At 53.9% G+C, this 40673-nt stretch carries 41 protein-coding genes and 1 tRNA gene (1 of these 42 only partly in view); 23 read left to right on the top strand and 19 right to left on the bottom strand.

Translation table 11 applies throughout. From position 1 onward, the window contains the following. Window positions 1–209 precede the first annotated feature (209 nt). Window positions 210–791, bottom strand: a complete 582-nt coding sequence (locus tag OEV49_13530; protein ID MDH3892094.1) for a hypothetical protein — start codon at window positions 789–791, stop codon at window positions 210–212. Window positions 792–844: 53 nt separating this feature from the next. Beyond that, window positions 845–916 (bottom strand) — tRNA-Arg (locus tag OEV49_13525). 270 nt (window positions 917–1186) lie between these two features. On the opposite strand from OEV49_13525, the gene OEV49_13520 reads away from it, so the two are divergent. From OEV49_13520 to OEV49_13450, 15 genes are all read left to right on the top strand, one after another. Further along, entirely contained in the window at window positions 1187–2929 is a 1743-nt protein-coding gene (locus OEV49_13520; protein MDH3892093.1) for a proline--tRNA ligase, read from the top strand. Window positions 2930–3018: 89 nt separating this feature from the next. Then, the gene (locus OEV49_13515; protein ID MDH3892092.1) at window positions 3019–3465 is read left to right on the top strand and encodes a ribosome maturation factor RimP; all 447 of its coding nucleotides are present in this window, start codon (window positions 3019–3021) and stop codon (window positions 3463–3465) included. A 14-nt stretch (window positions 3466–3479) separates the two neighbouring features. Beyond that, window positions 3480–4943: a transcription termination factor NusA gene (nusA, locus tag OEV49_13510; GenBank protein MDH3892091.1), complete on the top strand. Its 1464-nt coding sequence runs from the start codon at window positions 3480–3482 to the stop codon at window positions 4941–4943. Between the two features lie 41 nt (window positions 4944–4984). Beyond that, window positions 4985–7198 carry a translation initiation factor IF-2 gene (gene infB / locus OEV49_13505; GenBank protein MDH3892090.1) on the top strand — a complete coding sequence of 738 codons (2214 nt, stop codon included), beginning with the start codon at window positions 4985–4987 and terminating at the stop codon, window positions 7196–7198. A 12-nt stretch (window positions 7199–7210) separates the two neighbouring features. Then, window positions 7211–7492 carry a DUF503 domain-containing protein gene (locus tag OEV49_13500; protein MDH3892089.1) on the top strand — a complete coding sequence of 94 codons (282 nt, stop codon included), beginning with the start codon at window positions 7211–7213 and terminating at the stop codon, window positions 7490–7492. Between the two features lie 2 nt (window positions 7493–7494). Beyond that, on the top strand, window positions 7495–7854 hold the full coding sequence (gene rbfA, locus OEV49_13495; protein ID MDH3892088.1) for a 30S ribosome-binding factor RbfA: 360 nt from the start codon (window positions 7495–7497) through the stop codon (window positions 7852–7854). After that, window positions 7823–8842: a bifunctional oligoribonuclease/PAP phosphatase NrnA gene (locus tag OEV49_13490; protein MDH3892087.1), complete on the top strand. Its 1020-nt coding sequence runs from the start codon at window positions 7823–7825 to the stop codon at window positions 8840–8842. The genes rbfA and OEV49_13490 overlap by 32 nt, the downstream gene beginning before the upstream one ends. Continuing rightward, complete coding sequence (truB, locus tag OEV49_13485) at window positions 8835–9785, top strand: tRNA pseudouridine(55) synthase TruB (protein ID MDH3892086.1); 951 nt, start codon at window positions 8835–8837, stop codon at window positions 9783–9785. Before OEV49_13490 ends, truB begins: the two co-directional genes overlap by 8 nt. Beyond that, entirely contained in the window at window positions 9782–10765 is a 984-nt protein-coding gene (locus OEV49_13480; GenBank protein ID MDH3892085.1) for a bifunctional riboflavin kinase/FAD synthetase, read from the top strand. Before truB ends, OEV49_13480 begins: the two co-directional genes overlap by 4 nt. Continuing rightward, window positions 10725–10994 carry a 30S ribosomal protein S15 gene (gene rpsO / locus OEV49_13475; GenBank protein MDH3892084.1) on the top strand — a complete coding sequence of 90 codons (270 nt, stop codon included), beginning with the start codon at window positions 10725–10727 and terminating at the stop codon, window positions 10992–10994. The genes OEV49_13480 and rpsO overlap by 41 nt, the downstream gene beginning before the upstream one ends. Before the next feature lie 29 nt (window positions 10995–11023). Further along, window positions 11024–13135, top strand: a complete 2112-nt coding sequence (locus OEV49_13470; GenBank protein MDH3892083.1) for a polyribonucleotide nucleotidyltransferase — start codon at window positions 11024–11026, stop codon at window positions 13133–13135. 27 nt (window positions 13136–13162) lie between these two features. Beyond that, window positions 13163–14428, top strand: coding sequence for an insulinase family protein (locus OEV49_13465; protein ID MDH3892082.1), 1266 nt, complete (start codon window positions 13163–13165; stop codon window positions 14426–14428). Next, window positions 14406–15206: a polysaccharide deacetylase family protein gene (locus OEV49_13460; GenBank protein MDH3892081.1), complete on the top strand. Its 801-nt coding sequence runs from the start codon at window positions 14406–14408 to the stop codon at window positions 15204–15206. Before OEV49_13465 ends, OEV49_13460 begins: the two co-directional genes overlap by 23 nt. Before the next feature lie 104 nt (window positions 15207–15310). Continuing rightward, window positions 15311–17809, top strand: a complete 2499-nt coding sequence (leuS, locus tag OEV49_13455) for a leucine--tRNA ligase (GenBank protein ID MDH3892080.1) — start codon at window positions 15311–15313, stop codon at window positions 17807–17809. 231 nt (window positions 17810–18040) lie between these two features. After that, window positions 18041–18733, top strand: a complete 693-nt coding sequence (locus OEV49_13450; GenBank protein MDH3892079.1) for a glycosyltransferase family 2 protein — start codon at window positions 18041–18043, stop codon at window positions 18731–18733. 124 nt (window positions 18734–18857) lie between these two features. On the opposite strand, the gene OEV49_13445 is transcribed toward OEV49_13450, so the two are convergent. The 12 genes from OEV49_13445 to OEV49_13390 form a co-directional block, all read right to left on the bottom strand. Next, window positions 18858–19820, bottom strand: a complete 963-nt coding sequence (locus OEV49_13445; protein ID MDH3892078.1) for a DNA/RNA non-specific endonuclease — start codon at window positions 19818–19820, stop codon at window positions 18858–18860. Window positions 19821–20979: 1159 nt separating this feature from the next. Then, entirely contained in the window at window positions 20980–21954 is a 975-nt protein-coding gene (locus tag OEV49_13440; GenBank protein MDH3892077.1) for an NAD-dependent epimerase/dehydratase family protein, read from the bottom strand. Beyond that, a complete protein-coding gene (locus OEV49_13435; GenBank protein ID MDH3892076.1) occupies window positions 21947–22393 on the bottom strand; it encodes a hypothetical protein in 447 nt (148 codons plus the stop codon). Before OEV49_13435 ends, OEV49_13440 begins: the two co-directional genes overlap by 8 nt. Continuing rightward, complete coding sequence (locus OEV49_13430) at window positions 22380–23678, bottom strand: nucleotide sugar dehydrogenase (GenBank protein ID MDH3892075.1); 1299 nt, start codon at window positions 23676–23678, stop codon at window positions 22380–22382. The genes OEV49_13435 and OEV49_13430 overlap by 14 nt, the downstream gene beginning before the upstream one ends. A gap of 41 nt (window positions 23679–23719) precedes the next feature. Next, on the bottom strand, window positions 23720–24658 hold the full coding sequence (locus OEV49_13425) for a serine hydrolase (protein ID MDH3892074.1): 939 nt from the start codon (window positions 24656–24658) through the stop codon (window positions 23720–23722). Beyond that, a complete protein-coding gene (locus OEV49_13420; GenBank protein MDH3892073.1) occupies window positions 24643–25956 on the bottom strand; it encodes an ABC transporter permease in 1314 nt (437 codons plus the stop codon). Before OEV49_13420 ends, OEV49_13425 begins: the two co-directional genes overlap by 16 nt. Further along, window positions 25949–26881: an ATP-binding cassette domain-containing protein gene (locus OEV49_13415; protein ID MDH3892072.1), complete on the bottom strand. Its 933-nt coding sequence runs from the start codon at window positions 26879–26881 to the stop codon at window positions 25949–25951. Before OEV49_13415 ends, OEV49_13420 begins: the two co-directional genes overlap by 8 nt. Window positions 26882–26945: 64 nt before the next feature. Beyond that, window positions 26946–27749, bottom strand: coding sequence for a DUF72 domain-containing protein (locus OEV49_13410; protein ID MDH3892071.1), 804 nt, complete (start codon window positions 27747–27749; stop codon window positions 26946–26948). A 171-nt stretch (window positions 27750–27920) separates the two neighbouring features. Further along, window positions 27921–28535 carry a hypothetical protein gene (locus OEV49_13405; protein MDH3892070.1) on the bottom strand — a complete coding sequence of 205 codons (615 nt, stop codon included), beginning with the start codon at window positions 28533–28535 and terminating at the stop codon, window positions 27921–27923. Then, the gene (locus OEV49_13400; protein MDH3892069.1) at window positions 28535–29335 is read right to left on the bottom strand and encodes a hypothetical protein; all 801 of its coding nucleotides are present in this window, start codon (window positions 29333–29335) and stop codon (window positions 28535–28537) included. Before OEV49_13400 ends, OEV49_13405 begins: the two co-directional genes overlap by 1 nt. Next, a complete protein-coding gene (locus OEV49_13395; GenBank protein ID MDH3892068.1) occupies window positions 29335–29958 on the bottom strand; it encodes a hypothetical protein in 624 nt (207 codons plus the stop codon). The genes OEV49_13400 and OEV49_13395 overlap by 1 nt, the downstream gene beginning before the upstream one ends. Beyond that, entirely contained in the window at window positions 29958–30782 is an 825-nt protein-coding gene (locus OEV49_13390; GenBank protein ID MDH3892067.1) for a hypothetical protein, read from the bottom strand. The genes OEV49_13395 and OEV49_13390 overlap by 1 nt, the downstream gene beginning before the upstream one ends. A 109-nt stretch (window positions 30783–30891) precedes the next feature. Between OEV49_13390 and OEV49_13385 the strand changes: the two genes are divergently transcribed. The 4 genes from OEV49_13385 (at window position 30892) to OEV49_13370 (ending at window position 34497) form a co-directional block, all read left to right on the top strand. Continuing rightward, the gene (locus OEV49_13385; protein MDH3892066.1) at window positions 30892–32106 is read left to right on the top strand and encodes an extracellular solute-binding protein; all 1215 of its coding nucleotides are present in this window, start codon (window positions 30892–30894) and stop codon (window positions 32104–32106) included. Then, window positions 32103–32972 (top strand): sugar ABC transporter permease, encoded by an 870-nt coding sequence (locus OEV49_13380; GenBank protein ID MDH3892065.1) that lies wholly within the window; start codon window positions 32103–32105, stop codon window positions 32970–32972. Before OEV49_13385 ends, OEV49_13380 begins: the two co-directional genes overlap by 4 nt. Beyond that, a complete protein-coding gene (locus OEV49_13375) occupies window positions 32966–33793 on the top strand; it encodes a carbohydrate ABC transporter permease (protein ID MDH3892064.1) in 828 nt (275 codons plus the stop codon). Before OEV49_13380 ends, OEV49_13375 begins: the two co-directional genes overlap by 7 nt. A 113-nt stretch (window positions 33794–33906) precedes the next feature. Continuing rightward, window positions 33907–34497 carry an OmpA family protein gene (locus OEV49_13370; protein ID MDH3892063.1) on the top strand — a complete coding sequence of 197 codons (591 nt, stop codon included), beginning with the start codon at window positions 33907–33909 and terminating at the stop codon, window positions 34495–34497. A 128-nt stretch (window positions 34498–34625) separates the two neighbouring features. Here the strand turns inward: OEV49_13370 and OEV49_13365 are convergent, their stop codons facing one another. Beyond that, window positions 34626–34748, bottom strand: a complete 123-nt coding sequence (locus OEV49_13365; GenBank protein MDH3892062.1) for a hypothetical protein — start codon at window positions 34746–34748, stop codon at window positions 34626–34628. A gap of 344 nt (window positions 34749–35092) precedes the next feature. Between OEV49_13365 and OEV49_13360 the strand changes: the two genes are divergently transcribed. Then, entirely contained in the window at window positions 35093–35416 is a 324-nt protein-coding gene (locus tag OEV49_13360; GenBank protein ID MDH3892061.1) for an MGMT family protein, read from the top strand. Between the two features lie 44 nt (window positions 35417–35460). On the opposite strand, the gene OEV49_13355 is transcribed toward OEV49_13360, so the two are convergent. After that, window positions 35461–35673, bottom strand: coding sequence for a hypothetical protein (locus OEV49_13355; GenBank protein MDH3892060.1), 213 nt, complete (start codon window positions 35671–35673; stop codon window positions 35461–35463). 409 nt (window positions 35674–36082) lie between these two features. Here OEV49_13355 and OEV49_13350 point away from each other — a divergent pair, with 409 nt between their 5' ends. Next, entirely contained in the window at window positions 36083–36865 is a 783-nt protein-coding gene (locus OEV49_13350) for a response regulator (GenBank protein ID MDH3892059.1), read from the top strand. A gap of 2 nt (window positions 36866–36867) precedes the next feature. Here OEV49_13350 and OEV49_13345 read toward each other — a convergent pair whose 3' ends face one another. Then, window positions 36868–37518: a porin family protein gene (locus tag OEV49_13345; protein MDH3892058.1), complete on the bottom strand. Its 651-nt coding sequence runs from the start codon at window positions 37516–37518 to the stop codon at window positions 36868–36870. A gap of 470 nt (window positions 37519–37988) precedes the next feature. Between OEV49_13345 and OEV49_13340 the strand changes: the two genes are divergently transcribed. Next, window positions 37989–38570, top strand: coding sequence for a YiiX/YebB-like N1pC/P60 family cysteine hydrolase (locus tag OEV49_13340; GenBank protein MDH3892057.1), 582 nt, complete (start codon window positions 37989–37991; stop codon window positions 38568–38570). A 221-nt stretch (window positions 38571–38791) separates the two neighbouring features. Here the strand turns inward: OEV49_13340 and OEV49_13335 are convergent, their stop codons facing one another. Then, window positions 38792–39526, bottom strand: coding sequence for a hypothetical protein (locus OEV49_13335; GenBank protein MDH3892056.1), 735 nt, complete (start codon window positions 39524–39526; stop codon window positions 38792–38794). A 543-nt stretch (window positions 39527–40069) separates the two neighbouring features. On the opposite strand from OEV49_13335, the gene OEV49_13330 reads away from it, so the two are divergent. Continuing rightward, on the top strand, window positions 40070–40288 hold the full coding sequence (locus OEV49_13330; protein ID MDH3892055.1) for a DUF5668 domain-containing protein: 219 nt from the start codon (window positions 40070–40072) through the stop codon (window positions 40286–40288). Window positions 40289–40514: 226 nt separating this feature from the next. Here the strand turns inward: OEV49_13330 and OEV49_13325 are convergent, their stop codons facing one another. Continuing rightward, a protein-coding gene (locus OEV49_13325; GenBank protein ID MDH3892054.1) for an RNA-binding protein crosses the window boundary here: on the bottom strand, window positions 40515–40673 show its 3' portion. Its footprint extends 132 nt past the window's final position; only the last 159 of its 291 coding nucleotides appear in the window; the start codon falls outside the window, past its right edge; its stop codon occupies window positions 40515–40517.

Below are 40673 nucleotides of genomic sequence, written 5' to 3'. Positions count from 1 at the left end.
GATGCTTTCGAGATGTCGCAGAACGCCTACCGTTTGCTTTTGCCGATTTATCTTGTCAACGATGCCATGCCGTTGATCTTGTGGCTGGCCTTTTTCCCGAGCGTATTATCCGAACTGTTCGGCTTTATCAAGTGGGGACGACATGGGGGATAGGGGTAGGCGGACACGGTGGTTACACACTTATCCCGAGTTGAACGATTAGTGAATCATTAGGTTTCAGTTTCAGCGGTCCTTGATTCTTCAGGATTCTGGTTATTCAGGAACTCCTTCGCATATCTCTTGCATGCGCAGAATATTCTCTCAAGAACCTCGTCAATGGGTAAGGGGAAATCGGGCGGGTTAGTGTCGTTCAGCCCGAAATGCCTAACTATCCTTTGACACAGTTTTTTCTGTTCCGGATCGTCTGGATTATATCCTCCTGAAGAATGAGCGAATTTCCCTCTTAACCGTCTCAAAATATCTACTTCTTCCCACTCCTTAATTGTATGGTCAAGCTGAACGTTATTTCCAATTATTTGATAATACTCCAACAATGCAAAGAGCCGTATGACAAAATTCTGATTGATGTAATGGCCGACACTATTGATTTCATCAATAGCATCAATGGTCAGGCCCATGCCGAAGTCAAATCCTACATCAAATCCAAACTGCCTGTAATATGGAGCTGTACGGGCCTTCTGCTGACCAACTGAGTTTCTGTCAGCGTAAGGGAATAAAGATCGACACTTAGTAGTCTTTTTCCATATATTGTCCATCTCCCGTAGAAGCGTACTCACGTTTTTCGAGACCACGATACTTCCTCCGAATTTCCACGTATTTTGTTCAGCCCGATGGTTCGAAAGAATACCCCCGCCAGGAATCGAACCTGGATTTACGGCTCCGGAGGCCGCCGCGTTATCCGTTACACCACGGGGGCAATAACAGGCCATTAGATAACCGAACAATAGACCCGACGCAAGGGATAAATAGGGGGCGGTTCGTTCGTCACAGGTTCGCGGTCGAAGTCTCGCCCCTCGACTCCGCTCGGGGTGACAGTGTCGGTAGCACAAGGCTCCTGACCTACTTCACCACAAGACTGGCGGGTCCGAAGACGGACCCACCCTACGAAGAAATTAGACTTAGTGCGTGGTGTACGTCCTCGTGCGCCACGTTATTGATCCACCTTTTTTGATTGTGCCGACCATCGGTGCCAGACTATCTTCCCGCCATGCGCTGGAGTGAAACATACATACCGACACTGCGGGACAAACAGTCCGATGCCGAACTGGACTCGCATCAGTTCCTCTTGCGCGGCGGCTATATTCGCAAACTGGCTCCGGGACACTACCACTGCCTGCCGCTGATGCAACGTGTGATCAATAAACTGTCCGCGATCATTCGTGAAGAGTTCAACAAAGCTGGCGCCTGCGAGACCAGCCTTCCCCTCTTGTGCCCGACCGATCTTTGGCAACAATCCGGACGTGCGGAGTTGTTACAGGCCGATCAGATGGGCGTGAAAGATCGACGCGGCCATGAGTTCACTTTATGCGGCAGCCATGAAGAGCCGATGGTTTCGCTGGTCGCCGGCGAACTGAAAAGCTATCGCCAACTCCCGCTGACCCTGTATCAGATTGGGACTAAGTTTCGTGATGAGCTTCGTACTCGCTTCGGCTTGATGCGTATGCGGGAATTCCTGATGGCCGACGCCTACAGTTTCGACGCCGACCCGGCCGCCGCCGAAGAATCGCTGCAGCGCATGGCCGGCGCCTGCCTGAGTGTTTTCCAGCGGATCGGTCTTGAGGTCGTCTCCGTCCCGAGCGATTCAGGCGGAGTGGGAACAGCGGACGGCGACGGCCTGGACTTTATCGCAATGATGGAATCCAGCGCTTCAGAACAGACCGTGCTGAACTGTTCGAAGTGCGACTATCAAGCGAATGCCGAGATCGCGGCTTTCGGAGGCCCCGATATTCCCATACAAGAGGGAGGTCCCAAACCGCTTGAGAAAGTCGACACTCCCCAGGCCACGACGATCGAGCAAATCACCGAGTTTCTCAAGGTCGACGCCGACCAGGTAGTCAAAACGCTGTTGTACCTGGCCGATGACCAACCGGTCGCGGCGCTGGTGCGCGGGGACCGTGATGTCAGTCCCTCCAAACTGGGTAGCGTCTTGGGAGTTCGAATGCTTGAGCTGGCCAACGCGCATGAAGTAGCCACCATCTCCGGGGCGGCGGTCGGATTCGCCGGTCCGGTTGGGCTGGAGGTTCCGTTGATAGTGGATCCGCAGGTCGCGGCCCTGACGGACTTTGTCGTGGGGGCCAACGAAACCGACCGGCACCTTGTACATGTCAGTTTTGGTCGTGACTTTGAGGCGGCTAATGTGGCCGACATAACGCTGGCTCGTGACGGCGACGCTTGTCCCACCTGCGGCCACTCGCTTAGAGCGAGGTCGGGGCTGCTGGTGGGCACAGCAGTGAGCATGGGGACTGCTATGACCTCCAAACAGGGAGCATTTATCGCCAACGCCGAAGGCGAGGAACAGGCTATCCAACTGGGCTCGTTTGGGATCGGCATGTCGCGCACAATACAAACGGTGCTGGAAAGTCAGGCCGGAGGAACTCAGATGACCTGGCCGCCGGCTCTGACTCCGTTCGTGGTGGAAATCATGCCCCTGAATGTCGAGAGTGAGCGTCAAATAGACCTGGCCAATCAGCTCCACCGCGATCTTGAGGCGACCGGGCTGGACGTTCTGGTGGATGATCGGGCGGTCAGACCGGGTGTCAAATTCCATGACGCCGATCTGGTGGGCATCCCTGTTCGGCTGGTATTAGGGGAGAAGTCGCTGGCGGCGGGCGAGATAGAGCTCCTGACCGGTGATATGAGCCGGGCTGTAAAGCTGCCGGTCGGCCAAGCGAAAGCGGCTGTTGAAAAAGCGCTGGAGAATCTGAAATAGAACATAAAGTTGTTGCTTTGGAATGATTTGGCCGGTATATTTTCAGGTTCTGGTGGGTTTTTGCCCACCTTAAACGTATGTGGTGTAGTATGACCGGTAAGTTGAAGGACCAGATTATCGAACTGATAGAAAGACCGCTGGCCGAAGAAGGAGCCGAGTTGGCCGATATAACTTTGTCGCAGTATAAATCTTCGGCGACGCTTCGTTTGTTCGTGTATTCTGAAGTCGGGACATCGCTTGACGAATGTGCCCGGCTATCTCGACTGGTAGGCGACCTGATTGACGGAACCGACTTACTTGAAAGCGGTTACACACTTGAAGTGTCTTCTCCCGGTCTCGATCGTCCGCTGAAAACCGCGCGTGATTTCAGGTTTCGCATTGGCGAGAAGGTGCGCCTGGAGTTTGCCGAAAAAGGTCGAAAGAAGATCACCGCCGAAATAGTCTCGGTGAATGATCATCAAGTTGAGTTCAAAGATGAGTCCGGACTGATGAGCGTCGGACTCGCGGAAATAGAGAAGGCGAAAATTCTGTTTTGACGGAGTGTGCTTAGATGCCGTTTGATATGGTAGAAGCGATCACGATGATCGCTCGTGAAAAAAACCTCGAATTCGAGGCCGTGCTGGAGACTCTTCAGGCCGGTCTTTTGGCTGCGGCCAAAAAGAAATACAGTTTTGTCGACAACATCACTTTCAAGTTTGACCGTAAGGATAACGAGTTGGTGATGATCGCGACCAAGAAAGTAGTCGAGGAAGCGTCGGACCCCAACATGGAGATTACGCTGGGTGACGCCAAGGAGATCGACGCCGAGGCCGAGGTCGGTGACGAGATCGATATCTACATCGACTACGAACTGGAATTCGGACGCAACGCCATCGCATCGGCCAAACAGACGCTCGTACAGAAGGTGCGTGAGGCCGAGCGTGATCGTGTCTATGAGGAATTCGTAGACAAGGTCGGCACTCTGATCTCCGGAGTAGTCCAGCAAATCGACAAAGGCTCGGTAATTGTCAATCTCGGTCGGGCCGAAGGTGTCGTGCCGATCAAAGAGCAAATCCCGCGCGAAAAATTCCGCCAGGGTGATCGGATTCGAGCATACATTCTGGATGTTCAGCGAGAGTCACGAGGCCCTCAGATTGTTCTGTCACGAGTAAACAACGAATTCCTGCGCGCTCTTTTTGCGTTGGAAGTGCCCGAAATCTACGAGAAGGTGATCGAAATCCGAGGAATCGCCAGGGAACCGGGCGAACGGGCCAAGGTGGCCGTTTATTCTTCGGATGAACGGATTGATCCGGTCGGCGCCTGTGTCGGCATTAAGGGTGTGCGCGTTCAATCGATAGTTCGCGAACTCAATAACGAGCGTATCGACATCGTGCCGTTCTCGTCCAATTCGGAGATGTTCGTAACACGTGCCCTGGCCCCGGCCAGAGTGGTCAATATCGACGTGTTTGAGCTTGAGGGTAAGATGACGGTCGCGGTTGAAGATGAGAAGCTCTCATTGGCCATCGGACGAAACGGGCAAAATGCTCGACTGGCCTCCAAGCTGACCGGATGGAAAGTCAATATTCTGTCGGAAACCGAGTACGATGAGTCCAAACGTCGCGAAGCTGAGATGCTGGTGCCGGTTGGTCAGCTTGACGGAATCGGAGCCAAGATTGAAGAGCGTCTGTCGCAGGCCGATATCAGTTCGGTGCAACGACTGGCAACTTCACAGGTTGAAGTTCTGACCAAGGTTCCGGGCATTGGTGAAAAGTCCGCTGAAGCCCTCATCGATAAGGCCAAGAAGTTTGTTCGCGATCTCGAAAGAGAATACACCAAACGTAAGAAGGCTGAGGCCAAAGCCAAGGCGGCCGCAAAGATCGACGACGGTAAAATGAAAGCTGAGGATGTCTTCGAGGACGACACCGAGTTTGTAACAGAGGTTGATGACGTGCTGGAAGCAACCGCTCCGGATATGGATGATGTTGAGGATGAAGACGAAACCGAAGTCAGGATCAAAAAAGACATAGATGATTAGAGCAATACACAGCGCTGTAGACAGGTGGAGGTAGTTGGCGAATGGCCAAGGACTCGCAGAGAATTCATCAGATTGCCAAGGAGTACAAAATCTCTTCGGCGGCCATGTTGAAGATTATTCGTGACCTGGGGTTCGAACCCAAGTCGCACATGTCGGTGGCCACTCCTGAGATGATCGTCGCGGTGAACAAGAAGTTCGCCGAGGAGAAGCAGGAAGCCAAGAAAGAGATGGAGCATCGCGAAAAGGTAAGCGAAGCTGTCAGCAAGACTACCGCCAAAATCGGCGGGATTACCGTTTCCGATTCGACCTCCAGCGTCGCGCGTCTGATGCGCAAGTCTGAAAAGAAGCAGAAGCGCAAGGAACGTCGTCGCAAGAAAGATCGACGAACTGTGGATAGCACCGAGGTGGCCAAGAGTTTCAAAGCCACCATGGCCGGACTGGCCGGTGTCAAAGGTCGCAAGCGCTACCGACGGGGTGGCGCTGACGGTGAAGGACTTGAAGGCGGCGCTGAGAATGTCATCCAGGTCAATGAGTTTATGTCCCTGGCCGAGTTGGCCAAGCTCCTGGATCGTAAGCCGGCCGAACTGATTGCCAAGTTGTTCGAACTGGGCATGATGGCGACCATTAACCAGCGACTCGATATGGACACGATTGCAACGGTGGCGGCCGAGTTCGGTTTCGAGGTCGCCGCGGTGGCTGAGATAGGCGATCTGGCTCGCCAGACAGAGAGTGAAGAGAACCTCCAGTTTCGGGCGCCCGTTGTCACCATCATGGGCCATGTCGATCACGGAAAGACCTCGCTTTTGGACTTTATCCGTGAGTCCAACGTAGTGGCCGGCGAAGCGGGCGCCATCACCCAGCACATCGGCGCCTACATGGTAACTCTCGAAGGCGGCGCCATTTCGTTTCTGGACACACCGGGCCACGAGGCTTTTACGGCCATGCGTGCTCGGGGCGCTCACTTGACGGATATCGTGATTTTGGTCGTCGCCGCGGACGACGGGGTCCGACCACAAACTATCGAAGCTATCGATCATGCCAAAGCTGCTGATGTTCCGATTATCGTAGCCGTCAACAAAATCGACAAACCGACGGCCGATCCCGAGAGTATCCGCACCAAACTGACCGAGCACAATCTGGTCGCCGAAGAATGGGGCGGCAAGACGATCATGGTCGATGTTTCCGCCAAGACCGGCGACGGGGTTGAAAAGTTACTCGAGATGGTTCTCCTGCAGGCCGAGTTGATGGACCTCCAGGCAGATCCCTCCATTCGCGGACAAGGTACGGTGGTAGATGCCCGGCTCGAAAAAGGTCGCGGACCGGTGATTACGGTGCTCATTCAAAAAGGTCACTGCCGGGTCGGCGACTCAATTGTCGCCGGTACCGTGAGCGGCCGCATCCGAACCCTGACAAATGACCGTGACCAGTCGCTTGAACTGGCGACACCTTCGGTACCAACGCAGATAACCGGACTGGGGGGGGTGCCGCAGGCGGGCGACAGCTTTATCGTGGTCAAGAATGATCAGGAAGCTAAAGAAATCACATTGAAACGTAATCAGGTCAAGCGTGAACAGGATGTTCGTCGCACCCACGGCCGTACTACACTCGATAAAGTCTTTGATCGAATCAAAGAAGGTCAGATCAAGGAAGTTCGCCTGATTATCAAAGGTGACGTCGATGGCTCGGTCGAGGTGCTCTCGGACACTCTGGGACGCATCGCTTCCGAGGAAGTGAAAGCTAATGTCATACACTCAGGCGTCGGCGCTATTACCGAATCCGACGTTCTTCTGGCCTCGGTTTCCGATGCGATCATAATCGGCTTTCAGGTCACACCGGATAGTCGTGCCCGTGAAGTTGGACGTCGGGAGCAGGTGGACATTCGCCTCTATGATGTCATTTATGAAGTCGAAGAGGACGTTCGCAAGGCGCTGGAAGGATTGCTTTCTCCGGCCATCTCCGAAAACTTTGTCGGCGCCGCCGAGGTTCGCAACCTGTTTAAGGTCCCCAAAGTCGGCGTCATTGCCGGCAGCTATGTCAAGGAAGGCCGGATCAATCGGAAGGATCGGATACAGGTCGTGCGTGACGGCAAAGTGATCTTCACCGGCGTACTGGGTTCGTTAAAACGTTTCAAGGACGACAGCCGGGAAGTAAAGGAAAGCTTCGAGTGCGGCATTGGGGTCGAAAACTTCAACGATCTCAAAGTGGGGGATGTAATCGAAGCCTATGAAATAGTCGAAACGGCGCGGACCCTCTGATCTGGATAGCTCTTGGTAACAGTTGTTGTTAGTATGCTCCTGGAGCTGCCTCCGGTCGGATCGCTCAAGGAAAAGCGACGCATCTTGAAGTCACTTCTGACGAGGCTTCGCCAGGACTTCAACATATCTATAGCCGAGGTGGATCACAATGATCAGCCGCGCCGCGCCTTGATTGGCGGTGCCGTGGTGTCCAACAGTTCAAGCTTCGGCCATCAAGTGATGAGTAAAGTTGTCAGCCGTGTCGAGGGTGATCCCCAGGTGGTGCTGGCCGACTATCGCATGGAGACGTACTGACCGTGAAACAGTTTCGTCGTGCTGACAGAGTCGGCGAGGAGATTCTAAGGATCATCTCACGATTGTTCGAAGGGGAAGTGACGGGCAATTGGAAAGGACTTGTCACTTTTACCCAGGTACGGCTTACCGGCGATCTGCGCAACGCCACTGTCTATTTTTCACACCTGGGTGAAAACGAGGAACTACCGACAGTTGTCGAGTTTTTCCAGCGTGAGAATAAACAGATCAGACGATTGGTAGGACGCCAACTTCGTATCCGGCACATTCCGGAGTTGAATTTCAAGTTCGACCCATCGATTCAAGAAGGCATTAAAATCGAACGACTGCTCAATGAGATCAAAAGCGATAAAGACAACTCCTAAAGACTCCGACGGCCACCAAAGGCTGCTATCTCGCATTCAGGAGATTCTTCTGGGCAGCAGCAGGGTGTTAATAGTCACTCACATGGACCCTGATGGGGACGCATTGGGGACCCAACTGGCTTTTGCTAAATACCTCCGCGATGTCGGCATCGAAGCCCAGCCGGTGATGGATGACGATGTGCCCGACAAGTATCGGTTCCTTGACGGCGTACAGGATGTGCCCCGTCTGGACCAATTCGATCCCGATGCGAAGTTCGACACCGTGCTCTTTCTGGAGTGCCCGACGATTGACCGTGGTGGCCGTGTCGGCCGGCTGTTGAATGACAAGATGACGATAATCAATATCGATCATCATCAGGACAACGGCGGTTTTGGCGCCGTCAACTGGGTTGACTCAAGTGTTTCCTCGGTTGGCGAGATGGCTTATGAGTATTTCCGGCAGGTTGGGTATGAGATTTCGCCGGTTGTGGCCCAATACCTTTTCACGGCAATTCTGACCGATACCGGTCGTTTCCGATATCCCAACACCAGTCCGAGAACGATGGAGATCGCCGGGCGCCTGATTGAAGCGGGAGCCGATCCACAGAACATCTGTGACCAGGTGTACTACAATTTGTCGCCCTGCACCACGAAACTGGTTGGGCGTGTACTCAACAGTATTGAATTCTGTGAGGACGGTGCCATCTGTCTGCTGACCTTGACCCAACAAATGTTAAGCGACACCGGCGCCAAGCAATCCGAGACGGAAGGTCTGGTTGACTACACGCTGTTTAGCCAGGGTGTGAAGACCGGCGCATTGCTGCGCGAGATCGATTCATCGCACACTAAAGTCTCCCTGAGGTCCAAAGGAGCACTCAATGTAGCCGCAATTGCCTCCCGCTTCGGTGGTGGCGGACATGTCAATGCGGCCGGATGTATGCTGTCGCTATCGTTGCCCCAAGCCAGGGCTGAAATTCTCAGGATACTTACGGTGGCCCTCGATGACTGAACGACTTCAACCCTATAACGGCGTACTGCTCGTGAACAAACCGTCCGGTTTGACCAGCCACGATGTTGTTCAAAGACTCCGCAAGACACTCAATCAACGGAGGATCGGTCACACTGGAACGCTCGACCCGTTGGCCGAGGGGTTGCTCGTGGTCTGTCTGGGAAGGGCGACCAAAATCGCACGATTCCTGACCGGTTGGGACAAAGCCTATGAGGCCGATGTTTTTCTCGGCCTTACATCGAAGACATTTGATCGAGAGGGGATTGAACAATCGGACATTGCTCAGCCTCCTCCGACATTGACGGTCGACGCGATCGAGAGGCTCCTTGCGCCTTTTCGCGGCCGAATTGTTCAAACGGTCCCCGCTTATTCCAGTGTGCAGGTCGACGGGCAACGACTGTACAAACGCGCACGCAGGGGAGAGGACATTGCCCCGCCGACGCGGGAGATCGAAATCAAAAAACTCAGCGTACTCACCTGGGATAGTCCCCACTTACGCCTGCTGGTGACCTGCTCCAAAGGCACCTACATCCGATCCCTGGCCAACGACGTAGGCAAGGCCGTCGGCTGCGGCGCCTATCTGGATGGTTTGCAGCGTATATCGGTCGGAAGTTTGCACCTGGATGACAGCCTCACTCTCGACAGCATTCAGCAGCAACATGAGTCCGGCACGCTGGAAGCTCTGGTGCTGCCATGCCATCAGGTGCTGGACTATTCGGCTATCAGAGTGACCGCCGAATTTAGCCAACATGTAGTGGAGGGTCCTGAGTTGACAGACGCCGATGTAGTGCAGATCGAAGGAGCCTTTGAGGCCGGGGACACGGTCTTGCTGAAAAACGATCAGGGCATAGTTCTTGCCGTCGGCACCGCAGAAACTTCCTCACTCGATTTTCATCGGACGAGCGACCACGGACTCTTTGAATATGTGCGGGTGTTGAATTGAGTATCAAGCTGATAAGAGGACTGGAGAATTATGAAGCGCCGGAAGGTCAGGCTGTGGTGGCCACCATCGGGACTTTCGACGGCATCCATCGAGGACATCAGAAAATCCTCGGACGAGTCTTGAGCCATGCAGCACAGCTCAACGCCGAGCCTCTTGTTATCACCTTCGATCCCCACCCGCGCACTTTGGTTACGCCTGGCGAGGCACCTTTGCTGTTGACTACGTTGCCGGAAAAAGAGCGATACCTGGGGCGTTATTTCCGGGGGATGGTTCTCACACTTCAGTTCAATGCTGCACTTCAGAACCTGAGCGCCGCCGACTTTGTCCGCGATGTTCTGGTTTCGCGGCTGGGATTGAAGCAGTTGGTGGTGGGGGCCGATCATGCTTTCGGCAAGGACCGCTCAGGCAACATTGATGAATTGCGCCGTTTGGGCGCACAGTTTGACTTCCAGGTTGATGTTGTGGAGCCGGTTGTGCTTGATTCCGAGCGGGTTTCCTCGACCAAAGTGCGCCGCCAGCTTGAAGGCGGCGACCTCGGCCGGGCTGTGGACTTCCTGGGCCATTCCTACGCTATTCTCGGAATGGTGGAAAAAGGGATTGGCCTGGGGCACAAACTGGGTTATCCTACAGCTAATATTGGCTACGGTGGGCGCAAGCTTCTGCCACCTCAGGGTGTTTATGCCTGTCGGGCACAGGTGGGAGAGCGCAGAAAAGAGGGAATGTTGTTTATTGGCCGGAACCACTTCAATCCGGAAGTGAGAATAACCGTCGAGGCCAATCTGTTTGACTTTGAGGAAGATATATATGACCAAGAACTGATCGCCTATCCAATCCGTTTCGTGAGACCGAATCGCAAATTCGAGTCAACCGAAGCACTGGTTGATCAGATCAAATTGGACAAACAAGAAGTATTGAGAATACTCGAAAAGGAGAACCAAAATGTCAGCGACCAAAGAGCGGAAAGCCCAAATCATCTCTGAGCATCGGCTTCACGAGAAAGACACGGGCTCACCGGAGGTGCAGATCGCACTGCTCACCGAACGTATCAACCATCTTACCGAGCACATGAAAGCTCACAAGAAGGATTATCACACCCGCCTGGGACTTTTGAAACTGGTGGGACAACGTCGTCGGTTACTTGATTATCTTAAGCGTAGCGACATCGAAAGCTACCGTCAGATACTCACCCAACTCGGATTGCGACGTTAGCACTAACTGGAATATAATAGGATTACAACATGGCTCATAGAGTAGAAATGGAACTGGGTGGTCGCACCCTGATAATCGAAAGCGGCAAATTGGCCAAGCAGGCCAACGGTTCGGTAACCGTGCAGTATGGTGACTCGATGGTAGTCTCCGCCGCGTGCGCCAACCCCGAACCGAAAATCGGCTTTGACTTTTTCCCCCTGACCGTAGAGTATCGTGAGAAAGCATACGCCGCAGGCAAAATCCCGGGCGGATTCTTCAAGCGGGAGGCTCGACCGTCCGAAAAAGAAATCCTCTCGGCCCGACTGATCGACCGACCGATCCGCCCGCTGTTTCCCAGCGACTTTCGCGGTGAGACGCAGTTGATTAACTTCATTATCTCGCACGATCAGAAGAACGACACCGACGTAATGGCCCTGACAGCCACCGGCGCTTCGCTGGCCGTATCGGATATCCCGATCACCAAGACGGTGGCCGGTGTCCGTGTCGGACGTCTCGACGGACAGTTCGTGGTCAACCCGACCATCGACCAATACGATGAATGTGACCTGTTGATCATCATCGCCGGTTCCGACGATGCTATCACAATGGTCGAGGGTTCGGCCGGGGAGGCAACCGAATCTGACTTGGTCGACGCATTGTCCTTTGGGCATGACCATATCAAGCAGGTTATTGCCAAGATCGAGGAACTCAAGGGAATGTGTGGACGGGACAACTTCGAGTACACACCGGTAGCTACCGATGACGCGCTCAAGGCGAAGGTCTCGGAGCTGCTGGGTGATAAGCTCGAAGGATTCAACAAGATCGCCGACAAGGATAGTCGCAACAGCGAGAAGAAGAGTCTGTCGACCAAGATTATCGAAGACCTGGCCGAGGAATTCCCGGATAGCGATCGTGATATCAAGAACATAATCCACGATCTGGATTCGGATTGCATGCGTGGAATGATAGTTAACGAGAACACCAGGATCGACGGACGTGGACCGGACGACATTCGTGAGATAACTTGTGATGTCAGTTTCCTGCCGCGCGCTCACGGTTCGGCCGTGTTTACCCGTGGGCAGACCCAGGCTTTGGTGGCCGTGACGCTGGGCACCAAGATGGACGAGCAACGGCTGGACGAACTGGAGGGTGAGTCGACCAAGAGCTACATGCTCCACTACAACTTCCCGCCGTTCTCAGTCGGCGAAACCAGGCCCATCCGGGGCACCAGCCGTCGCGAAGTGGGTCACGGCAACCTTGCCGAGCGGGCGCTCTTTCCGGTCATTCCGTCGGAAGAGGGTTTCCCCTACACATTGCGTCTGGTCTCTGATATCATGGAGTCCAACGGTTCTTCGTCGATGGCTTCAGTCTGTGGTGGTTCGCTGGCTCTGATGGATGCCGGTGTTCCGATCAAATCGGCCGTTGCCGGAATCGCTATGGGTCTTATCAAGTCTGACGACAAGGTGGTCATTCTTACCGACATCCTCGGTGATGAAGATCATTTCGGTGACATGGATTTCAAGGTAACGGGCACTACCGAAGGTGTCACCGCCATTCAGATGGACATAAAGATCGATGGCCTGGATGTTGAGACGATGCGGCAGGCGCTGGACAAAGCGCGCACGGCCCGGTTGCATATCATCGACAAAATGAATGCCACCATGTCTAAACATCGCGACGAATTGTCAGAGCACGCACCTCGAATCATCAGCATCAAGATCCCGCCGTCAAAGATCGGCGAGGTGATTGGCCCCGGTGGTAAAATGATTCGCTCGATCGTGGAAGAGACCGGCGCCAAGATCGATATCAGCGATGATGGTACCGTTTTGATCGCTTCCGTCGATGGTGAGGCCGGACGTCTGGCCATGGAGCGCGTTCAGGCGCTGGCCGAAGAAGCTGAAGTGGGCAAGGTCTACTCGGGTGTCGTGCGTCGCACGGCCGCCTTCGGTGCCTTTATCGAGATCATACCCGGTACCGACGGCTTGCTGCACATCTCGGAAATCGACCACTCTCGTGTCGAGCGGGTTGAAGATGTGCTCAATGTCGGCGACCGCGTCGATGTAAAAGTGATCAACATCGATGGTGACGGCAAGATCAGGCTTTCGCGCAAAGCGATTCTGACCAATGAACGTGACTCCCGTGGAGCCCAACGGTCAAGATAACTCGCTTCGACGCGGGATCAGCCTAAGATGCCGGCATATCAGAAGACAGTTCTGAAAAACGGACTGAGGGTCATTACCGAACGACGACCCTCGGTTCGTTCTATCTCTTTGGGTGTGTGGGTCGATGTCGGTTCACGGCATGAATCGCCGGCCGAGAACGGCATTACGCACCTGATCGAGCACATGGTGTTCAAGGGAACGCACCGCCGCACGGCCAGGCAGATCGCGGGTACTCTGGAATCACTGGGTGGCGTTCTTAATGCGTTTACTTCACGGGAGCAAACCTGTTACAATGCACGTATCATTGACGAACATCTCGAAGACGCCGTCGATATCCTGGCCGATATCAGTTGTCACGCCAGCCTGACACCGCTGAATCTGAAACGAGAGAAGCTCGTGATATGCGAGGAGATAAAGGAGGCAAATGAAACGCCCTCGGATCTCATCCACGACATGTTTTCAGAGACCTTTTGGAATGGGCAGGCGTTGGGTCAGCCGATCCTCGGCTCGATGGAGAAGGTGATGGGATTGACGCGCCGTCGTGTGGTCGATTATATTAAGCGCCACTACCGCTCGGAGTCCGTCGTAATTGCCGCCGCCGGAAACATCGACCACGACCGACTGGTGAATCTGGTGCGCAAGAGTTTCCGTTTTGAAAAGGGAGCAGCCGACCGGGCCGAACCGACGACCTTGACCGACCGACCAAGGGTAAAGCATGGACCCTCAGACACCGGACAAACTCATTTTTGTATCGGTTATCCGGGCGTGTCCTTTGACGACCGTGAGAAGTTGGCCACCGTGCTCTTGACCACATATCTCGGTGGCGGTATGTCGTCGGTTTTGTTTCAGAAAATCCGTGAGGCCCGTGGACTGACCTATTCCGTATTCGCCTTCCACGATGCCTACCGAGGTTCCGGCGTGTTCGGGATATACATGGCGACAGACAAGGATCGCCTGGGTGAGGCGTACAGCATTGTGAAAAAGGAGCTCAGTCGCGTTTCTAAGAGGCGATTGTCGTCGGCGCGACTGGACCAGATCAAAAACCAGATGCGTGGCCAATTCAGCTTGAGTCTCGAATCGACGGCATCGCGTATGTCCCGGTTGGCGCGCAATGAACTGATGCTGGGTAAACACGTTACGGTTGCCCAGACAATGAAGCGAATTGATGCCTTAACCTCAAGCGACGTCCTGGCCATCTCCAATCGCATTCTAGTTGACTCCGGGTCGGTTATCGTCACTCTCGGACCCGTCAACACCAGTCTCTTTGACCATGTCACGAAGCAGCAAACCTAATCAGAACGCCCGGTCTTCGGGCCGTGGCATGATTCTGACCTTCCACAAGGTCCAACCACAGTTCAGTTTTGGCGCCAACAATTTCCCTCCGTCTCGAATTGAGAAGTTACTGGGATTCCTTCAGCGTCGAGGATTTCGATTTGTCCCTCTTGAGCATGCCGTTCTCAGGGGAGAGCCCTCCGACCTGGCTATCACCTTTGACGACGGCTATGCGCATCTGGCCGACGTGCTGCCCAACCTGATGCAGCGATACGGTGTTAAACCGACGGTGTTTATTCCAACGGCCTTCATCGGGTGCGATAACACCTGGGATTATAGCTCGAGCTTCCAGCGCACACCGCATCTGAGTGCTGCGGCGATTAAAGAACTGGCCAAACTGGGAGTCCGGTTCGGTGCTCATGGTCACCGACACCTCGATCTCACCAGGTGTAACCAGATGGAGCTTGTGGAGGAACTCAAGCGGCCCATGAAGGAACTTGAAAATATTCTGGGTGAAACGGTTTCGAGTATCAGCTATCCGTTTGGAAGAGTAAATGAGACCGTCACAAGCCAAGCCCGAAGCGCCGGCTACAGATTCGGCTTCACTATGAGTTACCCGGACCCTCTTGAACTTCCGCTGGCTGCCGGACGCCTGCCGATTTATGGTTATGACACAACCTTCTCTATCCGACAAAAAGTTGAGCACGGAACATTCTACGCTGTCGAGAGGATCAATAGCGGCATCACCAACCGCCTTTCAGGTGGAACGTCGTGGTGGCGTCGGCTCTGCGGAAATTGACAGACCCAAGCTGCCCCCGGGTGCGACCAGTAAGGGCTTGCGTGAACTGATACTTTTTGCTAATATGGCCGACAATAATCGAAACCGAGATAAGGAAGTGAACAGTGTCCACGGTCGATAAACCACAAAAGGGCTACGATTTCAAGTCGGTAGAGGACAAATGGCAACGAGAGTGGCAAACTCAGAATCTATACAGCGCACCTGAATCGCCGGATGCGGATAACAGCTTTTACATGCTTGAGATGTTCGCATATCCATCCGGCGACATCCACATGGGGCACTTCCGCAATTATATCATCGGTGATGCCGTTGCGCGCTATCAGATGATGCTGGGAAAGGGAGTGCTTCATCCGTTCGGATGGGACGCTTTCGGTCTGCCGGCCGAGCGGGCTGCTATCGAACGCAGTATTCACCCCAGCGAGTGGACGCAAAAGAACATAGCTACCTCCAGAGGCACTCTTCAAAAGGCCGGGATATCGTATGACTGGTCACGCGAGATCAACTCTTCGGCGCCCGATTATTATCGATGGACCCAATGGTTCTTCATCCAGCTGTTCAACAAGGGTCTGGCATATCGTAAACGCGGGTTCGTCAACTGGTGTCCCACCGATAAGACTGTGCTGGCCAACGAGCAGGTCAAAGACGGTAAGTGTGAACGATGCGACACGGTAGTCGAAAAGAAAAACCAAATACAGTGGTATTTCAAGATTACCGATTATGCCGATCAACTGACCGACGATCTCGACAAATTGACTGACTGGCCGGACAGCGTGAAAGCTATGCAGAAAGAGTGGATCGGTCGCTCCCACGGCGCTGAGATAGACTTTACCATCGAAGATACCGGCGAAAAGCTACCTGTCTATACGACGCGACCCGATACGATCTTTGGTGTTACCTTTATGGCTATTGCGCCCGAAGCGGACCTGATTGATCGACTGAAACTCGATGGAGAATTCGTCGAGAAGGTCCGCGCGTACCGAAACACGGCCATGAAACGATCCGAGATCGATCGCACGGCCGCAACCGGCGAGAAGGACGGTGTCTTTACCGGCAAGTATGCAATCAACCCGTACAATGGTGAGCGAGTACAACTCTGGGTGGCCGACTATGTGTTGGTCGGTTACGGTACCGGTGCTGTGATGGCAGTCCCGGCTCACGACACCCGCGACTTCGCTTTTGCCAAAAAGTACGATATCCCTATCAAGATAGTGATACATCCGGATTCAGACACATCGCTTGATCTGGACAAGATGGACGACGCCTTCACCGATTACGGCGTGATGGTAAACTCCCAGCAGTTCGATGGTCTGGCCGGGTCTGAGGCGATCGCGGATGTCACCGATTTCGCCCAAAAGGAAGGATTCGGACGGCACAAGACGAATTTTAAGCTGAAGGATTGGCTGATCTCGCGCCAACGCTATTGGGGTTGCCCGATTCCGATAATCCACTGCGACAAGTGCGGCGCCGTGGCCGTGCCGGATGACCAGTTGCCGGTGGAGTTGCCGGTTGTCGAGAACTTTCTGCCCAAAGGCCGCTCACCGCTGGCCGACGTGCCTGAATACATGAACGTTGCCTGCCCCGAGTGCGGGGGAGAGGCCCAACGCGATCCGGATACGATGGACACCTATGTCTGTTCGTCATGGTATCAACTTCGCTATGTGGACGCCCACAACCATCAGGCGCCGTTTGAAAAAGCAAAAGCGGACCGCTGGTTTCCCATTGATCTGTATGTCGGTGGTATCACCCACGCCACCGGGCATCTGATATACTTCCGGTTCTTCCACAAATTCCTGCGCGACCTCGGTTGGGTGCAGGGTGATGAACCGGTTACACGTTTGGTCTGTCTTGGTATGGTGGCCGACGAAAAAGGCGCGACTATGTCCAAATCCAGGGGTAACGCGGTGCCGCCGTTTCCGTATTTCGAGGAATACGGAATTGATGTCACGCGGCTGGCCATGTTTTTCACCGGCCCGACCGAGCGCGGAGTTCTGTGGGATGGCTCGACATTTTTGGGAGTACAGAAATTCCTCAACAAAGCACTTGTGCCCATTGTTGAGCATTATCGCCGTTCTGACCCGGACTTAAAGCAACACTTCAATGCGTCAGACCTTTCAGAGGATGAACGAACGATTTATGTCAAACTGAACCAGACTATTTTGCGAGTCGGCGAGGATATCGAACGCTTGCAGTTTAATACGGCTATAGCGGCCCTGATGGAACTGGTGCGCGATTATCAACCGGATGCGATCACCAACGATCAGCTTAACGACAGCGTGGTGCTTAAGACGATCCAACTCGTTGCGCCGCTGGCGCCGCATCTGGCCGAAGAGCTTTGGCGGCAGGCTGGCTTTCAAAGCTCTGTTTTCAAGTCGGGCTGGCCGGTATTTGACCCTGAGGCAATTGTTGGAGATGTTATTGAGATCGCTGTCCAGATCAATGGCAAGCTTCGTGGCACCGTGATTGTGCCGTCCGATGCGGATCAGGCAATTGTTGAGGCGGCAGCTCTTGACAGTGCAAAGATCAAGACGCACACTGAAGGTAAGCAGATCGTCAAGAAGATATTCGTTAAAGGCCGGATACTAAATATTGTGGTGAAAGCTTAGTTTTGGCTGGTGTTAAACGTATGGAACGCACAGCAAGCTGTGGGGCACCAGTTTTTGCCAAGGTGCAGGCTTGTCGGTTAACTGGTGCGAAGCACAGAGACCATACTCAATATCGTGGCAAAGTGATGGTTAGTAGTCTCGGCGAAATTAGGCTTGATAGAGGCGAAGCCAAAAATGCCAACTTGTTGGCGTTAACATAATATATCTTATGGGACATTACAACGCACGCAAATGAAGCTCTCCATTATCATACCGGTCTACAATGAGGTCTCCACTCTCGAAGAACTCATCAAGCGAGTCAAAGCAGCCCCGGTTGACAATAAAGAGATCATTCTGGTCGACGACTACTCCACCGATGGCACCCGCGACCTGATCCGCGACAAGCTCTCAGGTATGGTCGACCAGGTTCACTTTCAGGATCGCAATTACGGCAAAGGATTCGCGTTGAAAGCCGGCTTTGCCCTGGCTACTGGTGATATCGTGTTGGTCCAGGACGCCGATCTGGAGTACGACCCGGACCAGTATCCGCTGCTGATCGAGCCGATTGCGCAGGATCGGGCCGATGTCGTCTATGGTTCGCGGTTTCAGGGTGGCGGTCCCCACCGCGTGGTCTATTTCTGGCATTCTGTCGGAAACCAGCTCCTGACGCTGCTTTCCAACATGTTCACCAATATCAACCTGACCGATATGGAGACTTGCTACAAGGTCTTCAGGCGTGAAATCATCCAGTCGATCGACATTCAGGAGCCGAGATTCGGCGTTGAGCCTGAAATTACGGCCAAGATTGCCAAGAAGCGGGTCCGGATTTACGAAATCGGCATCAGTTACTATGGCCGAACCTACGACGAAGGCAAAAAGATCGGCTGGCGCGACGGCGTTCACGCCATTTGGTGCATTCTCAAATACAACCTCTGGGCACGGTGACGCGGGGCCGACACTTAAAGTGTTGCTTTAGGCTTCGTAGGTGGCCCACAGGGCTGCCCTGAGCGCAGTCGAAGGGCTGGATTCAACATCTTCGTCAAGCGCTCAGGGACCCTGGCCACCGGAATTACAATGGAACCCACGTGGCACAATCATCAGGCCAACCGGGATCGGCATAGCTCTCTAAAAGATGCTCATGTTCATCCTCTAACCGGTAGAAGAAATCATAATGAGTAATCGCTTCCAGTTCATCCACCGACATCATGTAATTCGTCGATGGCCCCTCTAACGGACCGGTTGTGTTCGGCATCACGAAAGCATAGGCACAGTACTCCGCACCCTTCCGGGACAGAATGGCCTTGAAACAATGCGAGGGGACGCCTACACCGTTGCCGATTGTATCAGGCGGCATCCCATCGTTGAAACCGGACGTATCCAGGAAGAGTGTACCGGTGAAGACCCAGGCTTCCCCCATTATTCCCACATGTTGCCGGATCTCCTCCTCGAGGACACGCCACCGCCCCCTATTCAGATAGCGGGTCTGCGGGCAGGCGTTCGAGAGGACGTAGGTCGCCTTTCGGGCAGCCACGCTCCTCTCGAAGCACCCCGCCGGCGCCATATGACCACGATCAAATCCGGTATACTTGTAGTCATCGTCCTTAGCCTGCGCCCACTCCGGCAGAGCTGTATCGGGTTTCCAGCTGTAGCTGTTGTCACAATCCCCTTGCAGATTAGAGTCGGACAAGTAGTAACCGACCCAGTATGGTATCTTCCACTCGTCATTGTGGTTCAGACAGAAGAATTCTTTGTCCAGAAACGTTCCGGAGTCACAGATGATCCCCCACTCGATGTTGCAGCCGTCATACAGGGAATCCGTGTAGGTCCAGAAGCTGGGTGGAACACCAGCTCCTTCGCCTACAGTGCCTTCGTGTTCTGACACGGGCCCGGCCGTATCAACCAGACCGTTTGATTCGGTTTCGTTTGTTGCTAACCTTGAGCAGCCGAAATCGAAATTGAGAATGGCCATCAAGGCCAGTCCCAGTGCGACTGCCGGCGGTTGACAAACTCTACCGTGATGGAACGACAGCATTTTCTACTACCTCCTTCTTGCTTTTCAGCCAATTCAAGGAGGTCAAGCCAACGCTGCATACGGCTGACGGAATCCGAAGATTCGCAGTGTGTTGACGCATCGTCGAACTCAAACTACCGGTGTAGGATAAATTCGGCGTATTTGGTTTTGGATTGTCAAACTAAGATGTAAACATGCTCCAGCCACACCCAGAATAGCGTGAACATGGACTCAATGCAAGTTATTTCTGAATGGCACAAGTCTGTACTGCCATGTGATGGAATTGGACCCACCTGCGACTTCGCTTCAGGCGGGGTACCTTTGTCATGCTGAGCGCAGTCGAAGTATGAGGCGGGTGGCCCAGGGTATGGGGAGTGTTGACAAAGGCCGAATTCTCGTCATTGCGAACGACTCCGCGTTTCGCCGGGGAGCGCGGCAATCTCATTTGAGTTGTGTCAGGTCTTGAGCCCCGCCAAAGGCGGGGATTGTGACCTGACACCTAATTGCACGTTGGACGAGCGCGGCAGGTCACACGAATCCGCTCGCGCTGATCCGCAAGACCTGCCGCAACTGTGATAGCGAACTTTGTCAACAGAACCCATGTGGATGGGTAGCCTGCGAGAGTCTCGATCAGTATTCCTTCAACATATTCTTGAAACGGTGTGTATTCATAATTGACCTGAGCTGCTGCCCGCATACCACAAGATCATCGATTAGCTGAATATCTTGGGAAGTAAGTGACTCATACACAGAAACACAGTGATGCACATCGTTGTCAGAGGGCACGGTGTGATTCCCGGGATGATTGTGCCCAAGGACGACCTTCTTTGCTTGATGGTTTACGGCATCACTCTCAATCTCACTCGGTGGAAACGATACTGAGGTACTATCACCAAAACGAACATCAGTGTAGATAATGGCATTATCTCGGCTCAAGTACACAACGACCAATGCTTCTATACCTAGAACCGTATGAACTGGTTCTAGAATAGTCCACATGTAATCTACAGCTCTCTTCCGATTGTCTATTGTGAGACCAGAAGAATTCGCGGCAATCAGTGCTACATCCTGTTGCACCTTCTCCCGGTGCTTCCGATGCCTAACAGATTCGTTGTAAAACCACCAAATTATGGCAACTACCGCAAGGATGAAGAAAAGCCCTACTGATCCCCCGTCCATTCTACGCCCAGCCGCGACGGGCCAGGTTGCGGCGCTGGGTCTCGTAGATACGGCGATGTTTCATGGCTTGGACATACCATTCGGCGGTAGCAGCCAGGCCTTGCTTCAATGATACCTTGGGGTTGTAGCCGAGTAGCTTCCTGGCCTTTGAGATGTCCCCAATAAACGAGGAAATCTCCCCCACCCGCTTACTGCTGATCGAAATGTTCGAGTCTGATGCCAACTGGTCGCGGATCATCGTGGCCAAATCCAAAAGCCTCTCCCCTCGTCCGCTGGCCAGGTTGAACGTTCTGCCGGCTACTTTGTCGAACCGCTTGATAATCCGGATCAATCCGTCAATGCAGTCATCGATATAGGTAAAGTCGAGTTTCTTCTCGCGTCCGAACACACACAGCTCACGCCCTCGTTGCGCATAGTACATGAACAGCGGAATCACCCGCTCGGAGACGTCATAGCGTCCGTACACATTCGACAAGCGGGTAATAACCGGCTTGATATCGTAGCAGTCGTGGTAGGAATGAACCAACGCCTCGGCGCCGAATTTGGAGGCAGAGTATGGAGACTTGAGCTTGGTTACATGCGTGTCGCTCTCGGAAAACTTTACCTTTGTCCCGGTCTCTCCGTAGACTTCGCGTGAGGATGCATAAATGAATCGCGAGACACTATGCTGCCGAGCATATTCGAGCAGGTTGTAAACCATCAGGTAGTTGTCAAGGGCCAGTTTCGGGTCCAGCACTGAGTCGTGCACCCGCGCGTTGGCGGCCAAGTGGACGATCACGTCTGGCGTGTGTTTCAGCTTGAGTTTGCTCAGCGGTTTGCGCAGATCACACCGAAACGTGCGCCGGTTGATCTTAGCATCCCAGATAGAGGGCCGGATATCCAGCGGTGTCACTGCGAAACCTTTAGCGTCAAGGGCCTGTACCAAGGCCGTTCCGACCGTGCCTGATGAGCCGGTGACGAGGATGTGCTTAGTCATCCGAACCTCCCGAAGCAGGAATCACTGGAAACCCACCGCAAGCGGCTTGTTGATAATCCCACGGAGCCGTCATTGCGAGGTACGCCTTGCGTGCCGTGGCAATCTCAATTCGTTGAGTGGCTTGCAGTATGAGATTGCCGCGTCGTTCCGCGTCGCGCGGAACTCCTCGCAATGACGCCGCCGAAGGATTCACTTCCGTACCGTTGTGTCGGGTCTTGGACATGCCGGAGGCATGGGTGTGACCCGACACGCGACCACCCATTGCATAAGCGCGGCAGATGTGGACATCGGCCGGGCGCGAAAAGTGATCTTCATCCCCTCTTGAGAGGGGTGGCCGAAGGCCGGGGTGTGTTCCGACCGTTGCCGTGTCATCCGCACGTGGCTCCCGACCTACAGCAGTTGTGGGTATCTGCCGTGCACAGAATTTAGACAAACTCAAAACCTTTGCTCTCCCAGTTGCTGCGATTAAGAAGGCGAAAGCGGTCGGCCACACACTGCCTTTTGACAAGCTCCGCCGCTTTGCTCGGTCGCAGTCCGGCAAATTTCTTGTGTGCCGTGCCGATGATCAGAGCGTGTGCTCCGGATAGTGTTTGGTCCACATCGGGTGAAAGCGGCAGGTTCCCCTCAACGATTCTCTCGGCATGTTTCAGGTAGGGATCGAATATCGACACCGCCGCCCCTCTGCGCCTTAGCATCAGGGCCAGTTTCACCGCCTGCGATCCACGGGTATCATCGCATTCCGGTTTGAAAGCAGCGCCGAGGATAGCTATCTTCTTACCCTTCAGTTTGCCTATTCGGTTTTGCAAGGTAGCCACCAGGTGTGACAGCACTCGTTCGTTGATCTCCAGAGCCGTGTCGGCGGTGAGAAAGTTGAAAGTGTTGCCGGCTTCCCGTGAGTTAATCAAGTAGCAATCTTTCGGCAGACATGAACCACCAAAACCAAGCCCCGGCTCAAAGTATTCACCGCCGACGCGCGGATCGAGGCTGATCCCCTGTTGGATTGCATCGATATCAAGCCCGCGGTCGTTGGCGTACTCCGCCATTTCATGGATGAAAGCCAGTCGGTGCGACAGGTACAGGTTGGCACCGAGTTTGATAAGCTCGGCCGATTCGCAATCGGTAGTCACTATCGGCATCGATTTCGGATACATTTGTCGGTAGAACCGCACCATCCGCTGTCGAGCTTTGGGTTCATCGGCCCCGACCACCACCCGCCAGGGACGGGCTGTGTCTTCATAGGCCGTTCCCTCACGCAGGAACTCCGGATTGACGACCAACTGTACCGAGCGTCCGTGCGGTGCCTTGTCCAGCAGTGCTCGGAACAGCCTGGAAAAGCCGAGTATGTTGGTGGACTTGAGCACGACAATCGCCGGCTGCCGCCGTTTTTCGCTCCCGATCCATTCAGCCATCCGCTCAAACGCGGCCAGTTTCATTTTCCATGTTTTGCGATCAGCCGAATCGATAGCCACTATTACCATTGAGGTGTTCTGATATCGTTCTTTCGAAGGTGGGACCACTGTGAGTCGGTTCTTGGTGACAGCCGATTTGAGTTTGACAGCCAGGGCCGGTTCTCGAAAATGGAGTCGGCCGTTGTTTAACGACTCGATGATAAGCGGATTCTTCTCCACGACCGTGACTTGATGGTCCTTGGTGGCAAGAAAAGCGGCAGTAGCCAGGCCTACGAACCCGGCGCCAACGACTAAAATGGAATCATCGGCTTTCATGGAGGTCACAAGATAACCGAAGGTTAGAGGATTGCAACCGATTATTGGACTTGATTAAAGCCCCACTTCAACAAACGACCTGCTTCCTTGAAACGCAGACGGTCGCCCGGTACCCCGAGTAATACCAAGGTCAGCCTCTCCCCCTGTTTATTGCGCACAATCGAAGTAACGCAGTAATCGGCCGCCTGGATAAAACCGGTCTTGCCGGCCTCAACATTATACCGCGACCACAAAAGCCGATTGGTATTGGGCAGCCTGCCGGTCCGGTATTTGAGATTGGCAAACTGCACCGGGTGTTGCTTTCCCGAAGTAATCTTCGCGATCAGTTCATAATCGTAGGCGTAGTGAAGGATTCTGGCAACTTCGTGCGCTGATGAAACATTACGGGCATCAAGTCCGGTTGGTTCATAGAAACTGGTGTGCTCAAGTCCCATTTCGAGCACTTTTGCATTCATCAATTTGGCGAACTCCTCGCAGTTGCCGGCAACGGCTCGGGCCAGAGCACGAGCGGCGCGGTTGTCCGAACTGGCCAAGGTGGCATCGAGCAAATCATGCAACGCCAGCTTACTCCCGACCCGAAGTCGAGACCGTGAGGATCGCCGGGCATCTTCTTTGGTAATAGTCTCAACTCTGTTCATGTCGATATTTCTGTCCAGGACAACCATGGCCGTAACAAGCTTGCTGATAGAGGCAATCGACCTGACTTTATCAGCGTTGCGCGCAAACAGGACCTCACCGTTTTCATAGTTAACCAAAAGAGCGGCTTTGGCGTTCAACCACGGGCCCTTTTTGACATGATCGAAATCGAACCGATATCCCGTGGCCACGACAGCTTCGCCTGAAGCACTTAGCGGTTCCAGATATCCGCCGCCGGCGGTAAACACCAACAAGACGACCGCCACGACGGTAACAAACTTGAGCCAAAAGTAAACTCTGGTCATACCGAGATTATCGACAAGAGACATCAGTATTTTACCCACTTGATTATCTCCGGCAGTGTGGGCCGTTTCCCATACATGAGTATGCCGACTCGGAACACTTTGCCGGTCAGCCAAACCATGACGGCAAAAGCGGCCGTCACAGAGAGAAAGGCGAGCGATGCTTCGGCCAGTATGCCCGAAAACAGGGAGTATTCAGTCATAGATGGCGCGATAAAGACCAGCCGCATCATCATCATGCTCGGAGCGGTAAAGGGGACTAAGGACAATACGTGAGCCAGGGTCGAGTTGGGATCCTGGACAACCGAGATGCCAAGAAACACCGGCAGGAGCATGAGGATGGTAATCGGCGCCACAAAACCCTGGGCCTCTTTATCCGAATTGACTATCGAACCCACCAGGGCAAACAACGTCGAAAACAACATGTAGCCGGATACCATGAAAAGCACGAAGAACACGATTATGGCCGGGTTGAACATGATTCGCTCAATCGACTGATCGATCTCAAACGATGACCTGAGAAAAAACAGTCCCGCTCCCATAGCGAACCAGGCCGCAACCTGGGTTAACGTGGCGCCGCCGAGTCCGGCGATTTTCCCCATCATCAATTGGAACGGGCTTACCGATGAAACCATCACTTCCATAATGCGAGAATTCTTTTCTTCGATTACCGACCTCATGACCAACTGACCGTAACCAAGAATAGTGGCAAACAATATCATCACAAATATCAAGGCGCCGAAATACTTGGTAATGAAGGGCATCGACTCCCCCTGGGTGTCGCGCGAAATAAGATCAATAGTACGGGTGAGGGTCAGTAGCGAATCAATGGGCAGATTGACTTCGGATGTTTCCAGCCGCGTTGTGGTCAGCAGTCTGGAGAGGTTGCGCTCGAACCGTTTCTGCGAGGTAAAGTTCTGTGAGTTGGTGACAACGTAAACATTGCTGTCGGACAAATGGGCGTCCGGTTCCAGCACGAAGAAATACTTAAGTTCCTTTTCGGCCACCAGATTTGACAATGAATCAGAAACCTGAGCAAACCCGGCGGTGTCGGTGGCGCTGATTTCGATTACCTCACTTACCGCATAGTACGGTACGTCCTCTTTGTCCTCAATCTTGTACTCATCGAGCGAGCGGGCGAACTGCTTACCGATACCCATCCCGGATTGGTCGATCACCGCCAGCGCTTCGGTCTTGTCCGATTTCATGCTCCCCAGGAGCGCGGGTAATACAATCACAGCCGACATGAGTACCGGTGTCAGGACAAGACCGATGGCAAACGATTTCTTCTTGACCACCTGGGCGTACTCCCGTCTGAATATGATCAGAAACTTAGACAAGTGCATCTCCTTGCGGAGATTCCAGCTTTGTCGGATCGGTCTTTGCCGTTTCGATGAAGATGCTGTATAGCGAAGGCTCGACCATCTCAAATCGACGCACAGTTACCCTGTCGGCGATCAGTTTCAAAAGATCGTTGCAATTGACCGAGTCGTCCAGTTCCAACTCAAGATAGTTATTGAACTCTCTCACGTGCTTTACGCCCGATAACCCCTTCAGGAAGTGTCCATCGCCGTCCATATCGATTTGCACCGAGTTCGTTCCGAATCGAGCCTTAACATCGGCCATACTGCCGTCGATGACCTTTTTGCCTTTCGATATCATACATACATGATCGCACAGTTTTTCGGCCTGCTCCATCACATGAGTGGAAAACAGGATGGTCTTCCCTTCACGTTTGAGTTCGAGAATGATATCTTTGATCAGTTCGATATTGAGCGGGTCGAGACCGCTGAACAGTTCGTCAAGGATAATCAAATCCGGTCTGTGTAGTATGGTGGTTATGAACTGGAGTTTCTGCTGCATCCCCTTGGATAACTCCTCAACCTTACGGTCTCGATAGTCGGACAAATCCATACGCGCAAGCCAGGGGCCGGCCTCGGCTTGGGCGCGACCGGAAGCATACCCTTTCAACTGAGCCAGATAGCGGATGATCTCCAGCACCGTCATTTTCTTGTAAAGACCACGCTCCTCCGGCAGATAGCCGACCCGATTGGTGAAATCGTGCCCGACCGGCTCTCCGTCAACCAGCACTGATCCCGAATCCGGTACCGTGATGTTCATCACCATGCGGATGGTGGTGGTTTTCCCCGCACCGTTGGGACCGATGATCCCGTAAATAACGCCGCGCGGGACTTCCAGGGTCAACTTGTCGACGGCGATGGTGTCACCGTAGCTTTTGCTGATGTTTTCAAGTTTCAACTGCATAATCGATATGGTGTATACGGGAAAATCGGTCGAAGATCAATCAAAATTCTACTCAACATAGACTTCATACGCCGAACATGGCTTCGAAATTCACGGCATTCGACGCTGCTTGTCCGTGGTGGCAATTATTGAAGAAAACGTAAACGCGGTCTGCCTTCTTTTTGGCGATCAGTTTGTCGATTCTTTCCTTCCACTCGCGCATTTCGTCTTCGGAGTAGCTGTAGTCGTAGCGAAGGGGGCCGCCGTCCCACCACTGCTGCGCATTGCGACCATGTAGCCGCACGTAGGCGGTTTTGGTGGTACAAAACAGATCGGGTTTCAACAGACCCGGTAGCTCTGGTTCATCAACGCACACGTAGCCGGTCTGATCGGAGCGCAATCGATCATACATGGTGCGATTGACCCACGAGTCATGCCGGAATTCGGCGAACAAAGAAAACTCGGCCAGAGCCAGGCGCAGCGATTGCAGGTAATCGAGCCCGTCCGGCGAAAACTTGAACGAGTACGGAAACTGAGCCAACAACCCGGCCAGCTTACCGGATTCGACCATAGGGCTGAGCGCTTCTCGATATTTGGCCAGGTCGTCCTCAAGGTCGGACCGGCGGTGCGTGAAAGATTGTGGCACCTTTACCATAAAGTCAAAACCATTCGGCGCTTTTCTGGTGATGTTGGCCATGACGGCCGGGTGGGGGATGCGGTAATAGGTCGAGTTGATTTCCACCGTGCGAAAATGCTGCACGTAGTAGTCGAGCATCTTTCCCTTGACCGTCTTTTCAGGATAGAAGCGGCCGCGCCAGTCATCGAAACTGTATCCGGACGTCCCAATGCGAACATCGACCGACGCAGATGATTGACCATTGTCACTCATGCATCGCCTATTCATCTTCCCGACGATTCGGTTTCGGCGTCTTCTTGATCTGCTGAAAGCGTACCCGTCCGCATTTGGGACAGGTCCACTTGCGTTGTTTATGAAAGGTACGTTTCAATTCGTTCATAGCAGTTCCGCAACGTGGACACTTCATAGCCGTGGACCTCCAGCCTAGCCACCGAGACGTACAAAGTCGGTGAGCAGAAACTCCATGCGGCCGATAAAAGTCGACATGCGCGACATGACGGTATAGCCAAAAGTGGTCCCGAAAAACAACATCAGAAAATAGGTGCCGACTCTGGCCGCCATACCAAGTGGACCTTTGTGCTCGTGGCTGAAATAGAAGTAGCACAAGGTGGTGATAACACCGAGCAGGACCATAATCGCCGCGACATCCGGCCAGCCCGACTCTGTGACAAGCGGCATCACCGTTGCAGAAAGCTGTTTCAAGGTGCGCTGCTCAAGCATGGCCGGAATGGCCACACCGGCGCCTGAACCAATCATGACCGCTATCGGCAAGCGCGACAGAAAAGCTGTCTTTGCGAAAAAACGTCCGAACATCAACAAGCCCAACAAAAACGGCACCACCAAATCCAGGCTGCCCTCAATAAATAGCGGTTTGAACAACAGTCCCATCAAGGCCGACGATACCGTCGTGACCAACATGTATCCTACCGAGACGCCGATCAAAAGCGACTCGGCCATTTTGTACACAGGGTTGTCCCGGTACAGAAATGTCAGAATGGCCAAGGTGAGCAGCCCGGCTATCAGGGTGCCGACATCCATTATCGCACCCTGCGCTTCTTGACGAAGTATGAGACGTTGCCGAGCACGATCAGCAGAATGACATAGAGGTGTGCCGATGACTGTGCCAACATTCCACGCGCCCCTCCCCCGTCTCGGCCGATCAGGTTTTCATACTCGGCGGCGCCGCGCAATCCTGAGATCATTGTCTGTATCTGCCCCGATGCGATGTACGGATCATAGGTGGTAACCATGGCCGAAGTCACACCGGCCAGAACGTTCAAGTTGTAACGACCTCCGTATTCGACCCAGTGCGTGGTGTAGGAGCCATCGGCAATCGACAACACACCGACCACACCGGTGTAGTCATCGACTTGGTCAAGCAGCCCAATCGTGCTTGTCGGCCGTCCCAGGTAGTCCTCGGGGAAACTGGTCTTGAAAGATTCGCCCATGGAAAGAATCGCCGCTATGTATTGTGGCCTGAATCCAAGGAAGGCATAGTCGCTTCCATATTCACGATTATACTCCGCGGCGGCTTTGTTGGTCAGATTGTAACCGATGGATGTTCCTTCAGCCATCAAGGCCATTCCCAAAACGTGAATGTCGCGCTCAAAACAGTGCCGCAATAAGGCCAGCGCAATCGGCTGAATCTCCGGCAGCGAAGAAGCCTCATGGTCGAACGATACCAAGAGGACGGCGCCCGAAGGTAACGACTCGATGTAGTCGTACATTTTTTGAGTCTGTTCAGACACCGGCGTGGGCAATCGAATACCTGATGCCATAGTCAGCCCGATCAGAACAAACAGACCGGCGAATATCCAATGACGAGTTTCGAAGCGCATTACTTATCTCCTCCCAGCCAGGTCCGTTCGATGCCGACGATTACGCGCAGCGACGTGGTCAACGAGCCGAGTCCGATGCCGATCAGGATAGCGCGCCGGGCGGCCATCGATGGATAGTTGCGTATCCACTCGGCCACATCCGGCAGCACGTCGGCCAGCGGTCCTATAACCAAACTGCGCCCCAATAGAATCACCAGGGCCGCCACCAGAAGAATCCCCGCCGGGATTGAACGAGCACGAAACCCCCGGTACGATGCCGAAGCCACGAAAAAGGCCAGAAGCGCGAATACAGTCGACTGCATGGGCGCCTGAACATTCTCAAACATCCATTGGAAGGGCGTGCCGGCCTTCATCCCCCACACCAGCGCCAGAATGGGCATCGACACCAACCCGGCCAGCATCACCAGTCGGTATGGACGATCCTGCCCGGTAGATACCTGGCGCACATTGTTCTTCACCAGGGCAACCACGCCGACGATCAGCGCAAAAGCAAATATGATCTGGATATACTCGACCAGCACATTCAGGTTTACTCGGTGGGCTATCTGGTGGTCGGAAAAGAACAGGGCGAACATCAAGGCACCAAAAACAAAGCAGACGACCTGCGCAAGCTTCCGATCCATCAGAAAGTCCACCATCCCTGGGTTGTACCCTCGGTGAGAAATAGTATGCTACACCAAACGGCGGCGATGACCAGCAGAACCATGATGCCCACTTTCATAATGTCCTGAGCCCGCACAGAGGCGAGGATCGAAGGGTCCTGCGATAGGTATCCCGAAGCCGCGAACAGTTCCTCACCGATCAAAGTGTAGTCGCAGGCTACGATAAAAAACGACAACTGAATGGTCGAATCGGTTCCGGCAATCTGGATAGCTCCCACGCTGTGACCGGTTTCGGCCAGAATCAACGACTCCGCCTCGAAAGTGCCCAACAGGAAAATAGAGGCCGGTTTCAGCCGGGTAATCATGCCGTCAACGGCGGCCGCATAGCCAAACTGCGACGAGGTAACATACGAGATGTCATCGACACGATAACGGTCGGGGTAACCGGCACGAATGCAGGCTTCTTTCACGACCTCCTGGGCCACCGTCATTATCACGGGATCATGGGTGGGATAGACGAGTCGGCAGTCGTATTGGGCTGTTTTCTGGGCCACCTGTGCCAGGATGTTCATAGAGGCAATCGTTGTCGGACGCTGGATGTCTCCCCCCCATCCCGGCGTAAACAACAGCGGTCGGGCCATTTCTGTTGCGCGACCGATAGCCTCTTCCACCGCATTCAGACCGGCGATGCGTCGCATTTTGAACTTACTTCGGCTGGAACGGTGGTAGGTGGTGTACAAGACAATGGCCACGGCCACAATCGCTGCCACCAACGTAGGCAGGCGACTGATCTCAAGCCAGTCCGGACTACTCGCGACGGTTGCTATAATATGACATGGTTGCACAGCGGCAAGGTTTGCCGGTTCGACCTGTGCGTCAACAAGTTTTTCATTGACCCCGGACCGGCGCCTGCCTATTCTTGTCGCAGTAAGATATGAACAATTGAGAGGATAGATGTTGAAAATATCACTGGTTACCGTTCTGACCGCTTGTGCCATCGCCGGCACTGCCAGGGCCACCACGACCATCGAGTGGTGGCAGTTTTGGACCGATCCGGGTGTGAAGCCAACCATCGAAGCAATAGTCGATGATTTTGAGAAAGCCAACCCCGACTTCGAAGTGAAACTGACTGACCTCACCTGGGCCAATGGTCATGAAAAGATCGTGGTCGCCCTGGCTTCGGGTGCAGGACCCGATGTTCTGGAACTTGGCTCGGATTGGTTGGCGCAGTTTGCATCGTCCGGACATCTGAAAGATCTGTCTGAGCACCTCGCCGGAGACACTGCCGACTATCATGGCTACAGCATGGCTGATTACAACGGCAAACTATACGCAAAACCCTGGATACTTGGCACACGGGTCCTATTCGCCAACCGATCCCTGCTGATCCGGGCGGAATATGATTCAGGCTTTGCTCCTGTCACCATGGACCAGCTCAAGCAGGCTGCGTTGAAGGTCGATTCACTCGGCAGCGACATTTACGGTTGGGGTTCCAACACGGCCGAGAAGCATCGTCTGTACAAAAAGTTCCTGCCTTTCTTCTGGTCCTACGGCGCCCAGATTTTCACCGATGACAACCGCTACTGTGTTCTGACCTCTACCAAAGCGGTGGATGCACTATCGATATACAAGGAACTGCACGATTCATGTGGATTTGTGTCCAACCAACGCGGCATAGAGGACGCCTTTCTCGATGGAAAAGTGGGCTTCATTATCTCGGGTGACTGGCTGCTGAAACGTATCGAACGCGAACAGCGTGACATCGATCTGGTCTCGACTCTGATGCCTGGTTTGAAATACCCCGGTCGCTCCTTTCTTGGAGGCGAGTATCTGGTCGTAAATGCATCTAGTGAAAACAGCGAAGGTGCCGTGAAGCTGATCGACTTCATTACCACGGCCGCCAACCAGGTTCGTTTCTGCAAGGCTAATCGCTCGGCCAACCCGTCCAGCAATATCGCCCAGGAGGACCCATACTTCAAATCAAATATGCACCTCCAGACGTTCATCAAACAGATGTCGATGGTCAAGCATCCACCGGTCGATCCTGATTGGGTATATATCGAATCAGCCATTGAAGAAGCGGTTGAGGATGCTTTGTTCGGCTCGGGCCATCCTGCTGAGGCGCTGCTGAAGGCCAGGCAGAAAATCGAAGCCCTGAAAAAGAAATGAAACTAAGGCCGTCGAGTAGCTTTGTACTGTCGTCCCCCTGGCTGATCACTTTCGTTTTTTTCTGGTTGTTCCCTCTCCTGTATTCACTGGTGATGGGGTTTACCAACTACCAACTGCTGTCCAGTGAATTTGACTGGGTCGGCTGGGGCAACTACCGTGAACTACTCCACGATCACGACTTCCAATCGGCCTTGAAGAACACTTTTGTGTTCGTTCTGGGGACGATCCCGGTAACTACGGTGTTGGCGTTGGTGATGGCCTTGATGGTCAATCGACGGTTCCGTGGGCGTGCTCTTTTTCGGGCCGGGTTTTTCCTGCCGTCGGTTACCTCGATGGTGGTCATCGCGCTGATCTTTACCAATTTGTTTCAGCGTGGCGGCTACATGGCGCTGTTGACCAGATTGGCCGGCCTGACCCCGCCGGAGCATGGCTTTCTGTTTGATAGTTCGACGGCGCTCTACTCGATAATGGGTATGGATGTCTGGATGTCGGTAGGCTACTATATGTTGATCTTCCTGGCCGGACTCAAAGGGATACCCGAGGAGTTGTATGAAGCCGCCGAGTTGGCTGGGGCCGGGCGTTGGCGTCGTTTCTGGTCGATCACGCTGCCGCTTTTGCGCCCGGTAGCACTGTTCATCGTAGTCATCAACACCATCAAGTCGTTTCAAGTATTCGTGGAAATCTTCGTGATGACCAAGGGCAAGTTCGACACGGCCACCGCGGTCTACTTCATCTATGAGCAGGGACTGCAAACCCAGTTTCGCTTCGGCTATGCGTCGGCCGCCGCCTATTTACTGTTTGTCATTATAGCCGCTTTTTCCATCCTGCAAATGCTGCTTCTGAGACGGAGGCAGGCATTGTGGTAGAAACCGGAGCGCGTACACGAGACGTTCTGAGATACCTGGGGCTTGGTCTGATCCTGGCCGCCATGTCCTATCCTCTGCTGTGGATGATGCGGATTGCCGTGATGGATCTCTCCAGCAGTCTTGGTACATCCGGATGGTTGGAGGGTGGTTTCACCCTGGCCAATTTCGCCGACCTGCTTTCTCAAGGTGGACTGGGACGGGCCTTCGCAAACTCGATGTTGGTCGGCCTCTCGGTCACGCTGGGCAATATCCTGTTTTGTTTCATGACCGGCTATTCGCTGGCCCGCTTTCGTCTGTTGTCCAATCGCCTCATGTTCGTCTCGGTCATTGTCGTGCTGATGATACCGGCCCACATAGTGATCATTCCACTTTACGTCTTGATGATGAAAGCACGTCTCTACGACACTTACTGGGCGCTGATCCTCCCCTTCCTGGTGAACCCGATCGGGATTTTCCTGGTCAAGCAGTATGTGGAGTCCATCCCACCCTCGATGGAAGAAGCGGCGCGCATCGACGGAGCCTCCGACTTGCGAATCCTTCTGACCATAGTGATGCCACTCTGTCGCCCCGCCCTGGCCGTACTGGCTATTCAGGTCTTTTTTACCAATTGGAATTCGTTCCTCTTCCCGTTCATACTCACGTCCAGCGCCGAACTGCGAACTTTGCCCGTGGCTTTGGCGCTACTGCAGGGACACCAGGCAATCGACTGGCCGCACCTGATGGCTGGTTCGACGATTGCCGTACTGCCGGTGCTGCTGGTTTTCATATTGCTCCAGCGTCAGATCGTCTCGGGCATAACAGCCGGTGCCCTAAAACAATAAATAGAGCCAGTCGCAGGCCCTGCATTTTTTTCTTGCATATATGGCTCCGAGAATTAGTTTGGCGACGGACTGGAATGGGTTGGTAACAAAAGCTGAAAAGAAAGGAAATAGCTATGAAGAGAATCGCTTTACTGATGTGCCTGCTGGCTGTATTGGCTGCAGGCTGCGGGGTCAACAAGGAATATGTCGCTGAGCAAATCGGCGCCTCGGAAGGTCGCACTGCTGCTCAGGTGGCCACCCTGAAGGACAAGACCGATGCCAACGCGGCCGAGGTCGAGCGGTTGAGAACTCTGGCCGGTGAACTATCAACCAAAACCGATCTGGCCATCAACGAGGCCAAAGGATTTGAAAACTACCAGATCATCTGGTCCGGCGTTATCAATTTCGACTTCGATAGTTGGGATATCACAGCCACCGGTGAGCAGATACTCAGCGAGGCCGGCGTCAAGATGGAACAACATCCGCAATCACTGATCGAAATCGAAGGTCACACCGACGGCACCGGCTCGGGCAAATACAATATGATGCTCGGTGAGAAACGCGCCAATTCATCCAAACGATTCCTGGCCGAGCGCTTCGGCATTTCGTTGTATCGGATGTTTATCATCTCCTATGGAAAATCCAAACCGGCCTCTATGCCTGATGAACGCGAGGCTGCCTCGAAGAACCGCCGCGTCACTTTGAAAGTCTGGGGCAATCCGTAATTACTTAGACTACATAGTAGAATATCAAACGGCAGTTCTCAATGGACTGCCGTTTTGCTTTGTGTGAGTCAAGGACTGAAGCAGTTGTGGCCAGGGAGGGTTCCAACGAGTCCGGCCGCGCCTGACAGCTACGGGGTGATATATCGAAAGATAGCCTGGACCGCCAGTTCTGTCAGCATGAAGCCAAGATACACCGCAGCGCCGACCACAAAACTGATCTGGGCTGCGTCTGTAATCTTTCGGACCGACATGGCAACTCCTGCGTTTAAGGACCAGTGAATCCAGCCGGATAAATAGGCTCGCTATTCCGACCGAGACGACTTTCCGTCTCCGCAGAACTGTTAGAGCAATCAGCAGGCCAAGCCGTGTGCATTCTCTGAACAGTATCAGGACCAAGGGCGCAAGCGGCCTGTTGCAACAGCGATAGCTCGGCCAAAAAGCGTACCGGAGCAACCAGAATGAGTTGAATGGACCCGCATACCCTTTGTTCCATTCCTACAAATGTGCACCAGAATACAACCCGCCTCCACCCTTGTCAAAGAGCACCGAATCAGCTATCCTGGGGTCTTGAAATGCCCAACGAGCGAACTAAAGCATGACCGACAATTTTCACCAACGAGTTATCGCCCTGATCAAGAAGATACCCCAAGGCAAAGTGGCCACCTATGGCCAGATCGCCGGGCTGGCCGGTTCCCCACGCGCTGCTCGGCAAGTGGTCCGCGCTCTGCACTCATCGTCGGTGAAGGAAGGTCTCCCCTGGCATCGGGTTGTAAACGCCGCAGGACGGATCTCCCTGCCTCGTCGCGGTGGCTACGAGGAGCAGCAGAAGCTGCTGGAGTATGAGGGAGTTACCTTCAAAGCTGACGGGGCCATCGATTTCGACAGGTATCTCTGGAGTGGACACAAGACCGGGATGTGACAGTTGGTTCGATCGGCTCGGGTGCCGAGGGTCTGTGTCAGAGCTTACACGGCAGTATGGTTGTCGTCGGGCTGCTCTGTTTCGCCCGGATAAATATAGGTAATCCCTAACATCTCGCAAATCGCCTCGCGCGTCGACTTGCTTGCCCCCTCAAGGGCGATCACCAGCGGGTCGGTCAGGCCGGTCTTCTCTTCCGGACCGGCCAGATTGTATCTGGAAGCCAGCCATTTGGCGACGTAATCGACATCATCCTGCATTGGTACAGTCCTGTATGTACAGCCTCTATCCATGGCCCTGCCGACATAGCAGCAGCCGATTTCCTTTCTTCTGTTGTCGGCAACAACCGGGCGGTCTATAAGGTTCCCTCTCGGTCCATTTTTATGGCTTCGGTGGACCCATACAATCCACAAAAGACCTTCCGGTGGGAACTTACCTCCGGCGCAAAGTCTGCGGGGTCGGGTTTGCGCTTGACACCGACACCAACCACGAGAACGGCAGGTCACCCGGCGGCCTGCCGTTACTTGTTTGCCGGGTGACATGCCAAGTCTATCAACTGCCGGATACCGATTTCCAAACCAGACCGTTGTTTCTGCCTTAAAGCTCCCGGGCCCTTTGACCGATTCCTTTATCAACTGGATGTCCTCAACTTTTTAATACAGGTCCATCATGAATCTCTTACTAATCTCCCGCCCCAACGACGAGTGGTTGACCCTAACAAACCAGTGTACCGCGATGGACATAAATGTCATCACTGCCAACTCATGCCGAAAAGGTCTCAAGATACTCGAAACAGATTCGTCAATTGATATGGTGATCACCGAGGATATAACGGGTGATGACGACGTTAAGAAACTCCTGAGACGAGTAAACTCCAGCCTGCGCCTACAGGACATCCCGATTGTCGTGGCCGGGAAGTCGTTTGGCTCGTCCTTTATCAACGAGCTTCTTGGCCTTGGCGTGCAGGATATCATCCTGCTACCGGTAGCCAAGGAGACCCTTCAGGCCAAGGTCGAAAAGGCTGTCATGGAAGGAAAGCGTACCGTGCTGGTAGTGGATGACGAACCGGCCATTGTCGACATTATCAGAGAACATCTGGAGCTGGAACGATTCACCGTCCTCACCGCCTACGACGCCGAACAAGGTTTAGAGGTGCTGAAAAAGAACCAGGTTCATGCTGTTGTTTCTGATGTCTACCTGCCCGGGATGTCCGGCATAGAGTTGCTGATGGCCGTAAAGAAAGACTATCCCGGTATACCGTTCCTCGTAATCACGGGATTCGCCGGGAAGTTTTCGCCACGGGATGCTCTGACCATGGGCGCCGACGGATACTTTGCCAAACCATTCAAAAACGTGGAAATGGTTTACACACTCAGGCGTGTTCTGCAACGCTACTCCGCTCGGAGTAACACCACCCGATCCACAACTCCGAGCAGGACCGAGCCGGCCTGACCTCAGAAGAGAAACGCACTCAGTCCGACCGACAGTTCAAAACGTTGCCCGCTCCGTTCGCGTCCGACCAGCTCTGGGAGGTAGAGGGGATAATTCTTCGGCATACGACGTTCCATGCTGAATCTGAACTCGTTTGACAGGCCCAGGTGTTTGGTTAACATGGCTGTCATACCGGCGGCAACGTAGACGGCTTTGCCGGAGTATTCGATGTTGAGCCCAACTTCCGTCGGACCCGGATACATCCAGCCGGCATCCACCCAGTGCATCTCCCTGGCTTTGGACGACAGTGTGTAGACACCCAGAGTGACAAAAGGTTTCAGTTTGGCAGAGCTGTGACCAGGGTAGGCCGTGACCATCGGTCCGAGGGCTGCATCATACATTCTCCTTCCCGCTAGTGATGACCCGGAGAGGGCCATCGATAGTCCTATCGCCACGTGGTCGGAAATGAAGAACTTCACCTCGGTGGCAACATGGTAGTTTAGTTTTGCCTGGCCCGAGTAGTCTTTGAATAAATCACCGGTATTGCCGCCGAAGCCGAGACTTCCGGAAATGCCGGTAGCACCCTTCTTGATCGAGTAGTCGGCGGCTTGGGCGGGAAGACTAAGCACTACCAAAGCCAGCACGGCTATCTGGGTTGTTACACTTGTTCGCACAACGGACTCCTCTTTGTCTTACCAAGGTATGCGTTTCTCCGTCGCGATCTTACAGTTCGCGAACAACAATCTCCATCCTGCCCTTGAATATATCTCGCTTCAATCGTTATGCAAGCGAGAGTTGGCCGACCGGTCACGGCAAAACTAAGATGTCCTGTTTTTTGCAGAGTACCTCCATGTTCGAACTCGCCGCATTTCGTGTCAAGCCGTGTTCTTGTGCGTTCGCCAAGTAGAGAGGAAGCGCGCTAAGTGTAGCAGTAGGATCTATCGCCTCGCGATGCGGAGAAAAGAGATTTATCAGCGGGAAGCGGATGTAAGCCATTTATAGGCAGGGCCTGGCTTTGTCAGCAGGTGCGCCGACGAGCGGTGAGCAAACTGTGGCCTGAATACTAATATCAATTAAGCCTCGCTATCTTGACAAAGCAGGCGTACATTTGTGTGGTGAAAACAACCTAATATCGGGGGTCGTTATGAACGAATCACTTGTTCACTCCTATACGATCAACGGGCTGGTGCTCCAGACCGGTGACGTTATTTGCACTTCAGATGGGCAGGAAGGAAGTCTTGCCGGACAGTTCTGGCGTCTTATCGGCAAGCTGATCCCCGGCGAGGTGGATCATTCGATAGTATATGTGGGACCGGAAGGACGATGTGTAGAGGCCGGACCGAAGGGAGTCATCACTTTCAATATTGTCGGCGACCGCTGGGATGCATCGGCCATGGATGACCAGCGCGGAAGTCTTATCGATACTCTCTGTGGAGTAGTTTACCCCCTCGAGAACCTGGACCTGTCGTCTGATGAAGAGAGCCATATTCGCACCAAGGTAGCCCGGTACTGTCTGGCCCAGGTTGGGAAAGAATACAACATCAATTTCCTCAACTCCGAAACGGAAGACAAATTCTATTGCTCCCAACTGGCGTACAAAGCGTACCAGCCATTTGGAATCGATCTTAACACCGAAAAGGAAGTCCCAAACCTTCCCGGTACCCGCAGCATCGTGTTCCCCCAGGAGATTTGGGCGGGTCTTCCGCACAAACGGGCAACGCAGTGAAATGGTTGCTTTCAAGTAGATGACCGGTAGACGCACCCTCTTGAAACGCCGACCGTTGCCAACGGTAAGTTGATTCATACCGCTCTGTCGTTACCGTTACCTGCGAACAGCCCGCGTAGGCTGTATCATTCCCATACAGGCGGCCACCGGCGCGAATCGGTGGTCGATCGGCAGCGCCGGAAGAACCGACACCACCATAAGCCGTGGATCACTCGGCCTCTTCACTTGTTTCTGGGCGGACCTGGGCGGATGGAGTGCTCTTCGGTAACGGTTCTGCCGTATGCCGAGAGCAGGAGTGAGATGTATGTGTCAACTCGGCTTACAAAATCAAGAGACTCGCCCGGCGGCTCCAAAACGGCGAACCATCCGGGTAGCAATGAATCCGGCATGAAGCGGCCGGAGCCCGGATTCTGGAACCAGATGTCGAGCCGTTCAATCGGGTTTATCCAATTGTCCAGATTCCATACCGCCATGGACAATGTCCTCTTGAGTTTCATACGATCCAGAATCACATCTGCGACTATTGGTGTGCCGAATCTCAGCAGGCCATGCCGTGCGTCGCCGGCCGTTATCGCAGTTGCGGGCCTGGCGAAGGAGGTCTCTTCCAGATAGAACTCGAATACCAGGTCCGCATCTGCCGGACTATCTACCAGGGTTAGCCCCTGATCACGCAACTGAGCAGCCAATTCCCCCACCGCCCGACGGTAGAACTCGCCCTGCATTGCATGCACAGCCCATGGTTCTCCGACTTGCCCCACTTGGCTTTTGCTCGCTGCTGCCGCAGCAACTTCCTCCGTCGACACGATGTACGCTGTCATTGAAGCATCAAGTTTCGGGTCCATGCGCGACTGTGACCACAGAACGGCTTTGGGCGTCGTGCATGACAGCGCGACCGCGCTCACGATGACGACAACACGGAGAATCGAGACAGAGAGAAGTGACGTCTTGTTGAACATTTTGGTGTCCCATTCCACAGACAGTGTTGACTCTGGTATCTACAATAAGGCGATGCGATGCCCCCCGGTCAAGCCTAAAGGCAAAGCGGAATGTCTGGCCTCAGAAGCCGCGCCCGTCCTGCGCGGAGCAATGACACTGGTGTAGCAGCGACGCTGCAATCTCATCCTTCCTCACCAGAAACGTTCGCCTCACTGTCACTAAAACATCTCGGACACCGTCACCCGAGCATTCCCAAAACCGTCACCCGAGCATCCCCAAAACCGTCACCCGAGCATCCCCAACACCGTCACCCGAGCATCCCCAAAACCGTCACTCGAGCATTCCCAACACCGTCACCCTGAGCATCCCCAACACCGTCACTCGAGCATTCCCAACACCGTCACCCTGAGCGCAGTCGAAGGGTGAGTCTCAATGCCGGAGCGATACCACAGCAAACAAGAATCACCCGGCCGGCCACCGATAATGGTTGACTCTCAGAGAAGTCCCAACTAGAATTGAGTAGAACAAGGAAGGCGTAGTCCAGAATAATGGAGGTCGTCGATATGGTTGACAAGAAAATGGAAGCGGATCGTCGGGGCATGCTCGTGGGTGGAGTGATTGTACTTGGTGTCGGTCTCATATTTCTTCTGAGCAACATGGGGGTGTTGCCTCACATCGGACAGATGTGGCCCATGTTTCCGATCATTGTCGGCGTTGCCCTGATTGTCGGAGCCTTCTACAAAGGCAAGGACACCGACGACTCGGGCCAAATACCGGGCTGAGCGGCGATGACGCTTGCAATTCTTCTGGTCGTGCTTGTTGATCGACCCAATTCACATCATTGCGAACCACGCGGCCATGAATGGCTCTTAAGTCGCGTGGTGCGGGCTGTCTGGAGCGCATGGCTCCTGACCTACGCGACTCAATAAAAAAAGGGACCAGCCTAAGGCCAATCCCCTCAAAAATCATGCTCGTGACAAAGTTGTCACTGAGCGTATGACGTCGTGATTAGTACCGGCCGCGGCCACCGCCGCCACCACGATTACCGCCGCCTTCGGCGCGCGGTTTCGCTTCGTTGACATTCAACGCGCGTCCATTCATGTCCTGACCGTTCAGGCCGGTAATGGCCGCCATTGCTTCTTCTTTGCCATTCATCTCGACAAAAGC

It is taken from the genome of Candidatus Zixiibacteriota bacterium, from assembly GCA_029860345.1.
In the GTDB taxonomy this organism is placed as follows: Bacteria; Zixibacteria; MSB-5A5; order GN15; family FEB-12; genus JAJRTA01.
This window is presented reverse-complemented; position numbering and strand designations above follow the sequence as displayed.

Coding starts and splice junctions, on each gene's coding strand:
- OEV49_13515 (MDH3892092.1), top strand. CDS start 3,019: ATGACCGGTAAGTTGAAGGACCAGATTATCGAACTGATAGAAAGACCG.
- nusA (MDH3892091.1), top strand. CDS start 3,480: ATGCCGTTTGATATGGTAGAAGCGATCACGATGATCGCTCGTGAAAAA.
- infB (MDH3892090.1), top strand. CDS start 4,985: ATGGCCAAGGACTCGCAGAGAATTCATCAGATTGCCAAGGAGTACAAA.
- OEV49_13490 (MDH3892087.1), top strand. CDS start 7,823: ATGAGATCAAAAGCGATAAAGACAACTCCTAAAGACTCCGACGGCCAC.
- truB (MDH3892086.1), top strand. CDS start 8,835: ATGACTGAACGACTTCAACCCTATAACGGCGTACTGCTCGTGAACAAA.
- rpsO (MDH3892084.1), top strand. CDS start 10,725: ATGTCAGCGACCAAAGAGCGGAAAGCCCAAATCATCTCTGAGCATCGG.
- OEV49_13470 (MDH3892083.1), top strand. CDS start 11,024: ATGGCTCATAGAGTAGAAATGGAACTGGGTGGTCGCACCCTGATAATC.
- OEV49_13465 (MDH3892082.1), top strand. CDS start 13,163: ATGCCGGCATATCAGAAGACAGTTCTGAAAAACGGACTGAGGGTCATT.
- OEV49_13460 (MDH3892081.1), top strand. CDS start 14,406: ATGTCACGAAGCAGCAAACCTAATCAGAACGCCCGGTCTTCGGGCCGT.
- OEV49_13450 (MDH3892079.1), top strand. CDS start 18,041: ATGAAGCTCTCCATTATCATACCGGTCTACAATGAGGTCTCCACTCTC.
- OEV49_13445 (MDH3892078.1), bottom strand. CDS start 19,820: ATGCTGTCGTTCCATCACGGTAGAGTTTGTCAACCGCCGGCAGTCGCA.
- OEV49_13440 (MDH3892077.1), bottom strand. CDS start 21,954: ATGACTAAGCACATCCTCGTCACCGGCTCATCAGGCACGGTCGGAACG.
- OEV49_13430 (MDH3892075.1), bottom strand. CDS start 23,678: ATGAAAGCCGATGATTCCATTTTAGTCGTTGGCGCCGGGTTCGTAGGC.
- OEV49_13415 (MDH3892072.1), bottom strand. CDS start 26,881: ATGCAGTTGAAACTTGAAAACATCAGCAAAAGCTACGGTGACACCATC.
- OEV49_13410 (MDH3892071.1), bottom strand. CDS start 27,749: ATGAGTGACAATGGTCAATCATCTGCGTCGGTCGATGTTCGCATTGGG.
- OEV49_13405 (MDH3892070.1), bottom strand. CDS start 28,535: ATGGATGTCGGCACCCTGATAGCCGGGCTGCTCACCTTGGCCATTCTG.
- OEV49_13400 (MDH3892069.1), bottom strand. CDS start 29,335: ATGCGCTTCGAAACTCGTCATTGGATATTCGCCGGTCTGTTTGTTCTG.
- OEV49_13395 (MDH3892068.1), bottom strand. CDS start 29,958: ATGGATCGGAAGCTTGCGCAGGTCGTCTGCTTTGTTTTTGGTGCCTTG.
- OEV49_13385 (MDH3892066.1), top strand. CDS start 30,892: ATGTTGAAAATATCACTGGTTACCGTTCTGACCGCTTGTGCCATCGCC.
- OEV49_13380 (MDH3892065.1), top strand. CDS start 32,103: ATGAAACTAAGGCCGTCGAGTAGCTTTGTACTGTCGTCCCCCTGGCTG.
- OEV49_13370 (MDH3892063.1), top strand. CDS start 33,907: ATGAAGAGAATCGCTTTACTGATGTGCCTGCTGGCTGTATTGGCTGCA.
- OEV49_13365 (MDH3892062.1), bottom strand. CDS start 34,748: ATGTCGGTCCGAAAGATTACAGACGCAGCCCAGATCAGTTTTGTGGTC.
- OEV49_13360 (MDH3892061.1), top strand. CDS start 35,093: ATGACCGACAATTTTCACCAACGAGTTATCGCCCTGATCAAGAAGATA.
- OEV49_13355 (MDH3892060.1), bottom strand. CDS start 35,673: ATGCAGGATGATGTCGATTACGTCGCCAAATGGCTGGCTTCCAGATAC.
- OEV49_13350 (MDH3892059.1), top strand. CDS start 36,083: ATGAATCTCTTACTAATCTCCCGCCCCAACGACGAGTGGTTGACCCTA.
- OEV49_13340 (MDH3892057.1), top strand. CDS start 37,989: ATGAACGAATCACTTGTTCACTCCTATACGATCAACGGGCTGGTGCTC.
- OEV49_13335 (MDH3892056.1), bottom strand. CDS start 39,526: ATGTTCAACAAGACGTCACTTCTCTCTGTCTCGATTCTCCGTGTTGTC.
- OEV49_13330 (MDH3892055.1), top strand. CDS start 40,070: ATGGTTGACAAGAAAATGGAAGCGGATCGTCGGGGCATGCTCGTGGGT.